This window comes from Bradyrhizobium sp. STM 3566, from assembly GCF_045571445.1.
Lineage (GTDB): Bacteria > Pseudomonadota > Alphaproteobacteria > Rhizobiales > Xanthobacteraceae > Bradyrhizobium > Bradyrhizobium vignae.
Genome location: NZ_CP120692.1, coordinates 1,703,109 through 1,760,779 on the forward strand (window position 1 = coordinate 1,703,109; position 57,671 = coordinate 1,760,779).

A 57,671-nucleotide genomic window follows, 5' to 3' on the forward strand; every position below is an offset into this window, starting at 1 on the left:
AGGCCGGTTACGGCTGCGTGGCTTTGTCTCGGCCTCTTGCTCGCCGCGTGCACGCTATGCGGCCCTGCGCGCGCGCAATCGGCCACGGCAACGCGCAGCGAGCCCAAGCGTGTGTTGATGCTGCATTCCTTCGGGCGTGATTTCTTGCCCTGGAGCGAGTACGCACGCAGCATCAAGACCAATCTCGAGGAGCGCTCTCCTTGGCCGCTCGATATCCAGGAGCATACGCTTCTTGCTGCCAGGTTCATCGCGCCAGGCCCTGACGGGCCCTTCGTCGAATATCTTGGCTCGCTGTACGAAGGGCGGCCACCTGATATCGTGATGAGCATTGGCGGACCGGCGGCGGGATTCGTGCAAAGGCATCGCGAGAGGCTGTTTCCGAAGGCGCCAATGGTCCTCACGACAGTCGAGGAACGATTGGTCGACCGCGCACGCCTGACCAGGAATGACGCGGTAGTGTCAGTCCGTAACGAATTTGTCACGGCCTTCCGCAACGTTCTGCAGGTGCTGCCGGACACGCAGACGATAGCCCTTGTCATCGGCGCGTCTGCGTTGGAAAAATTCTGGCTCGAAGAGGTTAAGAGGGACGTCAAGCCGCTCGAAGACCGAGTTTCGTTCGTTTGGTACGGGGATCTGTCGTTCGAGGAGATCCTGAAACGGGCGTCGACGCTTCCACCGCACACGGTTCTGTTCTGGGGGTTGATGTCGGTCGACGCGGCGGGTGTCATTCATGATGGAAAGTTTGCCCTGCATCGCCTTCATGCCGTCGCGAACGCCCCAATCTTCTGCTTTGAGGAGTCGTTTTTCGGACGCGACATTGTCGGCGGTCCGATGCATTCAATTCCTGAACTCGGCCAAAAGACCGCCGATGCGGCACTCCGAATTCTGGGCGGCGAAGAGCCTGCAAACGTCAGAATTGAACCGATCGAATATGCCCCTCCTAAATACGATTGGCGGGAGTTGCAGCGCTGGGGCATCAGCGAGAGTCGCCTGCCTCCGGGAAGCACCATTCTGTTTCGCGAGCCGACTATCTGGCAGCGCTATCGCTGGCAGATGCTGATGATCTCGGCCGTGTTCCTGGTCCAGGCCGGACTCATCAGCGGGCTTCTGCACGAGCGTCGCCGCCGGCGGGTTGCGGAAGTCGAATCGCGTCAGCGGCTGACGGAGCTCGCCCACGTGAACCGGTACTCGGCCGTTGGCGAGCTGACGACCTCGATCGCGCATGAATTGAACCAGCCACTCGGATCGATTCTGACCAATGCCGAAACGGCAGAGCTCATGCTCAGGGCTGCCCAGCCTGATCTGGTCGAGATCCAGCAGATCCTCGCTGACATCAGAAGGGACGACCAACGGGCGAGCGAGGTGATCCGCAGGCTGCGCAGCATTCTGAAAAAGACCCCGTTCGAGGTCAAGAACATCGAACTCAACGATACGGTGCGCGAAGCAATCGGTCTCGTGAAGGCGCTCGCCCAGGGGCGCCGGATCACATTGAGTTATCTTCCGGTCATGGCCGCCCTTCACGTCAAGGGCGATCCGGTCCAGCTTCAGCAGGTCATGCTCAACCTGATCATCAACGCGATGGATGCGATCTCCGACGCCGACACCGGAAAGCGGGAGGTCAGCGTCGCGACCCTGCGTGCCGGCAATCAGGCCGAAATCAGGATTGCCGACACCGGGCCTGGAATACCCGCCTCCGACCTCGCAAGCCTGTTCGATCCGTTCTTCACGACCAAACCGCATGGCATGGGCATGGGGCTTGCGATCGCCAGAACCATCATCGAAGCCCATCACGGCACGATCGCCGCGGCGAACCAGCCGGCGGGAGGCGCACTGTTCACGATCCGGCTCCCGGTCGCGCGCTGAGAGATGATCCGCGGGCTGTCACGGCCAAAATCCTCGTCGAATGGTCGTGCGTCCGTGCGCTGCGGCAGCCTCGACGGCCTCGTTTCGTTGATCTCGATCAACAAACGCCTGCGCCCCGGCTCGATCCTCCCACACTGGAAGTCCGGAGGGAGGATGTGATGTTTCGTTGCGGCAACACCCTGATGGCGCTAGTGCTTGTGATGGCGACTTCGGTCGCTGCAACGGCGCAGACCACAACGACACCTGCAGCGCCAGCGCCAGCGCCGCAGGCGCAGCCCGCGAGCCCGCCGATGCCCACGGCCGAGCTCCTGAAGCCCGAGCAGCTTGAGGCCCTGGTTGCGCCGATTGCGCTTTATCCGGACGAGCTCCTCGCCAATGTACTGGCTGCATCGACCTATCCGCTGGAAGTTGTGCAGGCCGATCGTTGGCTGAAGGATCGCAAGAGCCTGAAGGGCGATGCGCTGAAGACGGAAGTGGAGAAGCAGGGCTGGGACGACAGCGTCAAGGCGCTGGCCAGCACCGCCGACGTCCTCGCAATGATGAGCGACCAGCTCGACTGGACCAAGAAGCTGGGCGATGCCTTCCTCGCGCAGCAGCCCGACGTGATGGACGCGATCCAGCGTCTGCGCACCAAAGCCTATGACAACAAGAAGCTCGTCACCACCAAGCAGCAGAAGGTCAGCGTCCAGTCTCAGGAGGGCAAGCAGGTCGTCGTCATCCAGCAGGCCGATCCCGCGGCGATGTACGTGCCGTATTACGACCCGGCGACGGTCTACGGCAGCTGGCCCTATGCGGAGTATCCGCCGTATTATTGGGGCTACCCATCCTATATCGGCGCCGGCATGGTCGCCGCCGGTATCGCCTTCGGCACGGCCTGGGCGATCGGACGCTGGGGCAATTACTGGGGCGGCGGCTGCAACTGGGGCAACCGCAACGTCTATGTCAACCATCGCACCACGAACATCGCCAACGGCTGGCAGCACAATCCGGCGCATCGCGGCGGTGTACGCTACAACAATAGCAATGTTCAGCAGCGCTTCGGCAACAACAATCTGAAGGCCGGCGTGTCGGACCGGATGGATTTCCGCGGCCGCGACGGCAACCAGGTGCTGCGCCCCGATCAGGGTGCCGGGGACCGGGCGGGAGATCGTGCGGGGGATCGCGGCGGCCAAGGTGATCGCGCCGGCAATCGCGGCGACCGTCCGGGCGCAGGTGATCGCCCCAGCGCAGCTACGCGCGACCGGCCCGGCGGCGGCGATCGTGCCGGGGCTGGTGATCGTGCCAAGGGTGCGACCAAGGGCAGCGGCGATCGCGCCAAGGCTGCGAACCGCGCCGGCGGCGGTGCGGCCAACCGTGGCGGCGGCAATCGCGGCGGCGCCATGAACGTTTCCTCCGGCCGTTCGGCTGCCGCAGCATCCGCGCGCGGCCGCGCCAGCATGGCGAGCATGCCGCGCGGTGGCGGCGGCGGACCAAGCTTTGCCGGCCGCGGCGGCGGTGGCGGAATGGCGATGCGTGGCGGCGGTGGAGGAGGCGGCTTCCGCGGCGGCGGCGGCGGCCGGCGTTCCGACATTGCGCTGAAGCATGATCTCGTCCTGCTCGGTCACCTCTCGAATGGCCTTGGCTATTATCGGTTCAGCTATATCGGCAGCCACAAGGCTTATGTCGGCGTGATGGCGCAGGAGGTCGAGCAGGTCATGCCCGATGCAGTGACCCACGGCAGCGACGGCTATCTGCGCGTCCATTACGAAAAACTCGGACTGACGTTCCGCACCTATCGCGACTGGCTCGCCGGCGGCGCGAAGATTCCAGCGGAGGTGATGCCATGACCGGTCTGAAATCGTTTAGCCATGCGCTACTGCCCGGCGTCGTCGCGCTCGCGCTGCTCGGATCGCCCTCTCTCGCGCAGGAATCCTACAAGACACCGGAAGAGGCCGCCTCTGCGCTTGCGGCCGCGGTGAAGAGCGGCCCGAAAGACATCTTGAAAGTGCTGGGCAGGAACGCGGAGGACATCGTGTCGTCCGGCGACGAGGTCGCCGACAACGACATTCGGGCGCGCTTCAGCTCCATGTATGATACCAAGCACGTCATCAAGACAGAAGGCAACAAGACTGCGATCCTGATGCTCGGGCCGGACGACTTCCCGTTCCCAATTCCGCTGGTCAACACCAGGACGGGCTGGGCGTTCGACACCGACGAAGGACGGATCGAGGTGCTGCGTCGCCGTATCGGCCGCAACGAGCTCGACGCGATCCAGACCATGCTCGCCTATGTCGATGCGCAAAACGAATATGCCGACAAGGACCGCGGCGAGGGCGCGGGCGTCTACGCGCAGCGCATCGTCTCCTCGCCCGGCAAGAAGGACGGCCTGTTCTGGCGCGACGACAGCGATCCGAGCCCGCTCGGCGCGCTGGCGGCCGAGGCGTCACGGGAAGGCTACAACGCAGCCGATGTCGGGCCTGCGCCGTATCACGGCTACTATTTCCACATCCTGAAGGGGCAGGGCCCGGATGCGCGAGGCGGTGCGCTCAACTACGTTGTCAAAGGCAAGATGATCGGCGGCTTCGGCCTGATCGCCTGGCCGGCGGAATACGGCAATTCGGGCGTCATGACCTTCCTCGTCAATCATGACGGCGTCGTCTATCAGAAGGATCTCGGCAAGCGCACCGAGTCTATCGCGCAGCGCATCACGCTGTTCGATCCCGACCAGACCTGGAAGAAGGTCGATGCCGCAAAACCCTGAGCCGCGCGTGCGCGGGCGCGCATTTCGCCTGATCGCGCTGCTCCTGCTCGCGTTCGGGCTGACCATGCCGGCGACGCCGTCCTTCGCGCAAGCAGCCGGTCAGGTCAGAGTGAAGATCGTCAAGGCAGGCCTCCTGGTCGGCGGTGGCGCCGGCAGCGGCGTGTTGACGTACCGGGGCAAGACCTATCCCTTCAAGATCAGCGGCCTGAGCTTCGGCATCACGATCGGTGCAACGGTCGGCCGTCTCAACGGCTGGGCATCCGGTATCCGGGAGATCAGTGATTTCGCCGGCACCTACAGTTCCGTTGGCGGCGGCTTTGCGCTGGTCGGCGGTGCCAACGGTGTGCACCTCCGCAACGAAAAGGGCGTCACGATGGTGCTGCAAGGCCCCAAGGCGGGATTTGAGCTGGCGGCCAATATCAGTCAGATCACGATCGCTTTGAGGTGAGGCTCAGTCCGGCGGCGCGGACCCAAGCGAGAGCGACAGGTGCACCGTTGTCGGATCGTCACTCCGCGCAAGCTTGAAGCCCGCCTTCGCGAATACGCTGCGCATGGGCCTGTTGTCGGACAGAACCTCGGCCGTGAGCTCTCGTACGCCTTGCTCGCGCGCGATGTCTGTCAGGTGCCTCAGCAACAGGGAGCCCACCCCGCGGCCTTGCCAGGCATCCACCACCATGAAGGCCATCTCGGCCCGACCGGGCTCGACGATAACGTACCGGCCGCCGCCGATAACGGTGTCTCGCCCCTGTTCTTCGACGAGAGCGGCCAGCGCAACGTGATTGCTGAAATCCACGTCCATGAAGAAGGTGCGCTCCTTCTCCGAGAAATGCCGTTTCAAAATGAAGAATCGGCTCTGCAGCGACTGCGGCCCGGTACGCGCGATGGCAGCGAGCATATCCGCCTCGTCGCTGCCGCGAAGCGCGCGGATCTGGATCGAAGTGCCGTCCTTCAGGACGGTTTTCACGCTGTAAGTTGCTACTTGTGACATGCCGATGTCATTCGTCCGAAGCCGTCGGCTCAAACCAGACGCGTCTCACGCCTTATAATGCAGGATAAACGCCTCCCGAGCGAGCAGATCATCTTGACCTAGATCAACGTTCGTCCTCGCACAGCGCCGTCAATTGGCGAAAGCGACGGAGAGGTCGAGGACATGTCCATGGACAAGGTACAATTTCCGGGAGGTCCCATGTCGGGGCTGATCGCCTCGGCAGTCGAATACCTGGTCGATGCGGGACAGCGCAGTGTCCTATTCCTGGATATCATGCGCCGGCGCGGGGATCAGTACAGGGAGCATGTCGCGAAAACCGCCCCGCATGTTCTGCAATACGCGGCCGAATTGATCATGGACGGGCGCCAGCTCGCCGAACCTGTCAATTACGCGCTGGTGCGCATCGTTCCGCCTGACAACGTCGAGATCGATATGGAGCGGCGGCCGTTCGTCGTGGTCGATCCGCGTGCGGGCCACGGCCCCGGCATCGGCGGCTTCAAGGCGGATAGCGAGATCGGGGTGGCGATGAAGGCAGGTCATCCCTGCTACTTCATCGGATTCCTGCCTGACCCCATGCCCGGTCAGACCATCGAGCGCATCGCGCGTGCCGAAGCCATCTTTATCGAAAAGGTCATGAGCCTTCACCCAGATGCCGACGGCAAGCCCTGCGTGATCGGCAATTGCCAGGCCGGATGGGCCGTCATGATCCTGGCCTCGCTGCGTCCCGAACTGTTCGGCCCGCTGATCATCGCCGGCGCGCCGCTGGCTTATTGGGCCGGCGTGCACGGAAAATATCCGATGCGCTACTCGGGCGGGCTCTTGGGCGGAAGCTGGCTAACGGCCCTGACCTCTGATCTCGGCGCCGGTAAGTTCGATGGTGCATGGCTGGTGCAGAACTTCGAGAACCAGAACCCCTCGAATACGCTCTGGACCAAGCAGTACAACGTCTATTCCAAGGTCGACACCGAGGCAGAGCGGTACCTTGAATTCGAGCGTTGGTGGGGCGGCCACGTCAACCTGAACGCCGAGGAGATTCAGTTCATCGTCGATGAGCTGTTCGTCGGCAACAATCTCGCCGCCGGCAACATCGAAATGTCCGATGGCCGGAAGGTTGATCTCCGCAACATCAGATCCCCGATCGTGGTGTTCTGCTCCGAGGGCGACAACATCACGCCGCCGCAGCAGGCGCTGCACTGGATCCTCGATTGCTATGCCGATGTCGATGAGATCAGGGCCTATGGCCAGACCATCGTCTACACCGTGCACAAGAGTATCGGCCATCTCGGCATCTTCGTCTCCGGCGGCGTCGCCAAGAAGGAGCACGCGGAATTTTCAAGCAACATCGACCTCATCGACGTTCTGCCGCCCGGGCTCTATGAAGCAACATTCGAGGCGAAGGATGAGGAAACCGCAAGTTCGGATCTGGTCGTCGGCCAGTGGGTGATGCGCTGCGAAGCGCGGACGCTCGACGACATCCGCGCCATGGGCGGCAATTCGCCCGAAGACGAGCGACGCTTTGCCACAGCCAAGCGGATCTCGGAAATCAATCTGGCGGCCTACCAGAAATTCGTCCAGCCATGGCTCAAGCGCGTGGTGACGCCGCAGATGGCGGAATGGGCTCACAACATGCATCCGCTGCGGCTGCAATACGAGCTGTTCAGCAGCCAGAATCCTTACATGGCGACGGTAAAATTATTGGCCGAGAAGGCCGCCGAGGAGCGCAAGCCGGTCGCTGCGGACAATCCGTTCCTGGCGTTCCAGGAGCAGATCTCGAAGCAGGTCGTTCACGCCCTCGACAGCTGGCGCGATTCACAGGAAGCGCTCAGCGAAGCGATGTTCCTCAGCGTCTACGGGTCCCCGACGCTCCAGGCGGCCGTCGGGATCGATCCGACGTCCACGCCGTCGCGTCGGCGTGAGATGTCCGCCGAGCATCGCACCATGCTCGAGAAGCGCATTGCCGATCTGAAGTCGCGGATCGGTGAGGGCGGCCTCCGTGAAGCGGCGGTGCGCGCTTTGCTCTACGTCGGGTCGGCACGGGGAATGGTGGACGAACGCAGCATTGAGGCTCTGCGCCAGATCCGCCGGGATCATGGCGGCGCACGCATGTCTCTTGCCGAGTTCAAGATGCTGGTACGCGAGCAGTTCTTTATGCTGTTGCTCGATCGAGAATGGGCGCTCGCCGCAATACCGAAATTGCTGCCTGAAGACATGCACGTTCGTCGTGCAGCATTTGAAGCGATCGAGCAGGTGCTTTCGGCCAGTGCGGATGTCACGGGCGAGCGCGCAAACCGGCTGCGGCAGATCGCCGGCCTGTTTGGCCTCGACACCGCGGAAGGTTCCGAAAGGGCGTCGAACGTCGCTCCTTTCGATCCCAAGGCGAAGGCGTCGTAACGCGAGTTGTAAGGATCGGGAGCGACATCATGTCAGCAGATGCGACGGCAACGCAGTCTCCCAGCAAGTATGATCGCCTGATCGCCGCGGCCAAGGCAATCCCGCCGACGCCGACTGTCGTGGTGCATCCCTGCGATGAGACATCCTTGCGAGTGCCGTCGACAGCGCGTCTGCCGGCATCATCCGGCCGCTCCTGGTCGGATCGGAGCGCAAGATCAGGGATACGGCTGCCAGGTTCGGCCTGGACATCTCGGGTTATGAGATCGTGGATGCCGCACACAGTGACGATGCCGCCGCGAAGGGCGTCGAATTGATCCATGCCGCGCGCGGCGAATTGCTCATGAAGGGCAGCCTTCACACCGACGAGCTGATGCGAGCTGTCACGGCCAAGGTTGGGGGATTGCGGACCGATCGGCGCATCAGCCACGTTTTCGTCATGGATGTACCGGCCTACGCCGAGACGATCTTCGTCACTGACGCCGCCATCAACATCTTCCCCGATCTGGACGCCAAGCGGGACATCATTCAGAACGCGATCGACCTCTACAATCAGGCGGGCTTCGGCAAGTCGCCGCGGGTGGCCATCCTTTCCGCAGTTGAAACGGTCACGTCGAAAATTCCGTCCACGATCGAGGCCGCGGCGCTCTGCAAGATGGCGGATCGCGGCCAGATCACCGGGGGCGTGCTCGACGGGCCGCTGGCGTTCGACAACGCGATCGACCTCGAATCGGCGCGGATCAAGGGCATCAAGTCCGAGGTCGCCGGCCGCGCTCAGATACTGGTCGTGCCGGACCTCGAGGCGGGCAACATGCTCGCCAAGAATCTTGCTTATTTCGCCAAGGCCGACGGCGCTGGCATCGTGCTCGGCGCGCGCGTGCCTGTTGTCTTGACCTCGCGCGCCGACACTCCGCGGGCGCGGATGGCGTCCTGCGCCGTCGCTGCGCTCTATGCTCATGCCCGGCGCCAGAAGGCGCCGGCAGTTTCGGCGTGACCGCCATGGACAGCATCCTTGTCGTCAACGCCGGCTCGTCGAGCGTCAAGTTCCAGGTCTTTGCGGTCGAGGGTGAGGGCATGCTGCGCCGCCTGATCAAGGGACAGGTGGATGGCATCGGCAGCCGGCCGCGCTTGCGGGCGAGCAGGGCGGGCAACGACCCCATTGCAGACCGAGCCTATCCGATCGAAACGATCCCAGACGTTCCAGCAGCAATGAACGTTGCGGGCGAATGGCTGCGGAACGAGGTGCGCATCCATCCGATGGCGGTCGGGCATCGCGTCGTCCATGGCGGGCCGGACTATGAACGACCGGTCCTGGTCGATCATGGCGTAGTGGCGCGGCTGGAGCGCTTCATCGCGCTGGCTCCGCTGCATCAGCCGCACAATCTCGCGCCGATCCGCTCGATCCTGACCAATTTCCCCGCGGTGCCGCAGGTCGCGTGCTTCGACACCGCGTTTCACCGCGCGCACGGTTCGCTGGCCGATCATTACGCCATCCCCCACCAGCTCCACGCCGAAGGCGTGCGGCGCTACGGCTTTCACGGCCTGTCCTATGAGTACATCTCCAGGACCCTGCTGCAGATCGCGCCAGACATCGCAAAGCGCAGGGTGATCGTCGCCCATCTCGGCAGCGGCGCCTCGATGTGCGCCATGAAGGACGGACTGAGTGTCGAGAGCACCATGGGATTCACCGCGCTCGACGGACTGCCGATGGGCACGCGTCCAGGCCAGCTCGATCCCGGCGTCGTGCTGTACCTGATCTCCGAGAAGGGGATGACGGCTTCCAAGGTGCAGGATTTGCTCTATCGCGACTGCGGCTTGAAAGGACTCTCCGGCGTTAGCAACGACATGCGCGAGCTGGAGGCAAGCACCGACCCGCAAGCCAAGCTGGCGCTGGACTATTTCGTCTATCGCATCGGCCTCAATGCCGGCATGCTCGCCGCGGCACTCCAGGGTCTCGACGCCTTTGTTTTCACCGCCGGTATCGGCGAGAATTCGAGCAGTATCCGTGGCTGCGTGGCGGAGCAGCTCGGCTGGCTCGGCGTGATGCTCGATACGGCCGAGAATGCGCGCCATGCGCGGCTGATCTCGGCGGCGACAAGTCGTATCCCCGTCTACGTCGTGCCGACCGACGAGGAGCTGATGATCGCGCAGCATACGCTGGCGCTTCTGATGAACGGCCACTCGCCAAACTCCAGACATGAGAGGGTGTCATGATCCCAGCATTTCCGGACAGCAAGGTCGCCCTGAAGGGGAAGAAGGGGCTCGTTGTCGGCATCGCCAACGACCAGTCGATCGCCTGGGGCTGCGCCAGGGCATTCCGGGCGCTCGGCGCCGATCTCGCCGTCACCTATCTGAACGACCGCGCCAAGAAGCACGTCGAGCCGCTGGCGCAGGCGCTGGAAGCACCGATATTCATGCCGCTCGACGTCATGGTCGAAGGCCAGACCGAAGCGGTGTTCGAGCGCATCAAGTCGGAGTGGGGCCAGCTCGATTTCCTGCTTCATTCCATTGCGTTCTCGCCCAAGGAGGCGTTGCACGGCCGGGTCGTCGATGTCGGCCGTGACGGCTTCCTCAAGACCATGGACGTCTCCTGCTGGTCGTTCCTGCGCATGGCGCATCTCGCCGAGCCGCTGATGAAGAACGGGGGCGCGCTGTTCACGATGACCTATTACGGCAGTCAGATGGTGGTGGAGAACTACAACATCATGGGTGTCGCCAAGGCCGCGCTCGAAGCCTCGGTTCGCTACGCTGCCGCCGAACTGGGTCCGAAGGGGATCCGCGTGCACGCGATCTCGCCGGGACCGCTTGCAACCCGCGCGGCTTCAGGCATTCCGGAGTTCGACGAACTGATGGACAAGGCGCAGTCCAAGGCGCCTTCGCGCAGCCTCGTGAGCATCGACGATGTCGGGAACGCCACCGCCTTCCTCGCGCTCGACGGCGCCAAGCTGATCACCGGCGGCGTGCTCTATATCGACGGCGGCTACCATATCATCGATTGATCGCGCAATCGCGCGTTGTCACGCCGCTGGTGCGCCGATGCCGATGCTCTCGAGCAATTCGCGCCAGAGCTTGCGGACGCCGGCGTGACGCTGCTCGAGCGCCGCACTTACCGCATCGCGATGCTGCGCAAGATCTGTGCCCTTGAGAAACAGAATCTGGGCCTGCAACAGCCGGCCGCTCTCGAATTCGATCCGGCGCAGCGCCATGACAAAGGGATCCTGCGCATTGGCCTCGAGCGGTAGCAGCGCAGCCGGCCGGATGCCGGCATGCACGGCGTGGGCTAGCGTTGCGAGGTGTACCGCCTGGTTAAGGTGAGGGTCTGCGATCCCGTCGATCGGCGCAGGCGCCCAGGCCGTCTCCCAGGACGCGACCATGTAGCCCAGGGATAGATCCAGCCCCCAGGATGTGGCGCGCAGCAGCAGTGAGACGATCTCGGCCTCGCGATAGAATTGCGCGTTCAACTCGGTCTGCCATGCCGCGTCGAGCCGCGCCGGCAGCGTGAAGGCGAATTGCCGCGCGAGGGCGCCGTGCGCCGAGATCAGGAATGCTGCGACCCGCGTCTGCTGGTACGGTGGAATGCGGCCGTCCGGCTCGACGGGACCGAGGAAGTCGCTCATGGCAGCGCTCGCTTGACCGGGATGGCGCGCAGATGATCGTAGCCGGCCGGAAACGGCGTGAGCTCGCCGCCGGGCTGGTCCGGCGCCACCCAGACCGCCTGATTGCCTTGCCAGCGGCCGGCCAGCACCTCCTCGGCAAAGCGCGCCAGCAGATCGGCCGTGAGCGCGCCCTTCTCCAGCGTGAAGGCGTGGTAGGCCTTGGGAATGATCACCAATGAACTGTCCGGAATCTCGACACGCAAGGTGTCGTGCAGAGCGCGCGGGGTCAGAAAGTCGAACTCGCCATTCAGGATCATGGTCGGAACCGAGATCGCGGACAGGCGCGGCGTGAGCGGCTGGAAATCCAGGAAGGACTCCATCAGGTTCTGGAGCGCGTAGACATCATTGACCAGCCAGCCCTGCCGCTTGACGCTGTCGAGCTTGTCCAGCAGCGGCTTCAGCCATTGGTCGGACAGATTCATCGGCAGCAGCAGGTCCTGGAGGTAACTTGTGCCGCCAAGGATCAGCCCGGTCCGCAGCGCATTGCCGAGCAGCAGAAGCTGCGGCGTGAGCTCGGCGAAGCAGCTCATCGGCACCAGGCCGGACAGCCGTTCGCCATGCGCGATAGCATAGCGCAGTGCAATCAGGCCGCCGAAGCTGATGCCGCTCAGGAAGATTGGGCCGTTGCCGAGCTCGCCGATCAGGAGGCCCAGCGCGGCGACCTGGTCGTCCTGGCTGATGAACAGCGTCGGCTTGTCGGAGGCACCCTGGCCGAGCAGGTCGAAGGTGGCAACGCGAAAGCCGCGCGCCAGCAGGGCCTCGCGGTATGCGCCCCAAAGCTCGGAATATTGCGTCAGCCCGTTCACCAGGACATAGGCCGGCGCGCCCGCCGGCCCGTCGAGCTCATAGCGGACCCGGTATGACCCATGACTGAGGAAAGGCATTACGCTGGCCGGCGGCGATTTCGATCGCGCGATCCTCAACGTCGGCAAGCACATTCCGTTGAGTTAGATCAAAGCTCGCCCGGTCGTCCTGCCTAGCGTGTCGCCAAAATACGCCAGGGAGGACTCCGCCATGACCGCGAGGGATATCGTCAAGCGCAGCTTGATCAGTCTGGTCCTGCTGCTGGTCGGCACTGCGCTCGCAGTCGCACAACCCTTCACGCGACGTTCGTCGCAGGTGCAGCATGACGGGTTGAAGAAAACCTACGAGCTTGCCAACTTCCGCCTCGGCGGCAAGTACGACCTGTCCGATCCCTCGAAATGGGAGAACGGCGGCGAGGGGGGCGTCACCCTTGAGTCGTTGGGCGCGGGCAAGCTGCACACGGCCTATATCGCCATCGGAAACGCCCGGCGCAATGCAGCCGGCGAGATCACCAATGCCATCGTTATCAACTCCTACTACTCTGGCGATTCCACTGATATGTACGAGCAATGGGTCAAGGGCGCGGCGCTATCAGGCGGCGTGCCGATCATCGGACCCGGCCGCCCCATCGACACCGACCGCTATTACGTGATCATGGTCGATCCGCTCGGCACCTGGGGAGCGAGCAAGCCGTCGGATGGTCTCGGAATCAGGTTTCCGCAGTACAGCTACTACGACATGGTGCAGGCCAATTACCGCCTGCTGCGCGACGAGCTCAAGGTTGCGCGCGTCGCGCTGGTCACCGGCGTCTCCATGGGCGGCACGCAGACTTACGTCTGGGGCGTGATGCACCCGGAATATATCAACGCCCTGATGCCGATCGGCGGCACCACGCAGTCGGATGGCGAGGACCCCGTCGGCAACTGGACCTTCCAGATGATGACGGCGGCAATCCAATCCGATCCCGTCTGGCAGTCCACCAACGGCGATTACTATAAACTGCCCAAGGAGAAGCACCCGGTGCCGGGCCTTGCGTTCGGCTGGTCGATCCTCGGAATGACGGGTTACGATTTTGCCTTCCGCACGAGTCAGAACTGGTCCGCGGTGCAGCCCGAGATTTTCTACTGGGACCCGCCGAACGAGAAGGCAGGCTTGAACGTCACCAACCGCGCCAAGCTTTATGATGCGGTCGACCTCGTCTGGCGCAATCGAGTCGGCGAGACACACAACATCAATGCTTATCTCGGCCGTATCCAGGCCCGCACGCTGGTGATGCACATCACCAATGATCTCTGGCTGAATTTCAAGCTGGCGCAGAAGGCCGTCGACCGCGTGCCGGGCGCGGACCTGATCGCACAGGAAAGCCCGGTCGCCCATTACGGCGTGTTCCCGATCATCAATCAGCGCAAGAACGACCCGAAGTTCGTCGCCTTCATGGACGACGTGGCGGCACTCGATCGCGCTCAGAAATTCGTCGACAAAAATTATCGTGCGCCCAATGTTGCCGACAATATCGATCCGAAGAAGTCGTTCTGGAAGGCGTATGTGACCTATCCCTATCCGGTCAAATTCGCCGACGCCAAGGACAAGCGCGGCAACTCCTGGGAAATCGGCTACATGGACGAGTATGCTGGGACCGACAAGGACCCGAAGGTGCTCGTCATCATCCATGGCAAGGGCGCATTCGGCGGCCATTACGGCAACATCATGCAGTACGCCCTGCGCAGCGGTCTTCGCGTCATCGTGCCGGACCTGCCGCATTACGGCATGTCCGGGCCCGGCAATCTCGACAAGAGCCCGGCGCGGACAATGCAGGACATGCGTGAGGTGATCTACGACCTCGTCGTCAACCAGCTCGGCGTCAAGAAGGCCTATTATCTCGGCCATTCGCTCGGCGGTCAGTTCGTGATGGGCTACGCGCTGACCTGGCCGGATGCGGTGCAAGGCCTAGCCCTGGAAGCGCCGTCCGGTCTCGAGGAATATCCGCGCGAGATCACCATCGCCAAGGACAAGAAGGCGCCGCTGTTCGATCCGACCCTCGGCCGCGACTTCGATAAGTGGAAACAGATCTGGGATCAGACCGGCATTCTCGCAGCGGAGAAGGCGCGCGACGAGCAAAACATCCGCGACTTCTTCTATTTCAAGAAGCGGGACCCCGACACTGGCGTGGTCTCGGCAGCCAAAAGCGGCTACTTCTTCAGTGACAGCGAGTATGCCCGCTTCCACACCGAGCAGCGCGTTGGACTCACCAAAGGCAACCCCAAGGAGCTCGATCAATGGTGCAACGTCTTCATCTTCGACATCTACACCATCGGTGCCGAACTCCAGCAGGATGATCCGAAGAATCTCTATGAGCGGGTTATCCAGATCAAGGCGCCGATCTTCCTTGCGTTCGGCGACAAGGAGCCTTTCATCCCTACACCTGCCTTCAACGGGCTGACTGACCTCGGCCGCGATGTCATTACGCCGTTCATGACGAGGATGACGAATGCCGGCAATCGGCCGATGCTCAAGGTCTATCCGGAGACCGGTCACTTCATCCATACCGACAATCCTGTCGAATATGCCGCCGATGTCGCGGACTTCGTGACCAAGGGAACGGTCGACACCTCGTCGCCGCTAGGCACCGACCGCATGATCAAGGGCGCGGTGGTGTCGGCCTTGCCGGTGGCGCCGACGCCGCCCGGTGCGGCGCCGACGGCCGGTCTCAACAAATAGGGTGCGCTATGCCGAAAGTGCAGGCGGGCGAAGTCCAGCTTGGCTGGCGGGAGTGGGGACAAGGCGACGTGACCGTCGTCTTCATCCACGGCAATCTCGCCAGCAAGGACTGGATCGAGCTCGCCGCACCGATGTTTCCAAGTGGACTCCGCGTCATTGCCATTGACTGGCGCGGCTGCGGCGACAGCGCCCGGCCGAAGCCGGCGACCAACTACGCCAACTACTCCATGCAGCAGCATGCGCAGGACATGCTGGTGGCGCTCGATGCGCTGGGCATCCGATACTGCCATCTTGCGACCCATTCGACCGGCGGCATCATTGCTGCGCGGATGCTGTTGATGCAACCGCGGCGGTTTGGCCGTGTGTTCGCGCTGGACCCGGTGACGCCGCTCGGCATGGCCTTCAATGCCGATCAGATTGGGCTGTTCAGGGCGATGATGGCGAGCAAGGAGCTGACGCGGTCCGTCATGGCGACCGCCGCCTCTTCGTTGTTCGTCCCGGAGAGCCTTGCGCCGAACATGGTGCCGCGCTTTCGCGAGGGGCTCGGCGAGATCCAGGCGCTGTTCGATCGGATCATCGAGCAGACCTTCGTCGTCTCCGAGGGGATCTGGATCGGAACGCCGGTCAACTTGACACACGAGAGGGAGAGCGGCGAGCTGGAGCGGCGCATGCCGGAGATCCGGCATCCGCACCTCGTGTTGTGGGGCGAGCGGGACGGCTGGATCGCCCCGGCCGATCTCCGTGCCATGGCCGAAGCGATGCCGGATTGCCGGCTGGTCATCGTGCCGGGCATTGGGCATTCGATGAACCTCGAATCGCCGGCGCTTTATGCGGGCTATTTTGGTGCCTGGTTCGGAGGACTTGCCGCGTCACAGTCAACGGCGCCAGGCTGACGACCGGCGGTATCCTCGATGTCGACGGCGGCCGTCACGTCATCGATTGATCGGCGCGCCGCCACGCTGAGCGGTCCGGCGACCCATGGGCCGATGGTGACATATTGCCAGTGTTTTGCCCGACGGCGCAACGGCTTCGGAGCGAATCCGGAGTGAACAAGAAACCTCAGTCAATTCAGCCCCATGGCTACTGTGCATGGGGTTGTTTTTCGACTCTTTGAGTCAGCGATAGTGCAGCGCGATCAATTCGGCGACGCAGGCGGGCTTCTTGCCGCCCTCGATCTCGATCACGAGGTGATAGTTGACGCGCAATCCGTTGGGCGGCACGTCCTCGGCTTCGGCCACCGTGACGCGGCCGCGCAGCTTCGAGCCCGCCGGAACCGGCGCCAGATAGCGGATGCGGTCGGCGCCATAGTTGAGCGTGTTGCGCAGGCCCTTCAGGCCGATAACCGAGCGGATGAACAGGGGCGCCAGGGCAAGCGAGAGCAGCCCGTGAGCGATGGTCTTGCCGCCGGGCATCTCCTTGCTCGCGCGCTCCTGGTCGACATGGATCCATTGCTCGTCGCAGGTCGCCTCGGCGAACTGATTGATGCGATCCTGCGTGATCTCGATCCAGTCGCTGGCACCGATCTCGGAGCCGACGGCTGATTTGATCTCGTCGAAGTCGCTGAATATCCGCATGGGCTCAGAGCCTCATCTCCGGAACATTGTCGGGTATGGCGAGCTCGGCCTCCGTCAGCGCCAGGACCTCGCCGACGCTGACGCCGGGCGCGGTCTCCAGCAGCGTCGCCTTGCCCTCGGGGAAGCCGATCACGGCCAGGTCGGTGACGACCAGATTGACAGGACGCGCCGAGGTCAGCGGCAGCGAGCATTTGGCCACGATCTTCGACTTGCCCTTGGCCGCGTGCTGCATGGCGACGATGACCCGTTTGGCGCCGCTGACGAGATCCATCGCGCCACCCATGCCCGGCACCATCTTGCCGGGAATCATCCAGTTGGCGAGATGACCGTGCGCGTCGACCTGGAGGCCGCCAAGCACGGTGACGTCGACATGACCGCCGCGGATCAGGCCGAACGACATCGCGCTGTCGAAAGTCGAGGCGCCCGGCAGCGCGCTGATCGGGCGGCCACCGGCATCGGTGAGCGTCGGATGCGCCATGCCCTGCTCGGGAATCGGGCCGGTGCCGATCAGGCCGTTCTCCGACTGGAAGAAGACCTTGAGCTCGGATGGGACGTAGTTGGCCACCAGCGTCGGAATTCCGATGCCAAGGTTGACGAGGTTGCCGCTCTTCAATTCCTGGGCAACGCGCCGGGCGATGACGATCTGCGGATCCATGGCTCACCCGTTGGTAATGAGATAGTCGACGAGCGGCGCGGGCGTGACGACATGATCCGGCGCGATCACGCCGACCGGCACGATATGCTCCGCCGTCACAATGACGGTGTCCGCCGCCATTGCCATGACCGGATTGAAATTGCGCGAAGTGAGGGCGTAGGCCAGGTTGCCGAGGTAGTCGGCGAGGAAGGCATGGACGAGGGCGAACTGGGCGCGCAGCGCCGTTTCCAGCAGGAATGGCCGGCCGTCGACTTCGATCTGACGCTTGCCTTCGGCGACGAGCGTCCCGACCCCGGTCGGCGTCAGGACGCCGCCGAGACCGCACCCGCCGGCGCGGATGCGCTCGACGAAGGTGCCTTGCGGCACCAGGTCGACGGCGATCTGGTTCGCCAGCATCTGCTGCTGGGCTTTCGGATTGAGGCCGATATGGGTTGCCGTCAGCTTCGAGACCAGCGTCTTGTCGAACAGCTTGCCGACGCCCTTGCCCGGTGTCGCTGCGTCGTTCGAAATCAGCCTCAGGTCTGTCTTGTTCTGGCGCACGACTTCATCGAGCAGCCGCTCCGGAGTGCCGACGCCCATGAAGCCGCCAACCATCACGCTGGCGCCCGCCGGGATCATCGCAACGGCTTCTTCGACGGAAACGGCCTTCATGATTGAACTCCCGGTCGCCCCACGTTGGCACAAGGGCGGTGCACGGATGATGGGACCCGGCGACGATCCTCCTTTGATCTGCGTCAAGGCTTCCGATCATTCCGTTCCGGGCCGCCACCAATCTCAGTCAGTTCACGATCGCGTTGAGATGAGGCTCACGCGGGATGTGCGGAGCCGAGATCGAGAACCAGCCGCACCGTCTTCGGATCATCACTTCGCGCAATTCTGAAGTCGGACTTTTTCGAACACCCGGCGCGTCGACGCGTTGCCGGACAGAACCTCGGACGTGAGCTCCCAAGCCTGCCTGAGAGTGATGCTCGCGACTGTCCCGCCAAACCAGGCATGAATTTTGTTCAAGGTTATCTGCGCCAATCTACGATTTCGTGTGCTCGGGTCCGTCTCTGGGGCGTCGCGAGCGGCTCGTCCCCTCTGCTAGCCGCCGTAGCCATGGCCGATTATCTGCAGGGTCGCGATCGGCACCGTTGACACCATTCCCCCACGGAGCTTCGCTTCATGGCCTCAGCTCAACGCGTGACCGGCTAGCCCGTACACCCACGGCTCGTTTTCCTTCCGGTTCAGAAATCGCTTTCCTTTCGACATGGTCGAGACGGTGTCGTTTATCCCGAGGCGGCTCTGCTGAAGGAAGTCCGCAAACGGACCCGTCTGCTCCCGCGTATCGACGCGGACGAATTGCCCCGCGAGATCTCTGAGATGCACGGCCGTGAGATGGATCGCGTCACAATCATTGCTGGCGACGATCGGGCCGATCACATGACCGCGCCCGAATTCGCGCTTCATGGAAAAACCGACGGCCTCCCCGCCGCGGCGCAAGACGGAGATTGCGGCACCTTCAGAAAGCAATGCGAGCAGCTTCTGCCGGTTAGCTCCGAACGCGCGTTCATCCAGTGCCGCGATCTCTCCGATGTTCGCAGTGGACAGCGAGCTCAATTCAGCGGTCAGAGCCGGCACCGGCGGAGGTGGTGAGACGGCCTCTCCTTGCCACTGATACACGGTGGCTTCCTTCGTAAACCCCAGCGACAGATACAGATGATAGGCGGCATGGGTTGAGTTGAGGGTCAAATTCCGATCGCCACACCGCTCGAAAACCTGCTCCATGAGCCAGCGGCCAGTACCTTGTGCCTGGGTTCGGGGTGATGTGATCACCAGGCCAATCGTCGCGAATTCGTGGCCATAGGGGAACCACATCGCGCTGCCGAAGACGCGCCCTATGCCATCCACGGCCACGATGCCGTGGCCGGCGCGGCGCAGGAAATCCCAATCCTTCGGGCGGTGCGGCCAGCCGACACCGATCGAAAGCGCGTGGAGCAGCTTCACATCAACGTCGTTGATGTCCTTGGCCACCAGTTCAAAGGACTTCACGCGGACCGTTCGTCCCATTCAGCTCATCCGTTTCTTTGCGGCCCCCAAACCTTGGGGGCCTCGCCGGCCTTCTGCTTCGTGCCGCACAAGCCCTGTTTTGCAGCAGCATAACGCGGAAGGCCAGCAGGTTTCGCCTGTTTGGCAGGCGGTATTCGGAATGTTCCACCGCAAGCGCAACTCGATTCAGCAGGGAAAGCTCCTGATTGCGGCCTATCGATATCCGGCAACAGCAGGCAGGGTGAGCCCCAGTGAATATCGCCGCCTTTCCAGCCCTCAGTGGCCGGCCGGGCCGGTCTCAATGCCCAGCATCCCAGGTGAGGACCTGAGAGGACCCCGTCGATGGCGTTCCTTTTCAATTCCGATGCTGCTCGGGGGGCAATTTTCCGGCAGGCCTTTGCGCGCGAACTCCCTGATCTCGAATTCCATCATTCCGGTGAATGCGTCGATCCGGAAAAGGTACGCTACCTGCTGACCTGGAACGTACCCAATGATGTCGCGCGGTTTCGAAATCTGGAAGTGCTCTTTTCCATCGGTGCGGGGGTCGATCAATTCAAGCCTGAGACGATACCCGAGCGCGTGAAGCTCGTGCGCATGGTCGAGGACGGCATCATACGCATGATGCAGGAGTACGTGGTGCTTGGCGTGCTGACTCTCCATCGGGAGATGCTGGCCTATCGGGAGCAGCAGGGAAGGGGCCTTTGGCAAGCCCTTGCAAGTGTTCAGTCGACCGATCGGCGCGTGGGCTTCCTCGGGCTTGGGATGCTGGCGCAAGCTGCGATCGATCGCCTGAAACCGTTTCGATTTCCGCTTGCCGCCTGGAGCCGCAGCAAAAGAACGGTCGAAGGTATCACCTGCTTTCACGGCGACGATCAGCTTGGCAGCTTTCTGAAAGGAACGGACATCCTCGTCTGTCTTCTGCCCCTGACAAAGGAAACGAGCGGCATCCTGAATGCGAGGCTTTTCTCGCTCTTGCCGACGGGAGCAAGGCTGCTGCACGTCGGCCGTGGCCCGCAGCTTGACCAGGGCGCACTCATCGAGTCGCTGGACAGCGGCCATCTTGCAGCGGCCATGCTCGACGTCACCGATCCCGAGCCACTGCCGGAGAGTCATCCACTCTGGTCCCATCCGAAGGTGATCATCACGCCGCATATCGCGTCCGTGACGCAACCGCATACGGCGGCACAATCGGTCATAGAGAACATCCGGCGCCACCGCGCTGGACAAAACCCGATCGGCCTCGTCGATCGAACACGCGGCTACTAACAGGAAGAACACCATGTCGCTTCTGGTCACCATCGACACCAATCCGGATTTCGCACCGAAGCACGCCTTGCCTGCTCCGGAACGGCTCATTTCTGGCAATCCATCCTTCAAGACCTGGGCGCAGGATGCCTCGAAGGGCGAGAAGGTGCTGACCGGCGTCTGGGAGGCAACGCCCGGCGAGACCCACTCCATCAAGGGTACCACTTTCGAGTTCTGCCACATCCTCTCGGGCCTGATCGAAATCGATGAAAAGGGTGGCGAGACCAGGAGGTACCGCGCCGGCGACAGCTTCGTGATGAAACCTGGCTTCGTCGGGGTCTGGCGCACGATCGAAACCGTGCGGAAGATCTACGTCTGCCATTATGGCTGAGGGCCGCTATTGAGCGGCGCTCAGAATATTCGACTTGCGAGGCCGCGTCTGACCAGCTTCAACGCGGCCAGTTACTTCATTCTCAATGAAAAATGCGGCGTGCGGTCCTGTATTGCTCGCATGAGACGGCTTCGCCTCGCCAATCGCACATCCAGGCCGTGATGGCAGGGCTGGCCCGAAGAAGGAGCAAGCCCATGATTGCATTCGGATCTGCATCTGAAACAAGGAAAGGGGGCGGCTGAACCGCCCCCTTTTTCCTTTGCAGCGCAGATCTCTCTCGAAGCTTTCCAAGAACTGAAGTGCCGCGAGAGATCCTGAAAAGAACTGCGCTCACGCGCTTTTGCGCAGGGGCTCCAGGCCGACTGCCGCAGCAAGCCAGTCGATGCCAGCGACCTCGGTATATTCATAGAAGGGATTGGCGGGCTCGTGGCCGCGGTTCACCCACACCTTGCTCTTGATGCCCAAATCGTAAGCCGTCATCAGGTCGTAGCGGAAGGAGGAGGAAACGTGCGTAATGTCTTCCGGCCCGCAGCCCAGCCTGTCCAGCATATATTCGAAGCCCTTCATGTGCGGCTTGTAGGCGCCGGTTTCCTCTGCCGTGATGACCATGTGGAAGGGAGCGCCGAGCTTTTCGACGTTCGACATGATGAGGTTCTTCATCGAGTTTGACAGGATGACGAGCGGGATTTCCTTTGCAACCCGAGCCAAGCCTGCCGGAACGTCGGGATGCGGGCCCCATGTCGGCACCTCGTCATAGATGCGCTCGGCATGCTCTGGCCGGAATGCGATGCCGTTGCGCTTGCAGGCGCGCTCCAGTGCATTGTGCACGACGTCGAGATAGGGCTTCCACGCGCCGAGAACCTCGTCCAGGCGATAGGCCGAAAAATCCTTGATGAGCTTTTCCATGGCCGTCGACGAGAGCTCGGAGCCATAGACTCTCCTTGCCGCGCCGGCCATGTCGAAGTTGGTCAGCGTCCCGTAGCAGTCGAAGGTGATGTATTTGGGTCTGAACGTCGCCATGGCTTGAATTCTCCAATCCTCACGCACCGCTTGCCGGTACGAGAAGCATCCTAGCGAGCAGCGCGCAAGACAAAGCGCCGATGTCGCGGTGGCCGGGAGCAGATTGTGTCGTATCGGATCCGAGCTGTGGTAGAGAGTTGCGGGAAGAAGGTTCTCCGCGATGATCCACGCTGCCGTGCGCCGCTCAATCCCGGCATAAGATGTCGAGTCGGTCGTCAATCAAAGTCAAAATGCCTTCCGTCCATGTCCGGCCCGGGAGCAACTGCTGTCTTCGGCACTCTACGTTGAGCCTGAAGACATCGCGGTGGCCGCACAGACGTTGCGGTTGATCTGGAGGACGACATGTTGAGCAACTCGCTGATTGAACTCGATCGTGCGCATCTGATTCACCCGGTCTCATCCTATCGCAGCCACGAGACCACGGGCGTCCGCGTGCTGAAATCAGCGAAAGGCGCGACGCTGACCGATGTCTCGGGGCGTCAGTTGCTCGATGGCTTCGCGGGTTTGTGGTGTGTCAATGCCGGCTACGGACAGGACAGCATCATTGAAGCGGCTTCGAGGCAGCTCCGCGAACTGCCTTATGCGACGGGCTATTTCGGGTTGGGCTCGGATCCCGCCATCCGGTTGGCCGCAAGGCTGGCTGAATTGGCGCCTGGCGATCTGAACCATGTCTATTTCACCTTGGGTGGCTCCGATGCCGTCGATAGTACGATCCGGTTCATCCGTTACTATTATCATTCCAAGGGTACGCCACAGAAGGATCAGTTCATTTCCGTCGAATCCGGCTATCATGGATCGTCGACGGCAGGGGCTGGCCTGACGGCGCTGCCTGCCTTTCATGCGGGCTTCGGAGTGCCTTATAGCTGGCAACACAAGATTCCATCGCACTATGCCTATCGAAATCCTGTCGGGACTCATCCCCAAGCCATCATTGCCGCCTCGGTCGCGGCCTTGCGGGAGAAGATCGCCGAGCTCGGCGCCGATCGTGTTGCCGCCTTCTATGTCGAGCCGATACAGGGGTCCGGAGGCGTGCTCGTTCCGCCGCCGTCCTGGCTGAAGGCCATGCATGCTGTCTGCAAGGAGCAAGACATTCTGTTCGTTGCCGATGAGGTCATCACCGGCTTTGGCCGTGTCGGTCCGCTCTTCGCGTGTGAAGAGGACGATGTCGTGCCGGATCTCATGACTACGGCAAAAGGACTGACCTCGGGCTATGTGCCGATGGGGGCCGTTCTGATGTCCGACCGCGTCTACAACACCATTGCCGATGGTGCCGGCAAGGCGGCCGTGGGTCACGGCTACACCTATTCCGCCCATCCCGTCAGCGCAGCCGTGGGACTCGCGTGCCTTGACCTCTACGAAAACGGCTTGCTCGAGAACGGCCGCAAGGCCGGGCAACGTCTGCTGGAAGGTCTTCGCGCGCTGGCCAATCATCCCCTCGTCGGCGATATCAGGAGTCGCGGCATGCTGGCGGCAATCGAACTCGTCACCGATAAGCAGCGCAAGACGCCTCTGCCGGCGGAAGCCGACGCGGCGCGCCGCATTTTCGACCGCGCATGGGACAACGGCCTCGTCATCCGCGCTTTTGCCCAGGGCGTGCTGGGCTATGCGCCACCGCTCTGCTGCACGGATGGCGACATCGATGCCATTATTGAGCGGACGAGAACTACGCTCGACCAGACGCTCGAGGACAAGGACGTCCGCGCAGCGATGAAAGGATAAGCCACGGCGCCTGTCCCCTAGCCGTTGAAGATGCTTTCGAGCGGCAGATGGGATTTCACGATCGGGGACTTCAGCACGACGAAGCTGAAATATTTGTCGATACCGATATCCATCTCGACCAGGCGCTCCATGATCGCCTGGTATTCGCTGATCCCTGCCGTGATGAATTTCACGAGATAGTCGTACCCGCCCGAGACGAGATGGCATTCGACAACGGAATCGACCTTTTCGATCGTTGTGAGGAAGCGCGCGAAATCGATCTGCCGGTGATTCTTGAGGGTGATTTCGGCGAACACAGTCAGAGTTTGTCCGAGCTTCGCAACGTCGATCTGGGCGGAATAGCCGGTAATGAAGCCCTCCGACTGGAGCCTCTTGACTCGCATCAGGCACGGGCTCGGGGATAGGTTAATCAGCTCTGCGAGCTCGACGTTGGAAATCCGCCCGTTCTTCTGCAGTTCGCATAAAATCCGGATGTCGATCTTATCGAGCTTCATAGCAATGCCACGAGATGGGGTGAGACAACGGCGTCAAGGCTCCGAGGCTTCAGCGTCACGCGCACTGTCATAACATCAACCAGCATCTTTTCCCAACCGGGGCGGAAACTGGATTCTAGAAGTCGCTGACCTTGCCCCAGGCGCTCATTTTCAGCCGCTCCGGCCTGTAGGGGTGAGGGTCGACGATTGGCGCGCTGCCCGTAATGATGTCTGCGATCATATGCCCCGCGCCTGGGCCGATTCCAAAGCCGTGGCCGCTGAACCCCGCTGCCAGGATGAAACCCGGAATCGACTGAACTTCGCCGATTGCGGGGATGCCGTCGGGCGTGCTGTCGATGTAACCGCCCCAGACATTCGAGATTTCGACGCGCTGAAGTTCCGGCACGAGCTTGCAAGCTCGTCGATGCGTTGCCCTAATCTGCCTCATGTCAGGGCGAGGATCGAGCGTTCGGTTCAGCTCCATGGGGGTCACCTCGTCGAGCCGCCATTTCGCCAGGGATTCATGGCCTTGCCGCAGGCCCTCGAAAGCCCCAGGGCTGAGACTTCGCCACCGGCGGGCGAACATCGGCAGGAATTCGCGGCCGAATCTGAATTGCTGCGGCGTGGGGTCAACTCGCGCGCGCCCGCTGATAGCGAGCGTGTATCCGCCATTGCCACGCCGGGTCAGCGAGACGAGCCCGGTGTAAAGGGCATCAGGCAGGCCGGCAGCGCCAGGAGCCAAAGCGAGAATGGACTGGCGCACGGACGCCTGTGGGAAACGAATTCCCAGCTGGTTGCAGAACGAAGATGCCCACGCGCCTCCTGCCATGACCGCCGTCTTCGTCCGGATCGTGCCGGCCTCGGTCACGACCCCGCTGACCCGGCCGCCACTGAGCTCCAAGCCGCGCGCCGCGCATTGCTGGTGCACCGTGCCACCCGCCGCCATGATCGCACGCGCGGCGATGGGCACGGCCTTTGAAGTATCCGCCGTCCCGTCGGTGGGAGAGAAGACGCCACCTTTCCACCTGCGGCCCGTGACCTTGCCTCGCTCGCTGGCTTCTTCCGCACTCAACATGTGCGTCGTAACGCCTACAGTCCTGGCGAAGTCACGCCACTTGGCCCAGCCCTCAAGCTCGCTTTCGTCGTTCGACAAATACAACAGGCCGCAGCGGCGGAAGCCGGTATCTTCACCGGTCTCATGGGCAACTTTCTCCCAGAGATCGAGGCTCTTGGTTGCAATCGGCAACTCGCGCGCGTCGCGGTTCTGTTGGCGGCACCATCCCCAGTTGCGGCTGGATTGCTCGGCGGCGACGCGGCCCTTTTCAAGCAAGGCGACCTTGACGCCTCGACGCGCCAGGTAATAGCTCGCGAACACGCCGACCACCCCGCCGCCGATGACGACGACGTCCGCCTCTCGAGGCAGGGAAGGGCTGGATTCGATGTGCATGAGTGGCGGGTTCATGGGGGCGGGGACTCCGATGCTTGGCGTATCGTATCCGAGCAGCTGCGGCAGGCGCGCTCCGGACTTTCGTGGTTGGGCGGAATTTCCTGCGGTTTACGGCTTGCGGTGCAGGCAGTTATTGCAAAGATATTTGGATTGCACGCCATCTCATGGGCGTGAAGAATGACGGGTGGTCTCTGCAATGAGGTCTGTGTTTTCGTGACTTGCAGGCAAGCCTCAGCCGAACATGTGCGCCGGCAGCCGCAGACCGAAATGCCAAATCGGGCTTCGTTTTTAGAATTTCATGCTGCCTGTCTGGCGCGTTTCGGCGACTCCGGGATGGTTGAAGCGGTCAGAGTTATGAACACCGGATCAATGTCGATCAACGGGCAGAATTCAAAAAGTGACGCGCGATGGGCCTTGTCTGGGAGGAGACCTTTGCCGAAGCGATAGGCGCCAATGGCAGCCTCTCGGACCTCCGCTCATCGTTCGAGCGATCCATTCGACCGCTCGCCCGCGCTCAGCGACGCCTTGTCTGTAGGGCAGCCAGCTCTCAATCATGCCGTATTCACCGCGCGGAGAATGGCAGAATGAGCGACGAGGTGTTGACCTGTCCGAGCGCGGCGGCGGCAAAAGTGGCCGAAGAGCCGATCCGCAACGTCACGGGACGCGCTTGAAAGGGGAGAAGGTTCAGATGACCTCTGCCCCGCAGCCTTTAGCCTCGGAAGATGTGGCGCTCGCGGTCCGCGACCTGACCGTGAGCTTGCCGGCAGGCATGGAGCGGGCGCACGCCGTCGAGAACGTTTCCTTTGAACTGAAGCGCGGCCAGATCCTCTGCATCATAGGCGAATCCGGATCAGGCAAGTCGGTCACGGCCAACGCGATCATGGGCCTCTTGCCCAAGTCGATCCGCGTGTCCTCCGGAGCAATCCGTCTGCAAGGCATGGACCTCGTAGGACTCTCGCCGGAGAGTCTGCGCGACCTCCGTGGCCGTGTTGTCTCCATGATCTTCCAAGACCCGCTATCCGCTCTCAACCCGCTGATGACGGTGGGCGCGCAGATCGAGGAAGTGATGGCGGCGCACCGCATGGGAACGCCGAAATCCCGCCGTAGCCGCGCCATAGAACTGTTGACCGAGGTGGGCCTGCCGGATCCGCCGCTCATGTATCATCAGTATCCGTTCCGGCTCTCGGGCGGGCAGCGACAGCGGGTGATGATCGCCATGGCTCTGGCTCTGGAGCCTGCGATCCTGATCGCCGACGAGCCGACCACCGCACTCGACGTGACGACCCAGGCACAGATTCTGCAACTGATCCGCGACATTCAACGCCGCAAGGGAATGAGCGTGATGTTCATTACCCATGACTTCGGAGTCGTGGCGGAGATTGCCGATTCCGTTGTGGTGATGGAGAAGGGTCATTGCGTGGAGCAGGGGAGCGCCGAGCAGGTGTTGAAGTCCCCGAGCCATCTCTATACGCGCCGCCTGATCGCGGCCGTGCCGCATCTGACGGGCAAGGACCGCGTCCCGGCGGAAGCTGCGGCCGCGGCCTCCATTCTGAAGGTCGAATGTCTGGTCAAGACCTACCGCAGCGGCAGTGCGCTGTTCGGTAGGCGCCGGATCGTACCAGCGGTCAATGGCGTGTCGTTCGACCTTTCGCCGGGGCGCACCTTGGGCGTTGTTGGAGAAAGCGGCTCCGGCAAATCCTCGCTCGGTCGATTGTTGATCAAGCTCCTCGACAGCGACAGCGGCTCTATCCTGTTCGAGGGACGGGACGTTGCCCGGCTCTCCGAAGCCGAGTTTCGGCCGGTTCGGCCAAAGATCCAGATGATTTTCCAGGATCCATTTGCCTCGCTCAATCCGCGATCAACGGTCGGCCAAATTCTGACGGTCGGCCCGATCGCGCACGGAGTGCCTCACAAGGCGGCATGTGAGCAGGCGCGAGAGCTGTTGGCCCATGTCGGCCTGGATGCGGGAACCTTCGATCGTTATCCCCACGAGTTCTCGGGCGGCCAACGTCAGCGCATCGGAATCGCTCGGGCGCTGATGTTCAAGCCGAAGCTGCTGATCGCTGACGAAGCGGTCTCCGCGCTCGACGTATCGATCCAGGCGCAGATCTTGAAGCTTCTGGACCAGATTCAGCGGGAGACCGGCGTATCGATGATCTTCATCACGCACGATCTGCGCGTGGCCAGCCAGATCTGCGATGAAATCGCGGTCATGCATCGAGGGCAGATCGTCGAGCACGGACCGCCATCGCAGATCTTCCTGAATCCGAAATCCGCCTACACGCGAGAACTCGTCGCTGCCATCCCCGGCGAGCAGCAAAGCAGCGCCCGCGCCGTTGGAAGCCAATCGACACTGGCCGGACATAGCCACAAATGAGGAGGGGTCATGACTGAAGCAAAGACTGCATCGATCTATTCGCGGCGTAGCGCACTCCAGCTGATGATCGCCGGCGCGGCCGGCCTTGCCGGATCAAATCTGCTGGACAAACCTGCGCTCGCGCGCACTTCTCCAGCAAAGCCAACCGGCCGCGTGATCGTCGGCCTTGGTCAAGAGCCGACCGTCTTCAATCCGCTGATGGTGCACATTGAGGTCGATGATGGTGTGCATTTCTCGGTTTTCGATGCGCTGTTCCGCATCGATCCTCAAGGCGTCATTCAACCCAATCTAGCCCTGGAAGTGCCGGACCAAAAGAACGGCGGCATTACGGAGGACGGTCTCAAATGGCGCATTCGTTTGCGTGACGATGTCCGCTGGCACGACGGCAAGCCTTTCACCGCCGAGGACGTGAAGTTCACTCTCGAACTCATCATGAATCCCAACTTCCGCAGTTGGCGCACGGCCGGCCATGCTCTCGTGCGCGACATCACGGTGATCTCGCCCACGGAGATCTCGTGGCGGATGGAAGAGGCCTTTGCGCCATATTTGTCGTTCCTGACCGAAACCTTCATCGTGCCCAAGCACGTTCTCGAGAAAGAGGCCAATCCGAACAGCGCCGCCTTCAACCAGGCGCCGATCGGCACCGGGCCGTTCAAGTGGGGACAGCGGGTCGCCGGCGATCATCTCGAACTCGTGGCGAACCTCGATTACTTCGGCGAAGGCCCTCATATCGAGAGGCTGGTCTTCAAATACATCCCTGACCTCACCGTCCTCTACACCCAGTTCAAGAGCGGCGACATTGACCTCGTGGGTCAACCCTACATCACGCCTGATCACTATGCGGAAGCCAAGACGCTGCCGAACCGGGTGGTGACCCTGGTTCCAAGGACCTCGTTCGAGTCCTTTTACCTGAACCTCGAGCGCCCGCAGTTCAAGGAGCTGGCGGTTCGCGAGGCGCTGTACGCGGCGATCGACAAGGAGGCGATCATCCAGGGGCTCTATTACGGCGTGCCGAGCCCGACGGAGACCTTCATGCCCCGGCAGTCCTTCTTCTTCAACGCCAATCTGCCGCTTCACCAATTTGACGTGAATCGCGCGGGCAAGATCCTCGATCAGGCCGGCTGGGCAAAGGGCGGGGACGGCATTCGCACCAAGAATGGCGTTCGTCTGTCCTTTACCAATTCGACCACGTCCGGCGATCCCCTCCGCGAGCAGGTACAGCAGTTCCTGCAGCAGACGTTTGCGCAACTGGGCGTCGAGATGAAGATATCGAACCTGCCTGCCGCCGTGATGTGGGGCGAGTTCTGGATGCAATCGCAGTTCGATTCCGTAATCGTCGGGAGCTCGTATCTGATCGGCGCCGACCCGGACGTCACCAATCGCCTGCACTCCCGCTCGATCGCAGCCAAGGGCGGCCGCGGCTCGAACAATGCACAATACGCCAATCCGGAGGTTGATGCTTTGCTCGACAAGGGCGCACGCACCTTCGATCCGGAAGCGCGGCGCGCGATCTACTTCCGGGTACAGGAACTCGTGCGTCGCGACCTGCCTTTCCTGCCGCTGTATCAAAGCAACGCGGTCGAAGGTCTCAAGAAGGGGATCAACGGTTTCGTGCCGAACGGCAATACGCGCACGGAATCCTGGAATGCGCTGGCCTGGTATTGGGCGAGCTGACGTGCTGCCGGCCGAGGCCCTGTGGCGAGGTCGGCGCTGGAGTGATGCTGCAACGTCAACATCAACATGGTGACTCGAATGTCCGGGTTCCTGCTCAATCGTCTCTCGCAGAGCATCGTGCTGCTGGTGATCGTCTCGATCATCGGCTTCACGGTTCTCAACCTCATGCCGGGCGGTCCTCTCGCGCAGTTCGGGCTCGATCCGGGCATGACCCAGAAGGATGTGGAACGACTCGCAACGCAGCTCGGGTTGAACCGGCCGCTGTGGATTCAGTATCTGGATTGGGCCTGGCGGCTGCTCCAGGGCGATTGGGGACACTCATTCCGCGATGGCTTTTCCGTGCTTGCGGTGATCGGTCGCCATCTGCTGGCGACGCTGCTGCTGATGGGCACGTCCACAGCCTTGGCGATCGCGGTCGGCACCTGGATCGGCATCCGCGGGGCAACCCATCGCTATTCCCTGTTCGACTATTGCGCGACGATCGGCGCCATGGTCGCGCTGTCGGTTCCGACTTTCTGGTTCGGCCTGATCGGCATCTACATCTTCACCCTGAAGCTCGGCTGGGTGCCCGCAGGCAACATGTACACGATCGGCGACGGCTCGGTGCTGGACTATCTGCATCACCTGATCCTGCCGAGCCTGGTGCTGTCGCTCGTTCATGTCGCTATCTGGAGCCGTTACATGCGCACGGCGACGCTCGATGCGCTCAGTCAGGATTTCGTCAAGACGGCCCGCGCCAAGGGCGTGAGCGAACGCCGCATCCTGCTGAAGCATGTCGTCGGCAATGCGCTGTTGCCGATGATCACTCTGGCAGGGATGCAATTGCCCAGCATTCTGACCGGCGCATTGGTCACAGAGACCGTGTTTACCTGGCCGGGAATGGGCCGGCTGTTTCTCGATAGCCTCGGCTATAGCGACTATCCGGTCGTGATGGGGCTGTTGATCTTCTCGGCCATCCTGGTCGTGTTGGGCAATCTGATCGCAGACATCGTCATCGCCACCGTCGACCCGCGCATTCGCCTGGGCTGAGTCCGCGGACGGCCGGTAACAGGAGGCAGCAGATATGACCGCCATCGTCGTCCATGCAGCTCCCGTTCGCTGGTGGCGCAGCCGTGCAGTAAACCGCTTCATGCGTCATCATCTGGCGCTTGTTGGGATCGCAATGATCACCCTGCTCGTGCTCGCGTGCGCCATTGGGCCCCATGCTCTGCCCTACGACTCGCTGCACATAGATTTGCGTGCCCGCTTTGCTCCGCCTCTCACCGGTCAGCACTACTTCGGAACGGATCCGTTGGGGCGTGATCTGGCTGTGCGACTGCTAATGGCTGGGCGGGTTTCGCTGCTGGTGGGATTCTCGGCGATGCTATTGTCAACGCTGATCGGAACGCTCGTCGGCGTGACGGCCGGCTATCGCGGCGGCTGGGTCGGGGCAGCGCTGATGCGCATGGTGGACGGCTTCCTCTCTTATCCCTCGATCTTTCTCGTGCTGGCGCTGGCGGCAACGCTGCGGCCGAGCCCGGTGATGATTACCGTGATCATTGCCGTCACCAGCTGGATGGAGACTGCGCGTATCGTGGAAGCCGAGGTCCGCTCACTGCGTGAGCGCGAGTTTGTCCAAGCTGCGCGTATGGTGGGCTTACGCAGAGGCCACATCATGTTTCGCGAGGTCCTGCCCAATGCGGTGGGCCCGATCATCGTCGCCGCAAGCCTGGCGGTCGCCCGCGCGATCCTTCTTGAAGCCTATATCAGCTTCCTCGGCTACGGCATCCAGCCGCCGCTGCCCAGCTGGGGCAACATGCTCAACGGGGCACAGCAATATCTGGCGAGCGCTCCATGGCTCGCCATCATTCCCGGTGCCGCAATCACGATAGCGGTGACGAGTTTCAACTTCATCGGCGACGGCCTGCGCGACGCGCTCGACGTCCGAAACGACCATATCTGATCATTCGACCTGAATGCGATCCGAGCGCAAGGCCAGGCCACCCGTAACACGTGAGAGCAAACCCCATGCACGCGCCGAGAGTTGTCGAGAAGGCGACGCCCTATTGGTGGGAAGCCGCGCGGCATGCATGCGGCGCGCAAGCTCATGGGACATGACGCGCAGGCGCGCACCGCCCTTGATTTCCGGCCGCCGTCCTTCATCCCGTTCTATCGAGGCAATCCCTGGTTCATACCTGCCTTCATCCAGACCTATCGCATGCGTGATCGGATCGCGTTGTGGCGTGCCAGCCGCTGATGGCTGGCGGCATGGCGTCCAATTAGCGGCACCGCCGCCTCTCGAAAGAAGAGAATCGATGCACTACGTCTCCACACGCGGCCATTCGGGCCGCAAGCAGTTCTGCGAGATATTGCTCGAGGGGCTCGCGCAAGATGGCGGGCTCTACGTTCCCGAGAGCTACCCTCGCGTGGACGACGCTACGCTGAAGGCGTGGCGCAACTTGCCGTACGCAAGCCTGGCTTTCGAAATCCTGTCGCTCTATGTCAGCGACATCCCGCCTGCCGACCTGAAGGCAATCTGTGACAAGACCTATACCTCGGAGGTCTTCGGAAGTCCTGATATCGCGCCGCTGCGAAGGCTGGAGCCAGGGCTTTACCTGCAAGGTCTGTCGAACGGTCCCACGCTGGCGTTCAAGGACATGGCCATGCAGTTGCTCGGCAATCTGCTCGAGTACGAGCTGGCGCGCCGGCACGAGGACTTGAATGTTCTTGGCGCGACCAGTGGCGACACCGGGAGCGCGGCGGAATATGCCATGCGCGGAAAGAAAGGGGTGCGGGTCTTCATGTTGTCGCCCCGCGGGCGGATGAGCGCCTTTCAACAAGCTCAGATGTTCAGCCTTCAGGACGACAACATCCACAACATCGCGATAGACGGCGTGTTCGACGACTGCCAGGACATCGTCAAGCGCGTGTCAGGCGACCTGGAATTCAAGCGACGGTACAACATCGGGGCTGTCAATTCGATCAACTGGGCGAGGTTGGTCGCGCAGGTCATCTATTACTTTTCCGGTTACCTGCAAGCATCCGAAACGGCGCCCGAAGGCGTGAGCTTTGCCGTGCCTTCAGGAAACTTCGGCAACATCTGCGCCGGTCATGTTGCGCGCATGATGGGGCTTCCGATCTCTCGTCTCGTTCTTGCAACCAACGAAAACGACGTGCTTGACGAGTTTTTCCGCACGGGCGTGTATCGCGTCCGAAGCCGGGCTGACACGCGCGAAACATCGAGCCCCTCGATGGACATTTCCAAGGCATCGAATCTCGAGCGCTTTGTATTCGATTTGCTCGGGCGCGATGCACGCCGGACGAAGGCGCTATTTGATGATCAGCTCAGCGAGCGAGGCCTCTTCGACCTGAGTGGAGATCCCGACTTCGCAAAGGCGGCCGCACGGTTCGGCCTTCGCAGCGGCAAGAGCACCCATGCTGACCGGTTGGCGGCGATCCGTGACATTTGGGAGCGCTACAACACCACAATCGACCCGCACACCGCCGATGGCGTGACGGTCGCGCGCATGCACATGTCGCCCGAGGTGCCGATGATCGTGCTCGAAACTGCTCAGCCCATCAAATTTGCTGCCACCATCAAGGAGGCGTTGGGACGGGAGCCGGATCGTCCGAGACGTTTCGAGGGCATCGAAGAGTTGCCGCGCCGGGTTAAAGTCCTTCCTGCGGATGCACGCGCGGTCAAGAGCTATATCGCCGAGATCATGCAGGGTACGACCAGCAGAAAGCCCGCTTTCGGATCATGAACTGTTTCGCATGGCGGTATCTGCAGAGTTGTTAATGGGTCGCCGCGATCTGCGCAATCCGTGATCCACACTTCCGAGTATTGCGGGCTACTGGATCAGTGTCCGGATCGCGCTGTGGCGATCAGCGGCCGGCAGCAGACTGGCCCTTCTGCCGGATCATGAACGGAATACTATGCCGAACTCCGCTCCAATCTGATTGCGTAATGCTGTCGAGCCGAAGGTACGCTGCGGAACGTGCGAGGATCATCTGAGGCTCCATGTATCGCAAGTGCAGCGATAGGCAATCCAACGAGAGACGTCGACCCAGCATGACAACCGCAGCTTATCCAATCGGAGATCTTGTCAATGAAGACGTGGTCCTGCTTCCTTTCGCCAAGAAACATCTGGAAGGCGCCTTAAAGCTCTCGCAGGAGATGTCCTGGCCTTATCGGCTCGAAGACTGGAATGTCGCGCTGCAGTTGGGCCAAGGCTTTGTTCTGGAGCGCGCTGGGACGGTGATCGGGACTGCAGCCTGGTGGCCGTACGGCGACACATATGCTTCCGCCGGAATGATCATCGTCGCGAAGGATGCTCAGGGCCGCGGCTATGGGGCCCGGCTCGTGGATGCGTTGCTGACGTCCGCGCGCCCGCGGACCATCGCGCTGAATTCGACAGCCGAAGGCGCCATACTTTACCGGCGTCGCGGCTTTGTGCCGATCGGGGTCATCCACCAGCATCAGGGAATTCCCAGAGGGCGCCATGAGCCGCCGCCGCCGGGGCTCGTCAGGCCAATGGCTGCCTCGGATTTCGAGGCGACCATGCGACTCGATCGCGAGGCTACGGGCTTGGAGAGACGACAGATGCTCGAAAAGCTGCTCCACAGCGGTGATGGCTATGTCCTGCAGCGTGACGGCATGGCCCGCGGCTACGCTATCTCCCGGCTTTTCGGCCGCGGGCATGTCATCGGTCCCGTCGTCGCCGAAACCGCGACCGATGCACAGGCGCTGATCGAGGCTGCGCTCGCGCGGCTCGGCAGTGTTTTTGTCCGCATCGACACCTCTGCCACATCGCAACTCGGGGATTGGTTCGAAGGCATCGGCCTGGAGCAGGTCGGCGATGCCACCACAATGATTTTGGGCACGCCGGCACCATCGAGCGGGCCCGCGCGTGTCTTTGCGATACCCAACCAGTCTTTCGGCTAGGAGATATCGACGTGCTGCGCGAGGAGATGAACAGGACGGATCACCAGAACGGCGAGGCGGCCGCAACGATCGGCGCATTGGCAACGCCGGCCCTCCTGCTCGACAAGGATCGGCTCGATCGCAATCTCGCCCGTCTGTCCTCCCGCATGGCCGAGCAGGGCGTCGTGCTGCGTCCTCATATGAAGACGGCGAAATCCATTGACGTCGCCCAACGTGCCTATCCGTCGGGCGCGGGACCAATCACTGTCTCAACCCTGGCGGAGGCGGAGTACTTCGCGCAGCATGGCTTCCGGGACATCACCTATGCCGTGGGACTTGCACCTCACACCGCCGCGAGGGCGATGCGTCTGCGCAAAGCAGGCGTCGACCTTAAGGTTCTGCTCGATTCGCCGGAGCAGGCAAGAATGGTTGGCGCGGCCGGTCGTGCCGCTGGTGTGATACCGTCCGCTTTCATCGAGATCGACTGCGATGGTCACCGCGGCGGGCTGACTGCTGACGATCCAAAGCTCATTGCAGTCGGGGTCGCGCTGGGCGAGGCCGGCGTCAAGCTCGCCGGGATCCTGACCCATGCCGGCGAATCCTACAGCCTCTTCACGCCCGAGGCCCTCATCGCCGCCGCGGAGAATGAGAGGGCGGCCGCGGTCGCCGCGGCGAAGGCGTTGCGGGCGACGGGGCACGAATGCCCGGTCGTGAGCGTCGGCTCCACTCCGACGGCGCATTTCGCCGAAGACCTGACCGGCGTCACGGAAATGCGCGCCGGCGTCTACATGTTCTTCGATCTGGTCATGCACGGCGTCGGTGTCTGCACGACCGACGACATTGCCATATCGGTGCTCGCCACCGTGATCGGCAAGAAACCCGAGAAGGGCTGGATTTTGGTCGATGCGGGGTGGATGGCGCTGTCGCGCGACCGCGGCACCGCGGCGCAGCCGGTCGACCAGGGATACGGCCTGGTCTGCGACGTAGCCGGCAAGATCTATCCCGACCTGATCGTTTCGCAAGCAAGCCAGGAGCACGGGATCGTCGCCATCAGGCCCGGCTCGGCGCACGCTTTGCCCAATCTTCCGATCGGCGCGAAGGTCAGGATTCTCCCCAATCACGCCTGTGCGACGGCGTCGCAACACGAGTCGTACAGCGTCGTCTCCGCCGACAGCGACGCGATCGAAGCACAATGGCCCCGGATGCGCGGCTGGTAGGCCGTCGAAAGGATCGGTTCCAATGACCTCGCCTCTTCGGCACCTGACGGAAGCCGGTTTCCTCGGAAAATTCTACATCGACGGAGAATGGCGGAAGCCGATCGGATCAGTCACGGCAGCAGCAACCGTCGTCAATCCGGCGACGGAGCAGCCGATCGCCGAGGTCGCGCTCGGCGATGACGATGACGTGGACTGCGCCGTCGCAGCCGCCAGACGAGCCTTCGGCGGCTGGTCCACGACAGCGCCTGCTGAGAGAGCGGCGCTGCTCGACCGGATTCATGCTTTGCTTCTGGAGCGGCTGGAGCTGTTCGCGCAGGCGCTTACGTGCGAGATGGGAGCTGCGATCACCTACGCACGTCGCGCTCAGGTGCCGTTGGCCGCCGAACATATCCGCGTCGCCCGCGACAATCTCGCGAATTATCGATTCATCGCCGCGCGCGGCAGCACCGCGATCATGCGCGAGGCCATTGGCGTCTGCGGCCTCATCACGCCATGGAACTGGCCACTTTATCAGATCACTGCCAAGGTGGGCCCGGCGATAGCAGCGGGCTGCACGGTGGTGTTGAAGCCGAGTGAATTGTCGCCGCTGAGCGCCTCGCTGTTCGCGGAGCTGATGGACGATGCCGATTGTCCGCCCGGCGTCTTCAACCTCGTCAATGGGACAGGTCCAATCGTGGGCGCCGCTCTGGCGTCGCATCCGAAGGTGGACATGATCTCGATCACCGGCTCGACGCGGGCCGGCGTTCTCGTCTCGCAAGTGGCGGCGCCCACCGTCAAGCGCGTTGCCCAGGAGCTGGGCGGCAAGTCGCCGAATATCATCTTGCCGGACGCCGATCTCGGCCGTGCTGTTCCGCTCGGCGTCGGCGCCGCCTTCCGCAATCTCGGCCAATCCTGCAGCGCACCGACGCGCATGCTCGTGTCTCGCGCACACATGGAAGAGGTCGAGACCTTGGCGGCAGCGGCTGCTTCAGAACTGGTGGTCGGCGATCCCCTTGCGGAAAGCACGACCCATGGCCCGATCGCCAACCGGCCGCAGTTCGAGCGTGTGCAGACCATGATCGGTGTCGGCCTGCATGAAGGCGCCAAGCTCGTCATCGGCGGCCCCGGACGGCCCGGCGACCTTCAGGTTGGCTTCTATGTACGGCCGACCATCTTCTCGAACGTTCGTCGCGACATGAGGATCGCGCAGGAGGAGATCTTTGGCCCGGTGCTGTCGATCATTCCCTACGACTCCGTGGACGAAGCGATCGCGATCGCCAACGACACCGTCTACGGACTCGGCGCCCATGTGCAGGGCACCGACATGGAGATGGTGCGCGCAGTCGCCCGTCAGATCCAGTCTGGTCAAGTTCATCTCAACCATCCCGACTGGGACCCCAATGCTCCCTTTGGCGGATACAAGCGTTCCGGAAACGGTCGCGAATACGGCATCGAGGGCATGGAGGAGTATCTCGAGACGAAGGCGGTTCTCGGATTCTACCGATAGCTCAATATCGGTTCCGAGAAGCTGCGGCATCGCGCTTTAAATGAAGCTCTTGCACTGCTCTTGCAGCCATTGGGCAAGATGGTGTGCTGTCCCTGACAGTTCGGGTTCTCCGGTCCAGATGAGCCCGTAATGGCTTTCGTCAGGATCGAAACCGACAGGGGCTCCGCCGAACTGGGACCCGATCGCACTTGAGCAGCTCGTATCACTCAAGCGCTCAAAAACCCGAACATCTTGCGAAGTCCTGGATGATTTCAGCACATTGTATCGCGCGGACGGTGCGATGAAGGGCTGATCGGAACTTTGCTTTCGCGTTCTTGGCAGCCGAGGTTCGTTGGAACATGTCGCCCCGCGTCGAGCGCATTCACAGCGATGAGCGTCTCCCGGCCGAGGCCGACGTCGTCATCGTCGGCGGCGGCATCATCGGCTCTACGGCCGCCTATTACCTGGCGAAGCGCGGCCTCTCCGTGGCGCTCCTCGAGAAGGGCCACGTCGCCTGTGAACAATCGAGCCGAAACTGGGGTTGGTGCCGCCAGCAGAACCGCGACCGGCGCGAACTGCCGCTCTCGGTGATCTCCATGCGGCTGTGGGACGAGCTCACGCGCAATATCAATCGGGACCTCGGATTTCGTCGCTGCGGTCTCGTCTATGCGACCCACGACGAGGCTGTGCTCGCCGGCTGGGAAAAGTGGCGCGAGGTCGCCAGGGAGTACGACGTCGACACCCGCGTGCTGAGCCGGGCAGAGGTGGCCGAGCGCGTCCCCGAAGCGCGCGATAAATGGGTCGGCGGGACCTATTCGGAGCGGGACGGCAAGGCCGAACCCGCGCTCGCCGCGCCGGCTATCGCCGATGCGGCCAGAGTGCTGGGCGCCACAATCCACCAGGAATGCGCCGCGCGGGCGCTCGACCTGGCCAATGGCAAGATCGCGGGCGTGCGCACGGAAAAGGGCTATATCAGGACCAGCGCGGTGCTGTGCGCCGCGGGCGCCTGGTCCTCGCGCTTCCTTCGGCCGCTCGGGATCAGTTTCCCCCAAGCAAGCATCCGTCAGACCGCGCTGCGTTCTACCCCGACAATCAACATAGGCGAGGCGGTCTCCACACCCTACTGCACGATCACGCGCCGACTGGACGGCAGCTATACGCTTGCGATCAGCGGCAAGGCGAACCTCGAAATCACGCCTCAGGCGATCCGGTACAGCCGGGAATTCATGCCGCAGTTCTTGCGGCGCCTGAAGAACGTCAGGCTCGGCGTCGGCCGATCGTTCGTTTCGGGGCCGGATTCGATGCCGGCGCTGCTGACCAACGACGATCGGATCTTCGAACAGAATCGCGTGCTGGATCCTCCACCCTTGAAATGGCTGGTGAGCCAAGTGGTGGAGAGTGTCCGGAAAACATTCCCCCAGCTCGGCGAGATGAAGATCGATAGCGCCTGGGGCGGCTTCGTCGATTGCACGCCGGACGCCGTGCCCGTGGTGTCGCAGGTGGACCGGGTGAAAGGCCTGGTTCTCGCGGCGGGCTGCTCGGGTCACGGCTTCGGTTTGGGTCCGGGACTCGGCTATCTGGCCGCAGAGCTTGTCGTCAACGACACGCCTTGCGTTGATCCCACACCGTTCCGGCTGTCGCGTCTGGTCGATGGCTCCAAGCTGGACATCGCCGCCATCTGAAGATCGAGCCGGATCCGTCGCTCGATCACTGCAACTACAGAATCTCAGCATGCGCCCGGGCGAGGCCGGAAAGACCTCACCGCTTCTGTTCGCTGAACTCGTACTTGCTGTCGTGGCCGCCGACGAAGGCGAGGATCCCGGCGATCAACGGCAGCACCGCGAGCACCAGGAGGCCGGTCGAGGTCTGGCCGGTGGCCTCCTTGACCCAGCCGATCAGATAGGGACCGCCGAAGCCGGCGAGATTGCCGATCGAGTTGATCAGGGCGATGGCGCCGGCCGCCGCCGTGCCGGAGAGCCAGGAGGTCGGCAGGGTCCAGAACACGCCGAAGCAGCAGAACACGCCGACCGCGGCCACCGTCAGCACCACCGTCGTGAGGGTGGGATCGGTGAGATAGGAGGAGACGCCGAGCGCGACGGCGGTGAGCAGCAGCGGGGCGCCGACATGCATGACGCGCTCGCGGCTCGCATCCGAATGCCGCGCCCACAGGATCATGGCGATGGTGCCGAACAGATAGGGAATCGCGGTGACGAAGCCGGTCTGCGCGTTGGTGAGGCCGAACGCCTTGACGATCTGCGGCAGCCAGAACTGCATGCCATAGAGCGCACCGACAAAGCCGAAATAGATCAGGCTGAGCGCGATCACCTTCGGCGAGGACAAGGCTTCGCCCAGCGAGGGATGCTTCACGGCCTGCTTGATGGCGATCTCGGCATCGAGCTTCGCCTTGAGCCAGGCCTTCTGCTCGGAAGAGAGCCAGTCCGCCTTCTCCGGCTTGTCGGTGAGATAGAACCAGGTGACGATGCCGAGCAGCACCGAGGGGATGCCCTCGATGATGAACAGCCACTGCCAGCCCTTCAGCCCCATCATGCCGTCGAGCCCGAGCAAGAGGCCCGAGATCGGCGCGCCGATCACGGTCGAGACCGGCACCGCGATGGCGAAGGCCGCGAGGAAGCGGGCGCGATATTCGGCCGGGTACCAATAAGTGAGATAGAGGATGATGCCGGGGAAGAAGCCGGCCTCGGCGACGCCGAGCAGGAAGCGCAGCACGTAGAAGCTGGTGACGCCGCTCACCACCGCCATCAGCGCCGAGATGATGCCCCAGGTCACCATGATGCGGGCGATCCAGCGGCTCGCGCCGAATCTTTCCAGCGCGAGGTTGCTCGGCACCTCGAAGATGAAATAGCCGATGAAGAAGATGCCGGCGCCCCAGGAGAAGATCAGCGGCGTGAATTTCAGCTCGGCGTTCATGGTCAGCGCGGCGAAGCCGAGATTGACGCGGTCGAGATAGGAGAAGAAGTAGGCCAGCACCAGGAACGGAATCAGGCGCCAGGAGATGGCGCGGATGGTCGAGGATTCGATTGCCGTTTTCGCCCCGCTCGCGGGACTGGCGATGATCGTGGTCTGGCTCATGGTTCTCCCCCCTTTATTTTAGATATGAATTGCGTGTCCCAGCGATTTCAGCGATGCCTCGTGAAAGGCTTCGCTTTGGGTCGGATGCGCGTGGATGGTCATCGCGATGTCCTCGAGGCGTGCCCCCATCTCCAGCGCAAGGCTGAATGCCGCTGAAAGTTCGGCGATGCCGGCTCCGACCCCCTGAATTCCCAGCAGAACATGGTTATCAGCCCGCGCCACGGTCCGGATGAAGCCGTCCTCGCGCTCCAGTGTCAGTGCGCGACCATTGGCCTTGAACGGAAAGAGATCCGTCTTGACACCGAAGCCTTTGCCGCTCGCCTCGCTGGCTGACAGGCCGACCGTGACGATCTCGGGATCGGTGAAGCAGATCGCCGGCATCGAAACCCGGTCCCAGCCGCGGCGGTGACCGGCAACGATCTCCGCGACCATTTCGCCCTGCGCCATCGCGCGATGGGCCAGCATCGGCTCTCCCGTGACGTCGCCGATCGCGAAGATGCCGTGCATCGAGCTGCGGCAGCGGTCGTCGATCCGGATGAAAGGTCCGGCCATGTCGAGATCGAGACTTTCGAGGCCGAAGCCGGATGTCGCCGGCCTTCGGCCGACCGTAACGAGGATCTTGTCGGCATCCAGCGTCCTCTGCTCGCCGCCGGTGGTCTCGATCGTGAGCTTGGTACCGTCAGCGACCAGCGCTTTCGCCTTCGCACCTGTCAGGACCGTCACTCCGAGCGCGCTCAGGCGCCTTTCGACAGGCGCGCTCAGTTCCCCATCATATTGCGGCAGAATGCGTGGCTCGGCCTCGACGACCGTGACGGCCGCGCCCAGTTTCGCAAAGGCCGTACCGAGCTCGAGGCCAATGTAGCCGCCGCCGACCACGACGAGCTTGCCCGGGATCTCGGTGAGCGCCAGCGCCTCGGTCGACGAGATCACGCGGCCTCCGAATGGCATGTGCGGAAGCGCGACGGGCTCGGATCCGGTCGCGATTACCACCGTTTCGGCATGGATCGTCTGCGCGCCGGATTGCGTTTCGACCTCGACGGACTTGCCATCGCGAAAACGAGCATGCCCGGCGATGAGCCTGACGCCCGCTTTCTTCAGGAGGCCGGCCACGCCGCCATTGAGGCGCCGGACGATGCCGTCCTTCCAGGCGATGGTCTTGGCGAAGTCGAGCGACGGCTTTGCCGTGGAAATTCCGAGCGCACTCTTGTCGTCGGCGGCAGCTGCGATCGTTTCATACTCGCCGGCGGCATGGATCAGAGCCTTGGAGGGAATGCAGCCGACATTGAGACAGGTGCCGCCCGGCTTTGCGGCTTCGACGATGATCGTATCGATGCCGAGCTGGCCGGCGCGGATCGCGCAGGTATAGCCGCCGGGGCCCGCGCCGACGACAAGAAGCTTGCAGGTGATTTCGGTCATCGTTCCATCAATCGATGAAGATCATGGCCGGCGTTTCCAGCAGCAGCTTGATCCGTTGCACGAACTGGGCGGCATCAAAACCGTCGATCACGCGATGGTCGAAGCTGGATGACATGTTCATGATCTGGCGCGGCACGAAGGCCGCGCCGTTCCAATACGGTCGGATGGCGATCCGGTTGACTCCGATGATCGCGACCTCCGGATGATTGATGATGGGCGTCGTCACAAGCCCGCCCAGCGCGCCGAGCGAGGTGATCGTGATGGTCGAGCCGGTAAGTTCGTCGCGGGTGGCGTTGCCGTTGCGAGCCGCTTCGGCGAGACGCGCAACCTCGGTGGCGCAATCCCAGATGCCGCGCGCTTCCGTATGCCGGACGACCGGGACCATCAGGCCGGCCGGCGTCTGCGTGGCGATCCCGATATGAACGCCGGCGTGCTGGCGCACGATCCCGGCCTCATCATCGAAATGAGCATTGAGATGCGGCTGCTCGGCGATCGCGCGCACCATGGCGCGCATCAGGAACGGCAACAATGTCAGCTTCGGCTTGCCCGGCCGCTTCTGGCCGTTGACCTTCGTGCGCAAATCCTCGAGCGAAGTGACGTCGACCTCTTCGACATAGGTGATGTGCGGAATGCGCGAGCTCGCAATCGACATCTTTTCGGCGATCTTGCGACGCAAGCCGACGATCTTGATGTCGGTGACCGCGGTTTGCGCCGCATACGGCGATGCCGCCGTCCCGGCGCGGCCGCGCGCGAGCTGGGCGTCGAGGTCATCGTGGGTGATCCGGCCGGCCGGTCCCGAGCCGGATATCCGGCGCAGGTCGATGCCTGCTTCACGTGCACGAAGCCGGACGGCGGGAGCGGCCAACGGCCGGTCGCCTGTAAGGGATGGACGCGTTGCGGAGGAGTGCGATTTCACCGCCTCGGACGGCACGCTCGTGGACGGGCGTGGAGCGCTCGCGGCATGACCCGGCGTTTTGGCCGAAGCGCTTGCCGCAGGCGATGCGAGCTTCGCCGACGCCGGCTCGCTCTTGTCGTCCACCTCCAGCCGAACGAAATCGGAGCCGATGGCGAGCAGGTCGCCCACCTTGCCGGCGAGCCAGATGACGCGTCCGTCGGTGGGTGAAGGGATTTCCACCGTCGCCTTGTCGGTCATGACGGCGCCGAGCACGGCGTCCTCACGCACGACGTCGCCAACTTTCACATGCCATTCCACGAGCTCGGCTTCGGCGATGCCTTCGCCGACGTCGGGCAGCCTGACCACGCGCTCGGCCATCTCAGGCCTCCAGCGTTTCGATCAGCGCACGGCCGATCCGAGCCGGTCCCGGGAAGTAGTCCCATTCCTGCGCGTGCGGGTAGGGCGTATCCCAGCCGGCAACGCGAACAATCGGTGCCTCCAGATGATAGAAACACCGCGTTTGGACCAGCGCGCAGAGCTCTGCACCAAAGCCGGATGTAAGCGTTGCCTCATGCACGATCACGCAGCGTCCGGTCTTCTTGACCGACGTTTCGATGGTGTCGAGATCGAGCGGCAGGAGAGTGCGCAGATCGATGATCTCGGCGTCGATATCGGCTTCCGCCGCGGCCGTCTGCGCGACATGAACCATCGTACCGTAAGCAAGGATGGTGACGGCCTGGCCCTGCCTGCGGATCGCGGCGCTGCCGAGGGGAATGGCAAAGTGCCCGTCCTCGACCTCACCGAGATCGTGCTTCGACCAGGGCGTCACCGGCCGGTCGTGATGGCCGTCGAACGGACCGTTATAGAGCCGCTTCGGTTCGAGGAAGATCACGGGATCGGGGTCCTCGATCGCCGATATCAGGAGACCCTTGGCGTCGCGCGGGTTCGACGGCACCACCGTCTTGATACCGCAGACATGGGTGAACAGCGCTTCGGGGCTCTGGCTGTGCGTCTGCCCGCCAAAAATGCCGCCGCCGGTCGGCATGCGCACCACGAGCGGGCAGGTGAACTGGCCGTTGGAGCGATAGCGCAGCCGCGCGGCCTCGGAGACGATCTGATCGTAGGCCGGGTACATATAATCGGCGAACTGGATCTCGACACAGGGTTTCAGGCCGTAGGCCGCCATGCCAACGGCGATGCCGACGATTCCGAGCTCGCTGATCGGGGTATCGAAGCAGCGGCTCGTTCCGTATTTCGCTTGCAGGCCCTGGGTCGCGCGAAACACGCCGCCGAAATAGCCGACGTCTTCGCCGAACACGACGACATCGTCATCGCGCGACATCATCACGTCCATGGCGTCGCGGATCGCTTCGATCATGGTCCGCCGTGGCATGGTTCAGACTCCGGCTTCCTGGCGCTGGCGGCGCAGATGTGGCGGCATCTCGGCGAACACTCCCTCGAACATGTCGCGCGCCGTAGGCCGCTGCTCGGAATGGAGCGTACCGTAACTCTCGGCTTCCTTCTGCGCCGAGATCACGGTGTCGAGGATCTCGGCTTCGGTCTGCTTGTGTCGTTCCTCCGACCAGGCGCCGCGCACGATCAGATGGTTCTTCAGCCTGATCACCGGGTCTCCCAGCGGCCATGCGTCGGATTCCGTCTTGGGCCGATAGCCCGCGGGATCGTCGGAGGTTGAGTGGGCGCCGACGCGATAGGTCACGTGCTCGATCAGGGTCGGGCCGAGATTGCGGCGGGCGCGCTCGCAGGCCCATTTCGCCACCGCGTGGACCGCGAGGTAATCGTTGCCGTCCACGCGCAGCGACGGAATGCCGAAGCCGAGACCACGCGCAGCGAACGTCCCGGAGCCACCGCGCGCGATGCCCTGGAACGTCGAAATGGCCCATTGATTGTTGACAATGTTGAGCACGACCGGCGCGCGATAGGTCGAGGCAAACACGAGGGCGGCATGGAAGTCGGATTCGGCGGTTGCGCCATCGCCGATCCAGGCGACGGCAATCTTCGTGTCGTTCTTGATTGCAGACGCCATCGCCCAGCCGACCGCCTGGATGTACTGGGTGGCGAGATTGCCGGAGATCGAGAAGAAGCCGTGTTCCCGGGAGGAATACATCACGGGCAGCTGGCGCCCCTTCAGGGGATCGTGCGTGTTGGAGTAGATCTGGCAGGCCATCTCGACCAGCGAATAGCCGCCGGCGATGAGAAGTCCTGCCTGACGATAGGTCGGAAAATTCATGTCGCCGGGAAGCAGCGCCTTGCGGAAGGCGCAGCTCACGGCCTCTTCGCCCATATGCTGCATATAGAACGACGTCTTGCCCTGACGCTGCGCCATCTGCATGCGTGCATCGAAGGCACGCAACGTCATCATGTGGCGCAAGCCCTCCAGCAATTCGCTCTCCGAGAGCGCGCCGGCCCAGGGGCCGACGGCTTCGCCGTCGCGGTTGAGCACACGGATCACGGAAAAGGCGAGGTCGCGTATCGCCTCGGCGTCCACGTCGACGTTGGGGCGATCGACCTGGCCGGCGCGCGGAATGCGGATGTTCGAGAAATCGGGTTTTCCGCCCGGGCGCACCGCCGGTTCCGGTACGTGCAGTTTCAGGGGCACAGGCTCCGGCGAGCGAACTGGTTCGCGCCGCGAGCTCATGGTGTTATCTGTGAGGTTCTGGTCGGGCATTGGCATTCACCCCTCACCTCGATCGCATCAATGCAGAACAACGCGCCAACGCGCCAACGCGCCGAACGAGCCGGTCGATCATGTCGCGGTCGTCGATATCTATGGAAGCCGAGATACGGCATTCGCTCGCGTCTGCTCGTGCGCTGACGGCGGCAAGCCGAAGCCCCGCGACGCGCGTCTGGTCGAGCAGGCGGCCGAGTGCGGCGTGCATATCGCTGGTCTGAAGTTCGAGAAGAAACACCGCATATGTCTCGTTTTGTTGGTATATCGTACTGGCAAAATTCAGGATTGTTGTTCTTTTAATCTGGGTATAGCCTAGGTTTGCGGTATGGATTTTCTGCATATCAACGGCAATCCCAGAACGGAGTTCTCGGTATGGCGCCAGTCGGACGTGCCACAGGGCCGGCCAAGGCACCGCGCAAGGATGCGCTTCGGCTCGACGAAATCGATCGCAAGATCCTGCGCGCCTTGCAGCAGGACGCACGCCTGACGACGGCGCAACTCGCCGACAAGATCGGGCTCTCGACCACGCCATGCTGGAACAGGCTGAAGCGCCTGGAGACGCAGGGCTATATCGATGGCTATGTCGCGCTGCTCAATCAGGACAAGCTCGGCTTGCCTGAGACCGTCATCATCGAGCTGACGCTCGATCGCCACGACGAAGAGATGCTCGAACGTTTTGGTCAACTGCTCACGGGCTTGCCGGAGGTGATCGAGGCCTATCTCACCACGGGCGACTACGATTACGTCGTGAAGGTCGCGGTCGAGAGCACCGCCGGCTATGAACGCTTCCTGCGGGAAAAGCTCTATCGCATCCCGGGTATCCGCCACAGCCGGTCATCGTTTGCGCTGCGCTGCCTGAAGAAGCTGACCTCGGTGCAGGTTTAGTCAATGCGTGTGCGGCTTCCCAATGGTTGGAAGAGTGCGGCTTGTCAGAAAGCACTCTTCTTGCCGATGATACCGACATAGCGCGCCCCGAACCGCTAGATCAGAAAAACCAAACAGGGGGTCAGAAAAAGCGCCTTGCATGAAGCCGGGGCACGCCGCTCAGCTTGCGCCAGCAAAAAGAAAGCCTCTTGCAGGTGAGGAAACGATGATTGCGAGCAGTCCCTCCAGCACGAGAGCACGACACCGTCGTGCCTTTGGATCCGGCTGCCGTCGTGATTTCCCCCTATCTGCCGGACGTACTGGCTCTCTCGGATCGCATCCTGGTCGCCAACCGCGGAAAGATCGTCGAGGAGATCAAGGCGACAGAGGCACCCGAGCAGCAGATCATGTATGCGGCCGTTCACGAGGGGCTTGCTTGAACCGATGAATGGGAGTGCTGCGATGAGAGTCGGAATTATTGGTGTCGGGCTGATGGGCCACGGTGTCGCAAAGAACGTCGTTGCGCGCGGCGGCTTCCCTCTGGCCTTTCTCGATCATCCCGGAAATCAGCCCGTGGACGATCTCATCGGCCTCGGCGCTAAGGCCTGCAAGACTCCCGGCGAGATCGCGAACGCATCGGATGTGATCATCCTCTGCGTAACGGGCTCACCTCAGGTCGAAGCGATCCTCACGGGCGAGACCGGCGTTCTGTCTCGCCTCCGCAGGGGGACCATCATTGTCGACTGTTCGACGGCGCTGCCGGACTCGACCTTGCGGATGGCTGCCGCGGTTGAAGCGGCGGGAGGACGCTTTCTCGATGCGCCCATGACACGCACCGCCAGGCACGCGGAAGAAGGTACGCTGAACCTGTTGGTTGGCGGCGACGAAGCGGACCTTCGGAGCGTTTGTGCAGTCCTCGCGTCTTTCACCGAAAATGTCGAACATGTCGGCCCGGTGAGCTTTGGCCATCGGCTCAAGCTGCTCCACAACTACGTGTCGATCGGTTTCATGGCGCTGCTCGGCGAGGCTGCGGCGCAGGCGGCTGAGGCAGGCGTCGATCCGGCGATCTTCGTGGACGTTCTCGCCAAGGGCGGCGGGGCGGGCGTTGCGCTCCAGCGCATGGCGCCGGCGATCGTGACGGGCGACGTCGGCGCCGTTCCATTCTTCATCGGCAATGCGCTAAAGGACATCTCCTACTACCAGACGATGGCGAGCCACTCCGGAGCGTCCAAAGCGATCGCTGACGGTGTTGGCGCCGCCATTGCGGCCGTGGTCGAGAGCGGCCATGGCCAAGCCTATATTTCGGACCTGGCGCGGCTATTCCGCAAGACGAAGTCGGCAGCCTAGGCGGAATTACTGTTGAGACAAGGAAAGCAAGTCAATGACCAGAACCGATATCCGATTTCCCGTGGATGGCCGAACGCGCCAGATGTTCATCGATGGCGCATGGGTGGAGGCCCGCTCGGGGAAAGTGTTCGAAACGCGCAATCCTGCGACTGGTGAGGTGATTGGTCGTGTTCCGCGGGGAGATGCCGGCGACATCGACGCCGCAGTCAGCGCCGCCCGCCGCGCTTTCGTCGGACCGTGGAGCCGGTTCAAGCCGTTCGAGCGGCAGGCTCTGCTCCTGCGTATCGCCGATCTGTTCGAGAAGCATTGGGAGGAGATCAGCCAGTCCGACACCGCCGACATGGGCATGCCGATCGTCAGGACGCGGGCGAACAAGCTCCGCGTGCTCGGCATGCTCCGATACTACGCCGGCATGGCGACCGCGATTCACGGTCAGACCATCGACAATTCGCTTCCGGGCGACATCGTCTCGTTCACGCGGAAGGAGCCGGTCGGGGTCGTCGGTGCCATCATTCCGTGGAACGCGCCCACGGCGGCGTCGGTCTGGAAGATCGGGCCGGCGCTTGCGACCGGTTGCACGATCGTGCTCAAGCCCTCCGAAGAAGCACCGCTGACGCCGCTCCTGATCGCGGATTTGATGAACGAGGCAGGTGTACCTCCGGGCGTCGTCAACGTCGTGACCGGGACCGGGCCGGAGGCGGGTGCGCCTCTTGCCGAACATCTCGGTGTCGACAAGATCGTCTTCACGGGATCAACAGCGACCGGGCAGGCCATCATCCGCGCCTCTGCCGGCAATCTGAAGCGGGTGTCCCTCGAGCTCGGCGGAAAGTCGCCCGTCATCGTCTGCGCCGATGCGGATCTCGACAAGGCAGTCCCGATTGCCGCGATGGCGGCGTTTGCCAATTCGGGCCAGATCTGCATCGCCGGCTCCCGCTTGTTCGTCGAGCGATCGATCCACGACGAATTGGTCGAACGGCTCGGGAAGTTTGCCTCGGGTCTGAAGATCGGAGATGGCGCGGATCCCACGACGGAGATCGGACCTCTCGTTTCAGAGCGGCAGCTCGACAAGGTCGAAGGCTTCCTGAACAGCGGACGCGACGAGGGCGCGAAGGTCGTGACCGGAGGCCGGAGACTGAGGGAGGGGAGTTTCGCGAAGGGCAATTTCGTCGAGCCGACCGTGTTCGCGGGCGTCTCCGACGAGATGCAGATCGCCCGGGATGAAATCTTTGGTCCGGTCATTTCCGCGCTGCCGTTCGACACGCTCGATGAAGCCGTGGAACGAGCCAACGCGACGCCATACGGGCTTGCGGCGGGTGTCTTCACGCGTGACGTGAGCAAGGCCCACATCGTCTCGCGCAGTCTGCGCGCCGGTTCGGTCTGGGTGAACACCTATCACGCCATTGATCCTGCATTGCCCTTCGGCGGCTACAAGATGAGCGGATACGGCCGTGAAGGCGGCACCGAACAGCTCGACGAATATCTGAACACGAAGGGGGTCTGGATCAAGCTGGACTGACCCGGACTCTGTCGCGTCCGCGGTCAGTCGCGACGAGACATACCCATCGAGCCCATCGAGCGTTTCACCCGAGCGACGGCGTGCCGGCGTGCGATCCCGTTTGCGCGCTGCCGTGAGGGAAATGGCGTGACCATCACAAATTCAACTCACCGAGCGAGTATCATGAAGGACAATTATAGAATTGCGGTCGTGCACGGCGACGGTATCGGACCCGAAGTGGCCGGTGCGGCGCTTTCGTTGCTGCAAGCCGGAGTTCAGGCCGGCACGCTCCAATTCGAGGAGTATCCGGCAGGCGCCACTCATTTTCTCGAGACGGGGGATTCGTTTCCGGCCAGCTCCTTTGAGGGCTGCCGCGCAGCCGACGCGATCCTCCACGGTGCGGCCGGTATTCCCGGTGTCGTCCATCCCGATGGGACGGAAGCGGGTCTCGATTTCACCTTGCAGCTTCGCTTTAAGCTGGACCTGTTCGCCAACGTGCGGCCCATCAAGCTGTACAAGGGGGTGCCGTCCCCGCTCGGGCGCCCGGGCGCGATCGATTACGTCATCGTCCGGGAGAACAGCGAAGGCCTCTATGCCGCGCGCGGCGCGGGCGCGCTGCTGAGGGAGGAAGTCGCCGTCGACACGCTGGTCCAGACCCGCAAGGGTATCGAGCGCATCGTCCGCTTCGCGTTCGAGCTTGCCAGGACCAGGAACGGTTCGCCGAAGGACGGACGGCGTCGCGTGACGTGCTGCGACAAGGCCAATGTGCTGCGGACGTATGCGTTCTTCCGCGCGGTCTTCGATGAGGTAGCCAAGGACTATCCCGATATCGAAGCCGAGCACGTCCTCGTTGATGCGATGACGGTTCATCTCGTCAACAAGCCGTCCCATTTCGACGTCATCGTCACCGAGAACATGTTCGGCGACATCATTTCCGATCTCGGCGCGGCGACGGTCGGCGGCATGGGCATGGCTCCGTCCGAAGAAGTGGGCGACGGGGTCGGCTTCTTCCAGGCTTCGCACGGCTCGGCTCCCGACATCGCGGGGAAGGGACTTGCGAATCCCTATGGAACGATCCTGGCGTCGATCCTGATGCTGCGGCGTCTGGATCAGCGCTATCGGGATAGCCGGCTGCGCCTTGGTGCCGACAGGATCGAGGCTGCGGTACGCACCGGCCTGGAGGACGCTTCGCTGAGGACGCGCGACATCGGCGGTCATGCGACCACCGATCAGGTCGTCGATGCGCTCATGAAGCTGCTCTAAAGTGCCATGAGATGAGGCTTGATCGCTGCAATCAGTGCCCGTTGAAGCTGCTGCCGCGCCCTCCGTCCTCATCCTGAAAGTCATTTCGCTTTAGAGCATGTCCCGGACTCGAAAGGTGCGAAGCGGCTTCTCCTCGCGACACACACGGAGCGTTTGCGCGGAGATCATGCTCAAACAAAAAGCGAGGGCATCAGCGAAGGTCAGCTAGGCTCGAACGGATCAATGCAATCAGTTGCTCGGTGTTCGGGCGTCGCACCTGTCCCCGCCCCGTGATCAAGCCGATTCGGCGAAGCTTGATTTGATCGGAGATCGGGACCACACGAAACCGCTGCACGCCGGCCTGCACCAGCGCGACCCTCGGCACGATCGCGATACCGAGGCCGGACGCTGCGAGGGCGAGCGCCGTCGTGGCCGCTTGGACTTCGAACTGCACATCGAGGCGGACGGCAAGCGTCTCCAGCGTCTCGTCGATCAACCCTCGGACTGCAGTCGTCTTCGACAGCAGGATGGCCGGCTTTTCGACGAGATCGGCGAAGCTGACGCTCGATTGCCCCTCGTCGAACACCGGCGGTACGCATGCAAAAAGCGGATCCTCGAGGATCGGCTCGAATTCGTAATCCGCCATGTCGGGGACCTCCGGGCCAATGCCGAACTCGACATCCTGACGTTTCAGCAGCTCAAGCATCGGCGTCGTGGAGAGCTCCATGAGCTGCACCTGGCTCCGCGGATGGCGGACCTTGAATGTGGCCAGGATGTTGGGAAGCCATCCGGACGCAAGCGTCGGAACGCAGGCCATTCGAATGTGGCGGCTGCGGGATTGCGCTGATTCCGTCAATAGGTCGAGCCCGGACTGCACTTCCTGAAGCGCGCGCTTCGCCTGCTCGAACAGGATCCGCCCCTCAGGCGTGAGCAGCACCTTCTGCGGCGTTCTGCGGAAAAGCAAAACGCCGATCTGCTCCTCCAGGTCGCGGATCTGCATGCTTATCGCAGACGGTGATCGGTTCGATTCCTCCGCCGCTTTCCGGAAGCTTTCGTGCTCGGCTGCGAGCAGGAAGGTATGGAGAAGCTTGAGATTGATGTTCGACAAGTCTTTTGCCTGGGTTCAACGATTATGCGCGCCTGATGCGGAGCAGATGAGGTCCATCTTTTGCTGGAACGTCATTCAGTCCACAATATCCTGCACCGATGGGGACGTATATCGCGCGCGAGAGCCGGCCGTCGCGCGATCAGACCGGAAGCGCAGTTGCAATGCAGCAAAGCTCCGCGGATCGTTATTCCGCAATCATCCGGAGCGGGAGGCGGACGGCAGTACTTTGCGCAAAGAGGCCGCTCTTGGGCACAATCTTCCGAACCAATGCGAAGCTCGATGAAGCTCGATAATGCCGTGACCGGTCTAGCTCGGTTGCACGATGTTGGCACCGAACAGACGCCACGTTCGGAGCTCTTGCGCATTCCGTTGCTTCGGCTCGCTACTAGGCTGCCAGCCCTTCAATTGCCGCTCGCCTCATCCGCGGGATTGGATGAGATAGCCTTGGTTCGTTGGCGTGGAGAAGTCTCTGGTCGAGTTGTGCTGACATCTCAAGATTGATCCAAATCGGCTCAGCCGTGCTCATTGGCAGTCAGCTGTGCGCAACCGCCCTGGGCGGCAGAATATCGCCGATGTCCTTCTGCCGGATCTTTGGCGCATATGCCTGATACAACTGGTCGAGATAGGCTGCTACGTCGACGTCCAGCATTGACGGTTTTGAACCAATATCCCAAGTCGTCAAACGCACAATTACCGTCCGCCAGATGTTGGTCCATTCCGGATGATGGTCTCTTTGGTCAATAAAGCGCGCAGCGGTATTCATAAAATGGATCGCGTCGCGGAAGCTCTTGAATTCGAACTTTCGCACCAGCTCGGTCTTGTCTCCCTTTTCATCGGCGCGTGTCACGATTTGCCAAGTGGGCAGTCTTTCCGCCAGAACTTTGAGATTCTGTTCGTCTAGAGGACTTATCGTTAAAAGGGGGAACGGATACGCGACGTCTACAGAGGCAGGCTTTCTGCCGAGCAGAATGCCGACCTCGTTCACAAACTCGGCCATATCACGTTGCACCCCTTCGAGATCCATTGTCCGCGCCTGAATGTCGAGTAGCGGAGCAATCGAGGGCGGTAGAGCCTGCTTTGCTGGGAGGGTTGCCCCCTCTATCAAGACTGGAAGAATCTTCTTCTTGCTGCTCAGGCTGACCTCGATCTCCCGACGAACCCAATCGTCCTGGAGGTCGATCCGGCGGCGCCCGAACTCGTCCGCAATGGACAGCCAGGCTTTTCCGATGACGATCAAGACGAGAGAAGAATTGATCAGGCGTTGCTCGATCTGTTCAGCCCAGACATCGGCAGTCCGGATGTTCTGTGTATCGATAAAAACCGAATCTTGACCATAGGCAGCGCTCAATTGAGTCGCGAGCCATTGTGAGAATATTGCGCTATCGAGTCTACGATAGCTGATGAAGATGTCGCACTTTGGAACCACGCTCGGCCCCCGTCAGTTGCTCCGCGGTAACTATACCACCTGCATACGCGCATTTCCATCTGGTTCATGTCCACATGGAGCCATTGGTGGCTGAGCGAGCTGACGCAGGCTGTTTCGCTCTCCGTCAACCCCTCCTCGCAAAAATATTCCACTTTACCGAAATTCGGATTTGTCGTATGTGTTCGCGCATCCCGGCTCATTCTCGAGGGGCGATCATGAGGTCGTCATTGTCGCGAGCCGGGCTTGCGGTGGACGCAGCAGCGTCGGGCGCGAACAGCCAGGGGCAGGGCGGATTGCTCTCCGTGAGCCCCAAGGCATCGTGCGGACGAACGGCGCTGTCAGGTTGGTCTCGCCTGTAAGTTTCGCAGCTCCGTCGACAGGGCTGGGGAAAACTGCGGCGAAATGGCGAACCGTGCGTACGGCAAAACCGTGTGGTCCTGGCCGCCGTTGCTACGGTCAAGCGCTTGCGAATGCGGCAGTCGCGTCAACCGGCGCGATGGCCGGTGAATTTCGTGAGGGCGAGGGAGGCCAGAAGGAATTCGGCTCCCAGGAGAGCGCGGCATAAGCCGTCCGACCATCGCGCAGGGAAGGCCGTGTGTTCGGCACCACCTGTATGCTGCTGTGCGGTCTTTTTGCGCGTGCTTTTCGCGCAGCAGACCGCGGGTGCGAGGTCAGCACCCGGCCTTCCCCATAGGCGTTAAGTTTGTTCTTGAGTGTTGGAATCACACGTGATTCCAAGGCGGGATGGCAGACGAATCGCTTCTGAACGAGGACTGGACGAGAGTGGTTACGCAGCTCGGCGGGGCTGCGCAGCTTGAAATAAGTGCGCGCCAGACGAAGGCTTTCGTGCGGCGGCGCCAAATTCCAGATGCGGTGGCGTTACTTCGGCTGATGCTGGCCTATTGTCTGGGTGAAAGAGGGTTGAGATCGACAGCCGCGTGGGCCGCTTCTGTTGGCCTTGCCGACCTCAGCAGCGTGGCGTTGTTCTATCGCCTGCGTCAATGTGGCGATTGGTTTGCAGTGCTGGTGGAGGGCTTGCTCGCTGCGGCAGCCCCGAAAGCGAGCCGAGGCCGCCTGATCCGCATTATCGATGCGACGACAGTGCCTCAGGCAGGACCGGCTGCGCGCAGGAACAGTGAGCTTTGGCGCGTTCATAGTGCATTCGATCTGCCATATGAGCGCTTTGGTCACTTCGAGCTGACAGATCAGCAAGAAGGCGAAACGTTTGACCGGATACCGGTGGTCAAGAACGAGATCCGCATTGCTGACCGCGCTTATCTACAACCTGACCGCATCGCCGCTGTGCGCGACGCCGGGGCAGACGTTTTGATCCGAGCGGGCTGGAAGAACGCACGTTGGCTTGATGCCAAAGGCCTTGCGTTCGATCTGATGGCCCAATTGCGTGCGGCGAAGGCGCACGGACTGATCGATCGGAGGATTTGGATCAAACGCAAGGACGGTGCGCCTCTGGCTATGCGTCTGGTCGCAGTCAAGAAGCCCGCCGGTGCAGTCGCGGCTTCGCGCCGTAAAGCCCGGCGCGACGCACAAGACGAAAACCGCGTCATCTCCAAAGAAACTCTGGAAGCCGCGGATTGGGTCATTCTGGTCACGTCGCTCGCGCGGGACGAGTTCTCCACCAAGGATGTACTCGCGCTCTATCGACTGCGATGGCGCATCGAACTTGGCTTCAAGCGACTGAAGAGTCTGATTGGTCTCAAGACGCCACCTGGAACCGATCCGCGCTCCGCCAAGCCCTACTTGCTGGCACACCTCTTGATCATCCTGCTGCTCGAGCCGCTTGCCCGCGACTTCGAGGACTCTCCCCGCTGGACGCAGGCCGCCTGACGGCACCTGGCGCTTGGCGTGTTTTGCAACAACTCGTTGCATCCTTGCTACAAGCGATCATTCCACAACCAACCATCCGTTGCTTTCGCCGCAGAAAGCGAGCGCTTGGGCGGCACCTGCGCGAGCCTCCTCGAAAACGTCCGTATCAATCGATGCTCGCGCTACCTTAACGCCTATGCGGCCTTCCCTGCGCCCTTGTGTCCCCGAAATCTGCCAGAATGTGGCAACGGGCGGTTGGATCAGAACCGCCCGTTGCCGGAACTGAGCCCGTTGCGCCCAAAGGCGACAGAGCCTGCTAAAGAGCAAGGGACAGCTCCGGTGTCTTCCTGAACCCGAACAGTTGCAAGGGCTGCGAGCCCGTACCAGGCAAGGAAGGGAGTGGATGATGACACAAGACGATCTGGTTGTCGTCGGCATCGATGTCGCTAAAGACAAGATTGATGCGTGCATTCGGACCGTAACGGAGCGGAAGACTTGCCCAACAACCGCGGCGGGGCGACGGAGCTTGATTGCATGGCTTCGCAAGCATCAGGTCGGCAAGGCAGTGATGGAGGCAAGCGGCGGCTACGAGCGGGTATGGGCCAAGGCGTTGCGCCAAGCAGGGCTGGAAGTACGGATCGTCGATCCCAAACGGGTTCGCCACTTTGCGGAATCGGCGGGACGCCTTGCGAAAAATGACAAGATCGACGCGGAGATGATCTCCTGGTTCGCCGAGACATTCGGCGAGGCTCCCAGCCAAGTCGACAATCCCGCTCACGAGGAGATGAAGGCACTGGTGAAGGGACGCCAAGGCCTGCTTGACGTCAGGGCTCGCCTGGAAATGCAGAAGGAGCATGAGGCGCCGGCCCTTGTTCAGAAGGCTCGCGCGCGTCTTCTTAAGAAGCTGGCTGACGAAATCGCCGCGCTCGAGACCGCGATCGCGGCGACGATCAAGACAACGCCGGACTTTGCCAAACGCGCCGAGATCATCCAGAGCGTACCAGGCTTTGCTGAGGGGACCGCAATGGCGCTGCTTGGAGGACTACCGGAGCTGGGGCAGGTGAGCGACGAAGTTGCCGCCGCGTTGATGGGCGTTGCTCCTTATGACGACGATAGCGGCAAACGTCGAGGTGAACGCTGCATCAAGGGTGGCCGCCGCTGGGTGCGAAATGCCCTCTACATGCCCTGTGTCGGTGCCGCAACGCTGAACAATCCGGTGTTCAAGGCCTTCTACGAACGGCTGATTGCCAAGGGCAAGCCGCCAAAGGTCGCGATCGTCGCCTGTATGCGCAAGCTGATCATCATCCTCAACACCATGATCGCGCGCGGCGAGACGTGGGATCCGAAGAAATACAGGGTGGCCTGACGAGCGCGCCTATCTCGCGCTCGGACCTCGGCCGAGCGCATGCAAAGCCAACAGACCGGTGAGCGGACGGGGTCAAGGCCGTCAGCCGCCGCAGGCGGGGGCGCGCCAGCGCCAGCCTTGAGGCCGGCCGATCGCCGGGCTACTTCGCCACAGTTGCTCTTGGCTTAGAGGGTGGAGCGATCAAGCAAAGCTCGGGCGAATTGCGCCGCGAGAATGCGAAGGCTCGCCGTCCGCCTTGCCGTGGCGGCGTTCCCGTCGGCGGCGTGGGCGTGACCCCCCGATCAAGGGCCGGCCGGCGCGTGCGGATTGCCTTCAAAGAGAAAGGCGTAAATGCGCCCGTCGGCGCCCACATAGAGGCGGTCCTGCGTCGCGATCAACGTCTGGAAGCGTCGGAGGCCGCTCAAGGGCTCGCTGACAAAGATCGGTTCGCCCGTATCGCCGCGGAAGGCGTGGAGCCGGTTGTCGCCTTCGGCACCAAGCATCCACACGATCGGATTGGAATGGCCATCCGTGGTGGTCACAATGGGGGAGCCACGGCCGCGGAGCGCGCCGCACCAGGCCGTGGCCATCGCCGGCGGCGAGCCAGGCGTGATCTTCAAGACGGTCAGATCGTGACCTCGGCCAGGTTGCGGGCAACGCACTCCGGACGCCTGGAAGGCAACAAAGATGTCATCGCCGACGCGATAAGCCGCCGGCGAGGTGACGATCGACGACTGGGATACTGTCGCGGCAGCCAGCTGGCCGCCAACGCCGCCGAGACCAGTTCGATCGAGGAGATAAGCCTTGCCATCCTTCCCCAGCGCCAGAATCAGCGCGCGAGTACCGTCGGCGCCGGGAACGTCGAGAGGAATCGGATTGCTGCCGCCGAGATCCACATCGCCGGCATCGAGTGCCTTCCAATCCGATGGTGCAAAATAGTCCTTCTTGTCGTCACTGCGGCGCAAGTCGGGGCCAAGGTGGAACACGGCTTCGCCGTCGCTCCAGGTCTGCGCGCCGAGCGTATTTCCGGTCGCAAAGTAGATGTCGCGTCCGGAGACGCTCAGACCGCCTGGCGCCCAGATGCCGCCGCCTCGCGCACGCGTTTCGAAGCTGACGTGCTTGCCAGGTTCATGAAGGGAGATTCCGACCACCCAGCCGTGAAAGTTTCCGCAATCACCAAAATGGCCGCTAAAGGCGACATAGACAGTGCCGTCGAGCAACGTGAGTGCCGCGCGTTGGTTCTGAACGCTCGGATCGAAATGTCGTCCTGCCTTGTGCAGAAGGTCGGCCACATCGATCGGCCAGCCCGGGAGAACGCTGCCATCCCTCGTCGAAAGCGCGAACACCTCATGGCGCGGACCGTTTCCCCGCTCCACGGCAGCATCGAAATAGATGGCCTGGGCTGCCGCGTCGATTGCGGGCGTCCCGGTGATGCCGAGAGGGTCGATATTCCCGCACGGAAGCGACGAACGGCGCACGGGACGGCCGACCACGCGCCTCCACAATTCCTTACCGGTCGTTGCGTCGAAGGCCTGGACGACGTCATCCTCGGTGGCCACGAAGAGCATCCCGGTGCTCGCGTCAG

General features: G+C 62.4%; 47 protein-coding genes and 2 pseudogenes (2 of these 49 cut by a window edge). 30 read left to right on the forward strand and 19 right to left on the reverse strand.

The genetic code is table 11. From position 1 onward, the window contains the following. From P6U27_RS08190 to P6U27_RS08205, 4 genes are all read left to right on the forward strand, one after another. Nucleotides 1–1,863, forward strand: the 3' portion of a protein-coding gene (locus tag P6U27_RS08190; RefSeq protein ID WP_129144699.1) for a HAMP domain-containing sensor histidine kinase. Its footprint begins 18 nt before the window's first position; 1,863 of the gene's 1,881 nt are visible here — the last part of the coding sequence; the start codon falls outside the window, past its left edge; it ends in the stop codon at nucleotides 1,861–1,863. A gap of 158 nt (nucleotides 1,864–2,021) precedes the next feature. Continuing rightward, entirely contained in the window at nucleotides 2,022–3,689 is a 1,668-nt protein-coding gene (locus P6U27_RS08195; protein WP_129144675.1) for a DUF3300 domain-containing protein, read from the forward strand. Continuing rightward, nucleotides 3,686–4,603, forward strand: a complete 918-nt coding sequence (locus P6U27_RS08200) for a DUF2950 domain-containing protein (protein ID WP_122401729.1) — start codon at nucleotides 3,686–3,688, stop codon at nucleotides 4,601–4,603. Before P6U27_RS08195 ends, P6U27_RS08200 begins: the two co-directional genes overlap by 4 nt. Beyond that, on the forward strand, nucleotides 4,587–5,051 hold the full coding sequence (locus P6U27_RS08205; protein ID WP_122401730.1) for a hypothetical protein: 465 nt from the start codon (nucleotides 4,587–4,589) through the stop codon (nucleotides 5,049–5,051). The genes P6U27_RS08200 and P6U27_RS08205 overlap by 17 nt, the downstream gene beginning before the upstream one ends. 3 nt (nucleotides 5,052–5,054) lie before the next feature. Here P6U27_RS08205 and P6U27_RS08210 read toward each other — a convergent pair whose 3' ends face one another. After that, the gene (locus P6U27_RS08210; RefSeq protein WP_122401731.1) at nucleotides 5,055–5,591 is read right to left on the reverse strand and encodes a GNAT family N-acetyltransferase; all 537 of its coding nucleotides are present in this window, start codon (nucleotides 5,589–5,591) and stop codon (nucleotides 5,055–5,057) included. A gap of 162 nt (nucleotides 5,592–5,753) precedes the next feature. Between P6U27_RS08210 and P6U27_RS08215 the strand changes: the two genes are divergently transcribed. From P6U27_RS08215 to fabI, 4 genes and pseudogenes are all read left to right on the forward strand, one after another. Continuing rightward, nucleotides 5,754–7,982: a DUF3141 domain-containing protein gene (locus P6U27_RS08215; protein ID WP_407193841.1), complete on the forward strand. Its 2,229-nt coding sequence runs from the start codon at nucleotides 5,754–5,756 to the stop codon at nucleotides 7,980–7,982. Between the two features lie 29 nt (nucleotides 7,983–8,011). Beyond that, nucleotides 8,012–8,973 (forward strand): annotated as a pseudogene (locus P6U27_RS08220) (phosphate acetyltransferase). A 5-nt stretch (nucleotides 8,974–8,978) separates the two neighbouring features. Continuing rightward, nucleotides 8,979–10,193 carry an acetate/propionate family kinase gene (locus P6U27_RS08225; RefSeq protein ID WP_122401734.1) on the forward strand — a complete coding sequence of 405 codons (1,215 nt, stop codon included), beginning with the start codon at nucleotides 8,979–8,981 and terminating at the stop codon, nucleotides 10,191–10,193. Beyond that, nucleotides 10,190–10,978: an enoyl-ACP reductase FabI gene (fabI, locus tag P6U27_RS08230; RefSeq protein WP_122401735.1), complete on the forward strand. Its 789-nt coding sequence runs from the start codon at nucleotides 10,190–10,192 to the stop codon at nucleotides 10,976–10,978. Before P6U27_RS08225 ends, fabI begins: the two co-directional genes overlap by 4 nt. A gap of 18 nt (nucleotides 10,979–10,996) precedes the next feature. Here fabI and P6U27_RS08235 read toward each other — a convergent pair whose 3' ends face one another. Together P6U27_RS08235 and P6U27_RS08240 are read right to left on the reverse strand one after the other, a co-directional pair. Next, the gene (locus tag P6U27_RS08235; RefSeq protein ID WP_122401736.1) at nucleotides 10,997–11,596 is read right to left on the reverse strand and encodes a hypothetical protein; all 600 of its coding nucleotides are present in this window, start codon (nucleotides 11,594–11,596) and stop codon (nucleotides 10,997–10,999) included. After that, a complete protein-coding gene (locus tag P6U27_RS08240) occupies nucleotides 11,593–12,519 on the reverse strand; it encodes an alpha/beta fold hydrolase (protein WP_129144672.1) in 927 nt (308 codons plus the stop codon). The genes P6U27_RS08235 and P6U27_RS08240 overlap by 4 nt, the downstream gene beginning before the upstream one ends. Nucleotides 12,520–12,649: 130 nt before the next feature. On the opposite strand from P6U27_RS08240, the gene P6U27_RS08245 reads away from it, so the two are divergent. Together P6U27_RS08245 and P6U27_RS08250 are read left to right on the forward strand one after the other, a co-directional pair. Beyond that, entirely contained in the window at nucleotides 12,650–15,157 is a 2,508-nt protein-coding gene (locus P6U27_RS08245) for an alpha/beta hydrolase (RefSeq protein WP_129144671.1), read from the forward strand. Nucleotides 15,158–15,165: 8 nt separating this feature from the next. Next, a complete protein-coding gene (locus P6U27_RS08250; RefSeq protein ID WP_122401739.1) occupies nucleotides 15,166–16,050 on the forward strand; it encodes an alpha/beta fold hydrolase in 885 nt (294 codons plus the stop codon). Nucleotides 16,051–16,272: 222 nt separating this feature from the next. On the opposite strand, the gene P6U27_RS08255 is transcribed toward P6U27_RS08250, so the two are convergent. The 4 genes from P6U27_RS08255 to P6U27_RS08270 form a co-directional block, all read right to left on the reverse strand. After that, nucleotides 16,273–16,731, reverse strand: coding sequence for a MaoC family dehydratase (locus P6U27_RS08255; RefSeq protein WP_129144670.1), 459 nt, complete (start codon nucleotides 16,729–16,731; stop codon nucleotides 16,273–16,275). A 4-nt stretch (nucleotides 16,732–16,735) separates the two neighbouring features. Continuing rightward, nucleotides 16,736–17,386, reverse strand: coding sequence for a 3-oxoacid CoA-transferase subunit B (locus P6U27_RS08260; RefSeq protein ID WP_122401741.1), 651 nt, complete (start codon nucleotides 17,384–17,386; stop codon nucleotides 16,736–16,738). 3 nt (nucleotides 17,387–17,389) lie between these two features. Next, entirely contained in the window at nucleotides 17,390–18,037 is a 648-nt protein-coding gene (locus tag P6U27_RS08265) for a CoA transferase subunit A (protein ID WP_122401742.1), read from the reverse strand. Between the two features lie 519 nt (nucleotides 18,038–18,556). Further along, nucleotides 18,557–19,435, reverse strand: coding sequence for a GNAT family N-acetyltransferase (locus P6U27_RS08270; RefSeq protein WP_122401743.1), 879 nt, complete (start codon nucleotides 19,433–19,435; stop codon nucleotides 18,557–18,559). A 321-nt stretch (nucleotides 19,436–19,756) separates the two neighbouring features. Between P6U27_RS08270 and P6U27_RS08275 the strand changes: the two genes are divergently transcribed. Next, the gene (locus P6U27_RS08275) at nucleotides 19,757–20,680 is read left to right on the forward strand and encodes a glyoxylate/hydroxypyruvate reductase A (protein ID WP_122401744.1); all 924 of its coding nucleotides are present in this window, start codon (nucleotides 19,757–19,759) and stop codon (nucleotides 20,678–20,680) included. Between the two features lie 13 nt (nucleotides 20,681–20,693). Next, complete coding sequence (locus tag P6U27_RS08280; protein WP_407193842.1) at nucleotides 20,694–21,050, forward strand: cupin domain-containing protein; 357 nt, start codon at nucleotides 20,694–20,696, stop codon at nucleotides 21,048–21,050. Nucleotides 21,051–21,380: 330 nt separating this feature from the next. On the opposite strand, the gene P6U27_RS08285 is transcribed toward P6U27_RS08280, so the two are convergent. After that, nucleotides 21,381–22,070, reverse strand: a complete 690-nt coding sequence (locus P6U27_RS08285; protein WP_122401746.1) for a haloacid dehalogenase type II — start codon at nucleotides 22,068–22,070, stop codon at nucleotides 21,381–21,383. Between the two features lie 342 nt (nucleotides 22,071–22,412). Here P6U27_RS08285 and P6U27_RS08290 point away from each other — a divergent pair, with 342 nt between their 5' ends. Beyond that, nucleotides 22,413–23,789, forward strand: coding sequence for an aspartate aminotransferase family protein (locus P6U27_RS08290; RefSeq protein ID WP_407193843.1), 1,377 nt, complete (start codon nucleotides 22,413–22,415; stop codon nucleotides 23,787–23,789). A 17-nt stretch (nucleotides 23,790–23,806) separates the two neighbouring features. Here the strand turns inward: P6U27_RS08290 and P6U27_RS08295 are convergent, their stop codons facing one another. Both P6U27_RS08295 and P6U27_RS08300 read right to left on the reverse strand, forming a co-directional pair. Then, nucleotides 23,807–24,283, reverse strand: coding sequence for an Lrp/AsnC family transcriptional regulator (locus P6U27_RS08295; RefSeq protein WP_122401748.1), 477 nt, complete (start codon nucleotides 24,281–24,283; stop codon nucleotides 23,807–23,809). Between the two features lie 115 nt (nucleotides 24,284–24,398). Beyond that, on the reverse strand, nucleotides 24,399–25,724 hold the full coding sequence (locus P6U27_RS08300; protein WP_122401749.1) for an FAD-binding oxidoreductase: 1,326 nt from the start codon (nucleotides 25,722–25,724) through the stop codon (nucleotides 24,399–24,401). Between the two features lie 673 nt (nucleotides 25,725–26,397). Between P6U27_RS08300 and P6U27_RS08305 the strand changes: the two genes are divergently transcribed. The 10 genes and pseudogenes from P6U27_RS08305 (at nucleotide 26,398) to P6U27_RS08350 (ending at nucleotide 39,027) form a co-directional block, all read left to right on the forward strand. Then, nucleotides 26,398–28,086 carry an ABC transporter ATP-binding protein gene (locus tag P6U27_RS08305; RefSeq protein WP_122401750.1) on the forward strand — a complete coding sequence of 563 codons (1,689 nt, stop codon included), beginning with the start codon at nucleotides 26,398–26,400 and terminating at the stop codon, nucleotides 28,084–28,086. Nucleotides 28,087–28,095: 9 nt separating this feature from the next. Next, entirely contained in the window at nucleotides 28,096–29,760 is a 1,665-nt protein-coding gene (locus P6U27_RS08310) for a peptide ABC transporter substrate-binding protein (RefSeq protein ID WP_122401751.1), read from the forward strand. 78 nt (nucleotides 29,761–29,838) lie between these two features. Beyond that, nucleotides 29,839–30,789 carry an ABC transporter permease gene (locus tag P6U27_RS08315; protein WP_407193844.1) on the forward strand — a complete coding sequence of 317 codons (951 nt, stop codon included), beginning with the start codon at nucleotides 29,839–29,841 and terminating at the stop codon, nucleotides 30,787–30,789. A gap of 34 nt (nucleotides 30,790–30,823) precedes the next feature. Then, complete coding sequence (locus tag P6U27_RS08320) at nucleotides 30,824–31,702, forward strand: ABC transporter permease (RefSeq protein WP_122401753.1); 879 nt, start codon at nucleotides 30,824–30,826, stop codon at nucleotides 31,700–31,702. Nucleotides 31,703–31,822: 120 nt separating this feature from the next. Next, a pseudogene (locus P6U27_RS08325) lies at nucleotides 31,823–31,996 on the forward strand (oxidoreductase); the annotation flags it as partial. 58 nt (nucleotides 31,997–32,054) lie between these two features. Then, on the forward strand, nucleotides 32,055–33,503 hold the full coding sequence (gene thrC / locus P6U27_RS08330) for a threonine synthase (protein WP_407193845.1): 1,449 nt from the start codon (nucleotides 32,055–32,057) through the stop codon (nucleotides 33,501–33,503). Nucleotides 33,504–33,811: 308 nt separating this feature from the next. Beyond that, nucleotides 33,812–34,684 carry a GNAT family N-acetyltransferase gene (locus P6U27_RS08335; protein WP_122401756.1) on the forward strand — a complete coding sequence of 291 codons (873 nt, stop codon included), beginning with the start codon at nucleotides 33,812–33,814 and terminating at the stop codon, nucleotides 34,682–34,684. Nucleotides 34,685–34,710: 26 nt separating this feature from the next. Beyond that, nucleotides 34,711–35,880 (forward strand): alanine racemase, encoded by a 1,170-nt coding sequence (locus tag P6U27_RS08340; RefSeq protein ID WP_209295698.1) that lies wholly within the window; start codon nucleotides 34,711–34,713, stop codon nucleotides 35,878–35,880. A 22-nt stretch (nucleotides 35,881–35,902) separates the two neighbouring features. After that, nucleotides 35,903–37,366, forward strand: coding sequence for an aldehyde dehydrogenase family protein (locus P6U27_RS08345; protein WP_407193846.1), 1,464 nt, complete (start codon nucleotides 35,903–35,905; stop codon nucleotides 37,364–37,366). Between the two features lie 338 nt (nucleotides 37,367–37,704). Then, nucleotides 37,705–39,027 carry an FAD-binding oxidoreductase gene (locus tag P6U27_RS08350; protein WP_122401758.1) on the forward strand — a complete coding sequence of 441 codons (1,323 nt, stop codon included), beginning with the start codon at nucleotides 37,705–37,707 and terminating at the stop codon, nucleotides 39,025–39,027. A gap of 76 nt (nucleotides 39,028–39,103) precedes the next feature. On the opposite strand, the gene P6U27_RS08355 is transcribed toward P6U27_RS08350, so the two are convergent. Genes P6U27_RS08355 through P6U27_RS08380 form a run of 6 tightly spaced genes read right to left on the reverse strand, consistent with a single transcriptional unit; the run spans nucleotide 39,104 to nucleotide 45,775 of the window. After that, on the reverse strand, nucleotides 39,104–40,435 hold the full coding sequence (locus P6U27_RS08355; RefSeq protein WP_407193847.1) for an MFS transporter: 1,332 nt from the start codon (nucleotides 40,433–40,435) through the stop codon (nucleotides 39,104–39,106). Nucleotides 40,436–40,453: 18 nt separating this feature from the next. Beyond that, on the reverse strand, nucleotides 40,454–41,851 hold the full coding sequence (gene lpdA / locus P6U27_RS08360; RefSeq protein ID WP_122401760.1) for a dihydrolipoyl dehydrogenase: 1,398 nt from the start codon (nucleotides 41,849–41,851) through the stop codon (nucleotides 40,454–40,456). Between the two features lie 7 nt (nucleotides 41,852–41,858). Beyond that, nucleotides 41,859–43,124 carry a dihydrolipoamide acetyltransferase family protein gene (locus P6U27_RS08365; RefSeq protein ID WP_122401761.1) on the reverse strand — a complete coding sequence of 422 codons (1,266 nt, stop codon included), beginning with the start codon at nucleotides 43,122–43,124 and terminating at the stop codon, nucleotides 41,859–41,861. A gap of 1 nt (nucleotide 43,125) precedes the next feature. Next, nucleotides 43,126–44,139, reverse strand: coding sequence for an alpha-ketoacid dehydrogenase subunit beta (locus P6U27_RS08370; RefSeq protein ID WP_122401762.1), 1,014 nt, complete (start codon nucleotides 44,137–44,139; stop codon nucleotides 43,126–43,128). Nucleotides 44,140–44,142: 3 nt separating this feature from the next. Beyond that, a complete protein-coding gene (locus P6U27_RS08375) occupies nucleotides 44,143–45,402 on the reverse strand; it encodes a 3-methyl-2-oxobutanoate dehydrogenase (2-methylpropanoyl-transferring) subunit alpha (RefSeq protein WP_122401763.1) in 1,260 nt (419 codons plus the stop codon). Between the two features lie 43 nt (nucleotides 45,403–45,445). Next, nucleotides 45,446–45,775, reverse strand: coding sequence for a hypothetical protein (locus tag P6U27_RS08380; RefSeq protein ID WP_407193848.1), 330 nt, complete (start codon nucleotides 45,773–45,775; stop codon nucleotides 45,446–45,448). 32 nt (nucleotides 45,776–45,807) lie between these two features. Between P6U27_RS08380 and P6U27_RS08385 the strand changes: the two genes are divergently transcribed. From P6U27_RS08385 to P6U27_RS08405, 5 genes are all read left to right on the forward strand, one after another. Next, nucleotides 45,808–46,320, forward strand: a complete 513-nt coding sequence (locus tag P6U27_RS08385; RefSeq protein ID WP_122401765.1) for an Lrp/AsnC family transcriptional regulator — start codon at nucleotides 45,808–45,810, stop codon at nucleotides 46,318–46,320. 248 nt (nucleotides 46,321–46,568) lie between these two features. Continuing rightward, nucleotides 46,569–46,739 (forward strand): hypothetical protein, encoded by a 171-nt coding sequence (locus P6U27_RS08390; RefSeq protein ID WP_160118798.1) that lies wholly within the window; start codon nucleotides 46,569–46,571, stop codon nucleotides 46,737–46,739. A gap of 22 nt (nucleotides 46,740–46,761) precedes the next feature. Continuing rightward, entirely contained in the window at nucleotides 46,762–47,646 is an 885-nt protein-coding gene (locus P6U27_RS08395; RefSeq protein ID WP_407193849.1) for an NAD(P)-dependent oxidoreductase, read from the forward strand. A 34-nt stretch (nucleotides 47,647–47,680) separates the two neighbouring features. Further along, entirely contained in the window at nucleotides 47,681–49,162 is a 1,482-nt protein-coding gene (locus tag P6U27_RS08400) for an aldehyde dehydrogenase (protein ID WP_122401767.1), read from the forward strand. Between the two features lie 162 nt (nucleotides 49,163–49,324). Next, nucleotides 49,325–50,404, forward strand: a complete 1,080-nt coding sequence (locus P6U27_RS08405; protein ID WP_122401768.1) for an isocitrate/isopropylmalate dehydrogenase family protein — start codon at nucleotides 49,325–49,327, stop codon at nucleotides 50,402–50,404. Between the two features lie 190 nt (nucleotides 50,405–50,594). On the opposite strand, the gene P6U27_RS08410 is transcribed toward P6U27_RS08405, so the two are convergent. Then, nucleotides 50,595–51,491 (reverse strand): LysR family transcriptional regulator, encoded by an 897-nt coding sequence (locus P6U27_RS08410; RefSeq protein ID WP_122401769.1) that lies wholly within the window; start codon nucleotides 51,489–51,491, stop codon nucleotides 50,595–50,597. A 532-nt stretch (nucleotides 51,492–52,023) separates the two neighbouring features. After that, the gene (locus tag P6U27_RS08415; RefSeq protein WP_244607924.1) at nucleotides 52,024–52,839 is read right to left on the reverse strand and encodes a 4a-hydroxytetrahydrobiopterin dehydratase; all 816 of its coding nucleotides are present in this window, start codon (nucleotides 52,837–52,839) and stop codon (nucleotides 52,024–52,026) included. An 822-nt stretch (nucleotides 52,840–53,661) separates the two neighbouring features. Here P6U27_RS08415 and P6U27_RS08420 point away from each other — a divergent pair. Together P6U27_RS08420 and P6U27_RS08425 are read left to right on the forward strand one after the other, a co-directional pair. Beyond that, nucleotides 53,662–54,762 carry an IS4 family transposase gene (locus P6U27_RS08420; protein ID WP_122404748.1) on the forward strand — a complete coding sequence of 367 codons (1,101 nt, stop codon included), beginning with the start codon at nucleotides 53,662–53,664 and terminating at the stop codon, nucleotides 54,760–54,762. 385 nt (nucleotides 54,763–55,147) lie between these two features. Beyond that, nucleotides 55,148–56,107, forward strand: coding sequence for an IS110 family transposase (locus P6U27_RS08425; protein WP_122406484.1), 960 nt, complete (start codon nucleotides 55,148–55,150; stop codon nucleotides 56,105–56,107). Between the two features lie 281 nt (nucleotides 56,108–56,388). On the opposite strand, the gene P6U27_RS08430 is transcribed toward P6U27_RS08425, so the two are convergent. After that, a protein-coding gene (locus P6U27_RS08430; RefSeq protein WP_122401772.1) for a PQQ-binding-like beta-propeller repeat protein crosses the window boundary here: on the reverse strand, nucleotides 56,389–57,671 show its 3' portion. The gene runs 331 nt beyond the window's last position; the window shows 1,283 of its 1,614 coding nt (coding positions 332–1,614); its start codon lies beyond the right edge, outside the window; its stop codon occupies nucleotides 56,389–56,391.

Bases quoted from the DNA above. Each gene is read 5' to 3' on its own strand.
- P6U27_RS08210 (WP_122401731.1), bottom strand. From the start codon at position 5,591: ATGTCACAAGTAGCAACTTACAGCGTGAAAACCGTCCTGAAGGACGGC.
- P6U27_RS08295 (WP_122401748.1), bottom strand. From the start codon at position 24,283: ATGAAGCTCGATAAGATCGACATCCGGATTTTATGCGAACTGCAGAAG.
- P6U27_RS08405 (WP_122401768.1), top strand. From the start codon at position 49,325: ATGAAGGACAATTATAGAATTGCGGTCGTGCACGGCGACGGTATCGGA.
- P6U27_RS08245 (WP_129144671.1), top strand. From the start codon at position 12,650: ATGACCGCGAGGGATATCGTCAAGCGCAGCTTGATCAGTCTGGTCCTG.
- P6U27_RS08195 (WP_129144675.1), top strand. From the start codon at position 2,022: ATGTTTCGTTGCGGCAACACCCTGATGGCGCTAGTGCTTGTGATGGCG.
- P6U27_RS08270 (WP_122401743.1), bottom strand. From the start codon at position 19,435: ATGGGACGAACGGTCCGCGTGAAGTCCTTTGAACTGGTGGCCAAGGAC.
- P6U27_RS08280 (WP_407193842.1), top strand. From the start codon at position 20,694: ATGTCGCTTCTGGTCACCATCGACACCAATCCGGATTTCGCACCGAAG.
- P6U27_RS08225 (WP_122401734.1), top strand. From the start codon at position 8,979: ATGGACAGCATCCTTGTCGTCAACGCCGGCTCGTCGAGCGTCAAGTTC.
- P6U27_RS08420 (WP_122404748.1), top strand. From the start codon at position 53,662: ATGGCAGACGAATCGCTTCTGAACGAGGACTGGACGAGAGTGGTTACG.
- P6U27_RS08240 (WP_129144672.1), bottom strand. From the start codon at position 12,519: ATGCCTTTCCTCAGTCATGGGTCATACCGGGTCCGCTATGAGCTCGAC.
- P6U27_RS08290 (WP_407193843.1), top strand. From the start codon at position 22,413: ATGTTGAGCAACTCGCTGATTGAACTCGATCGTGCGCATCTGATTCAC.
- P6U27_RS08335 (WP_122401756.1), top strand. From the start codon at position 33,812: ATGACAACCGCAGCTTATCCAATCGGAGATCTTGTCAATGAAGACGTG.
- P6U27_RS08345 (WP_407193846.1), top strand. From the start codon at position 35,903: ATGACCTCGCCTCTTCGGCACCTGACGGAAGCCGGTTTCCTCGGAAAA.
- P6U27_RS08285 (WP_122401746.1), bottom strand. From the start codon at position 22,070: ATGGCGACGTTCAGACCCAAATACATCACCTTCGACTGCTACGGGACG.
- P6U27_RS08395 (WP_407193849.1), top strand. From the start codon at position 46,762: ATGAGAGTCGGAATTATTGGTGTCGGGCTGATGGGCCACGGTGTCGCA.
- P6U27_RS08425 (WP_122406484.1), top strand. From the start codon at position 55,148: ATGACACAAGACGATCTGGTTGTCGTCGGCATCGATGTCGCTAAAGAC.
- fabI (WP_122401735.1), top strand. From the start codon at position 10,190: ATGATCCCAGCATTTCCGGACAGCAAGGTCGCCCTGAAGGGGAAGAAG.
- P6U27_RS08315 (WP_407193844.1), top strand. From the start codon at position 29,839: ATGTCCGGGTTCCTGCTCAATCGTCTCTCGCAGAGCATCGTGCTGCTG.
- P6U27_RS08320 (WP_122401753.1), top strand. From the start codon at position 30,824: ATGACCGCCATCGTCGTCCATGCAGCTCCCGTTCGCTGGTGGCGCAGC.
- P6U27_RS08265 (WP_122401742.1), bottom strand. From the start codon at position 18,037: ATGAAGGCCGTTTCCGTCGAAGAAGCCGTTGCGATGATCCCGGCGGGC.
- P6U27_RS08355 (WP_407193847.1), bottom strand. From the start codon at position 40,435: ATGAGCCAGACCACGATCATCGCCAGTCCCGCGAGCGGGGCGAAAACG.
- P6U27_RS08255 (WP_129144670.1), bottom strand. From the start codon at position 16,731: ATGCGGATATTCAGCGACTTCGACGAGATCAAATCAGCCGTCGGCTCC.
- P6U27_RS08380 (WP_407193848.1), bottom strand. From the start codon at position 45,775: ATGCAGAAAATCCATACCGCAAACCTAGGCTATACCCAGATTAAAAGA.
- P6U27_RS08215 (WP_407193841.1), top strand. From the start codon at position 5,754: ATGTCCATGGACAAGGTACAATTTCCGGGAGGTCCCATGTCGGGGCTG.
- P6U27_RS08275 (WP_122401744.1), top strand. From the start codon at position 19,757: ATGGCGTTCCTTTTCAATTCCGATGCTGCTCGGGGGGCAATTTTCCGG.
- thrC (WP_407193845.1), top strand. From the start codon at position 32,055: ATGCACTACGTCTCCACACGCGGCCATTCGGGCCGCAAGCAGTTCTGC.
- P6U27_RS08200 (WP_122401729.1), top strand. From the start codon at position 3,686: ATGACCGGTCTGAAATCGTTTAGCCATGCGCTACTGCCCGGCGTCGTC.
- P6U27_RS08365 (WP_122401761.1), bottom strand. From the start codon at position 43,124: ATGGCCGAGCGCGTGGTCAGGCTGCCCGACGTCGGCGAAGGCATCGCC.
- P6U27_RS08205 (WP_122401730.1), top strand. From the start codon at position 4,587: ATGCCGCAAAACCCTGAGCCGCGCGTGCGCGGGCGCGCATTTCGCCTG.
- P6U27_RS08340 (WP_209295698.1), top strand. From the start codon at position 34,711: ATGAACAGGACGGATCACCAGAACGGCGAGGCGGCCGCAACGATCGGC.
- P6U27_RS08400 (WP_122401767.1), top strand. From the start codon at position 47,681: ATGACCAGAACCGATATCCGATTTCCCGTGGATGGCCGAACGCGCCAG.
- lpdA (WP_122401760.1), bottom strand. From the start codon at position 41,851: ATGACCGAAATCACCTGCAAGCTTCTTGTCGTCGGCGCGGGCCCCGGC.
- P6U27_RS08305 (WP_122401750.1), top strand. From the start codon at position 26,398: ATGACCTCTGCCCCGCAGCCTTTAGCCTCGGAAGATGTGGCGCTCGCG.
- P6U27_RS08310 (WP_122401751.1), top strand. From the start codon at position 28,096: ATGACTGAAGCAAAGACTGCATCGATCTATTCGCGGCGTAGCGCACTC.
- P6U27_RS08350 (WP_122401758.1), top strand. From the start codon at position 37,705: ATGTCGCCCCGCGTCGAGCGCATTCACAGCGATGAGCGTCTCCCGGCC.
- P6U27_RS08385 (WP_122401765.1), top strand. From the start codon at position 45,808: ATGGCGCCAGTCGGACGTGCCACAGGGCCGGCCAAGGCACCGCGCAAG.
- P6U27_RS08235 (WP_122401736.1), bottom strand. From the start codon at position 11,596: ATGAGCGACTTCCTCGGTCCCGTCGAGCCGGACGGCCGCATTCCACCG.
- P6U27_RS08375 (WP_122401763.1), bottom strand. From the start codon at position 45,402: ATGAGCTCGCGGCGCGAACCAGTTCGCTCGCCGGAGCCTGTGCCCCTG.
- P6U27_RS08370 (WP_122401762.1), bottom strand. From the start codon at position 44,139: ATGCCACGGCGGACCATGATCGAAGCGATCCGCGACGCCATGGACGTG.
- P6U27_RS08300 (WP_122401749.1), bottom strand. From the start codon at position 25,724: ATGAACCCGCCACTCATGCACATCGAATCCAGCCCTTCCCTGCCTCGA.
- P6U27_RS08260 (WP_122401741.1), bottom strand. From the start codon at position 17,386: ATGGATCCGCAGATCGTCATCGCCCGGCGCGTTGCCCAGGAATTGAAG.
- P6U27_RS08250 (WP_122401739.1), top strand. From the start codon at position 15,166: ATGCCGAAAGTGCAGGCGGGCGAAGTCCAGCTTGGCTGGCGGGAGTGG.